Raw genomic sequence first — 57,671 nt, 5'->3', positions numbered from 1 at the left:
TGGGCCAATGTCTGGACGTGGATAAGTCTGGCGGGTATACCCGCCGGTATCTTTATGGTGATTCGGCTATCCAAGAGTCTGAAAGGGCATATCTGGAATAATACGCATCTGGACGAATATTTGTTATACGAAGACCACATTGAATATGAGCGATGGAATCCCGAGACGAAAGACTCCTTGAAGGGGAGCCTTCGGATTGGCGACGTAAAGGAAATATATTACGGGCGATATATTTTTCAATTCAGTTATGCCTATAAAAACAGCAAAATGACCGAGTCGGTGCCTATGGCGGAGTTAATGCCCATCATGTACCTTGTTGCTGGGGAAGGGACGGCTGAACGGGCAGTGGCCGTTCCTTTCACGGATCCGATGGAGGCGAACCGCTGGCTGGAGGTCGTCGGCAGACGAGGGATTCCTTTATATCTGACATCCGTCATCATCCAAGATCTGGGGGATGAATCGGTGGCGTCAGTGCTTCGCGAGGACGAGGATTTAGAGCGTGCCGAATTTGACGGGAATATCGAGCGGCAATTCCGTCCGTATCTGGATCGCCTGGTACAGGAGAACGAGGAGGAAGACAGGGAGCTGACGGAGGAGGAACTGGATCAGCTGGAATACGAGATGAAGCTCCTCGAATACGAAGAAGCGCTGCAAAAGCGAAGATCGGCTTTTCGTGGAACCGGTTTGCTTGCTTGGCTGGTTTTCCCGGTTCAGTTCGCCGTCGGTTTTTGGCTGACGCGCCAGGCGGAGCTGGGTAACGCGGACCCGGAACAGCCGCTGTACCCCATTCTTCTTGTTGCGCTGTCGGCGATCCTGTTCTTCTTCCTGGTGAAATGGATGCGCTGGTTACAGATCATTATGTTCTCGCTGGTTACTTTTATATCGTTTATGTTTCTGGACTTCTCGGAGATCGAGACCGATCCTTCCTATCAAATGTCCAGCATGCTCCTTGCGATAGCCATGCTGTCGCTGCCTGTGGCGGCTCTCTTTTATTTGGGAATCCGGTATGTGCGCAAAGGGCGGGATGCGAAGAATCTTCCGCCGATGCCGGGGCCGTACCAGCCTCTTACGGAAAACGATAAGCCAGGGTTCGAGTCTGGAGACCGGCTGTCAACCTAATACGAAAACGAAAGAAACGCACCCTTCACATTTGGGGGTGCGTTTCGTATCGGTACCTGTAGGTATCCATGGGCTGGCTGGTAAAAGAGGTGTCCAGCTTTTTCTTCTCGCCGGGGGCGAGGGTGATGTCCCTGTACATCTCGGTAAAGACTTCCTCATCGTTCTTGTCGTACACGAACAAGGTAATATGACCGTTGAACGCTTGGCTTTCATGATAATTGCCGGCATAGACGACGATGTCGGCATCATCCTCATTTTTATACGCTCCAACGTGAAGTACGACGTAGTCTTTCAAGCTCTGCAGCTGGGAATCCGCCTTCTTGTCCTCAAAGTTCTGATCCAGGTCGGTTAGCATCGTTTCTTCTTTGTAAAGCGATTCCTGGGTGATCAGGCCAATGGGGATCGTCAGAATAAAATAGAAAACCAGCGTCGACAGCCCTGTGCTGCGAAGCACGGTCCTTCGGTCATACCCCCCTTTGATCAATCCGATGAAGGCAATCAGGGCCAGGACAACGACGATGAGATGCCATGGAGACAAGAACATTTCGGGATACAATTTCATTTCGTTTCCTCGCTTACTGTTGTTGAAATGCGGGATCATGCAATATTTTGCCAAACCCTAAATCATTACCCTGCTGACTTGCTGACTAAACAGCTGTCATGAGTCTATGTAGCTCTTGCTTGAAGCGGATATACGTTTATCATAATGGATTTACGGATGGCGGGGTAGAGGCATTGGAACCGAAAATTTGGTTTAGGGGCGTATATTCGGTATGATGTAAGAAGATGGGCCAGGCTACAGAAGCTTGGAAGCAAGCGGTTCATTCCAATACAAGCTGGAGAGGAGATTCGAGGATGTCAGTTTATGAGTATCATGCAACCAATACCAAGGGGCAGGAAGTCTCGCTCGATCAGTATTCGGGCAAGGTCTTGATCATCGCGAATACGGCAAGCCAATGCGGCCTAACGCCGCAATATGGAGAGCTTCAACAGCTGTACGACCAATACGGCCAGCAAGGGCTTCAGGTTCTTGGCTTTCCGTGCAATCAGTTTGGCGGACAGGAGCCGGGTACGAGCGTAGAGGCCGAATCGTTCTGTCAATTGAACTATGGCGTGAACTTTCCGGTTTTCCAGAAGATTGACGTGAATGGGGAGCATGCTCATCCGTTATTTCAGTATCTGAAATCGGAGCAGCCCGGACCGAATGAAGGCGGAGAGATCGCTTGGAATTTTACGAAGTTCCTGGTGGACCGCGAAGGCAAGGTGGTCCAGCGGTTTGAGCCGAAGGAATCGCCTGAATCGATGAAGGGCGCCATTGAATCCCTGCTGGGTTAATGCCAGATAGTAATGAGCACATAACAGGGCTGTTTTCGTCGGGGGATTTGCCCCGGAGGAGAAACAGTCCTGTTTTTTTATGGGAAATCCCTCGCCATTTCGTCCATTCAGCCCGAAGCAAGACTCTTAAGGGCATCTTGTATGGGATGATCGCCTTGAATCAGATCGAACGCCTTAAGTTCCGTCTCTGGCGTGGAGAGACACAGCACGGCTGCTTGAGCGACATCTTGACGGGATATGGATCCGGTTTCCCGGAGATCGGGATGTGCCTGAACCCTGCCGGCAGGAGCGTCATCCGTTAACTCGCCGGTCCTTATGATCGTGTGAGTCAGCGTGCTTTCTTCAAGAATGGTCTCAGCTTTATGTTTGGCAAGCAAATAGGGCTTTAGTTCGGAGAAGTGCTCCGGATGTTTGGTCTCCATGCAGCTAATCATAATGAAGCGATTGATTCCTAGAAGCACGCACTGCTCGATCAGCCTCACGGTGCCGACATGATCCGTCTCCTGAGGATCTTCCGTTACCCCGGCGCCAACTGCGCAGATGACGGCGTCTACGTCCCTTAAACCATCGGAATAAGACTGCGTCAAATCACCGACAATTCCCTCGGCACCCTCCTGCTCCATCTTCCGTTTATGAATCTCATCGGGGATCAGGCCGCGGACTTGATACCCCTTCTCGGCGAGAAGCTTCGCGATCCGTCTCCCGGTATTTCCATGCGCTCCGGCAACAAATACGGTTGTCATGATAAAGCACCTCCTGCACAACATTACCCGCAGCCGATTGTTTCAAAAAGGGAATAATCCGTTATTAATAAGAAAAACCTATTCCGGTATCTCGAGAATGTTGGCAAGCGGGGCCCTTTTAGCTTCCCCGGATCCCGTACCCGTATTCTCGATTTCGCCTTATTCGGTGGCATCAAGACGTTAATCTTGGAGTCAAGATCATTCATCATTCCCACTATGTGAAATTATGAACAATATGTGAATAACGCAATTCGCCTATTGAACTGTGAAATAAATCACATTATAATAAGGTCATGAAGTGAAATTATTCACAATTAGTATTACCAGTCACCCATTCATGCTCAACAAGCGTTACCAAGCATGAATCCAGGCAAAAATGCTCATCTTAAACCAATATAAAGCTTCATACTTGGAGGAGGAAAAACCATGAAAGTTGCAGTTATCGGTTGTACCCATGCAGGAACGTCTGCCATCGTGAATACCGCCAAACTTTATCCCGATGCACAGATTACCGTTTACGAACGCAATGATAACATCTCATTCTTGTCGTGCGGCATTGCGCTTTACGTCGGGGGCGTTGTGAAGGATCCGGACGGGCTGTTCTATTCTTCGCCGCAGAAACTCGACGAGCTTGGTGTCGAAACCAAGATGAAGCATGAGATCATCTCGGTGGATACGGACCGGAAAACCTTGAAGGTCCGCAACCTGGCCACGGAAGATACGTTTGAAGATACCTATGACAAATTGATTGTTACCACCGGATCCTGGCCGATCGTACCGAAGCTTGAAGGCATCGATTTGAATAATATTTTGCTCTGCAAAAACTACGATCATTCCAACGCGATCATTGATAAAGCGCAAGGAGCCAAACATATTACCGTTGTCGGCGCCGGTTACATCGGCGTGGAGCTGGTGGAGGCCTTCCAACAGAACGGCAAGCAGGTAACTTTGATCGACAGTGCCGATCGGATTCTGAACAAATACCTGGATCCTGAGTTCAGCGGCAAGATCGAGGAATCGTTCCGTGAAAAAGGAATCGAGATGGCCATGGGGCAGACCGTGACGTCCTTCCAAGGCCAGGATGGCAAGGTGAATAAGGTCATCACCGACAAAGGGGAGATCGACACGGATCTGGTCATTCTCTGCATCGGCTTCCGACCGAATACGGAGCTGCTGAAGGGGCAGGTCGATATGCTGAAGAACGGCGCCATCGTCGTGGACCAATATATGCAAAGCAGCAAGCAGGATGTCTATGCAGCGGGCGATTGCTGCTCGGTGCTCTATAACCCGACGGGTAAAATGATGTACATTCCGCTGGCGACCAACGCTGTCCGGATGGGTACGCTCGTTGCACGGAATTTGGTGCAGCCCACAACGCCTTATATGGGAACCCAGGGTACGTCCGGATTGAAAATATACGAACACAACATTGCCTCGACAGGATTAACCGAGGGAGCGGCCAAGGATGAAGGTTTGAAGGTGGATACGGTCACCATTACGGACCATTACCGTCCGGAGTTCATGCCTACCTTCGAGGAAGTTACGCTGAAGGTGGTGTATGAACAGGAAAGCCGCCGGATGCTCGGTGCACAGGTGATCTCCAAGGCGGACATGACGCAGTCCATCAACACCCTGTCGGTGTGCATCCAGAACCGCATGACGATCGACCAGCTGGCCTTCATCGATTTCTTCTTCCAGCCGCATTACAACAAGCCGTGGAATTTCCTTAACACGGCCGGCCTGCAGGCTCTGCCGGCGGTGGAGACCAAAGCGCCGGTACACGCTTAATTCATTCTAGGCAATAACGAAGACCCCCTGATTCGGGGGTCTTTTTATTGTTTTAGAAGGAATATGGATTTTGACAGCGAATTGGAAAATATCCGGACATATCGATATCGACTTTCAGGAGGTAGGATAAAGTATGAATAAAAAAATAATGCTGGTCTCGGCTGTGTTGTTCTCCATGCTGCTGACGGCTGCTTGTTCCAGCAATCAGGCGGACCCGCCGGCAGAAACCCCGCCGGCTGTCGTGGATAGCGAGGGAACGGATCAGACGGGGGCGGCTGAAGAGGAACCGCCGGCAGAACCATCCCAAGGGGAGGGTCAACCTGCCGATGGAGAGACGAAACCGATCGACGAGCCTGCCGCTGTAGGCGATACGGTCGATTATCACGGCGCGGTCATCACGCTGAACGGCGTGCGCGACTCCGAAGGCGACGAGTACTTGAAGCCCCAGCCCGGCCATACGTTTAAGGTGGTCGACATTACCGTGAAGAACAACGGTCAGGAGCCGTTGGTCATCTCTTCGGCACTGTCTTTTTCCATGACGGATTCAAGCGATCTTAACTATACGGTTCCTATTACGGATGACGTGAAGATGCTGGACGGCACCATTCCTCCGGGCGGCGAGCTGACGGGCGAGATTCCGTACGAGGTGAAGCAGGACGTTCAGGGGCTGCAGCTGAGTTACGGCGATCCGATGAAAGAAGGAAGAGCCATTTGGGCAGTGGAATAATGCAGCAATACATCGCATGTTGTTATTTTGGAATGTGCGAGATGGACAAGGATTTTGCTTCGGCAAAGTCCTTTTTTCGTTGCATTCGGAAGAGCGTCCTTTACATGGGAGGAGGTTTTCAGTATGATTAAACCGTACAGTCGGTTTTTTAAAGAGGGATGAAGTTCATTCATGACAGAATACATTTTTTATTACGGATCACGGATTTCCGCTGGTTGATGCGGACTGTTGAATCCAACGCAAGGAGTGCTAACACCGATGTCATCAGAAAAAGCGCAGCGAAAGCGGGATTTGATTCTGGATAAAGCCAAGGAGCTGTTCATCCAGCGCGGATATGCGGCAACGTCAATGGATGAACTGGTCAAGTATACGGGGGCCAGCAAGGGAAGCATCTATTATCACTTCGAGAGCAAGGAAGATTTGTTCGTCAAGCTGCTGACAAAGCAGAATCGGGAATGGATGGAAGCCTGGGACGACAAAAAAGCCGGTTACGCCAGCTTTGAGGAGAAGCTGTACGGGATCGCCGATCACATGGTTGACGACTTCCAGAATCCGCTCACCAAAATCGCGGAGGAATTCTATATCAACCAGCCGGAAAATAAGACGATTGTGGGCGAAATGCTGGCGATTCTGCAAGGTCCGCGTATGCTCTACCGCGAAATTCTGGCAGAGGGAGCGGACGAGGGACGCATAGCGGCAGAGGATATCGACGAAATAGCCGTTATTTTCGGATCGCTGCTGGACGGGTTGTCGGTTTCGTACTTCGAACGGTCCCAGGAGGAATTAAGGCAGCTGTACCGCAAGAGCGTGATGTACTTTTTGAACGGTGTGTTATCGGGTGAAGGTTCATAGCGTACGGTGCGGTAGGAGGATTTATCGAAAACGCTTTTCTTAGCTAACAGGAAAGGGCGTTTTCGCAATTATAAATAAACCGAATAGTCGGTTTTAACAGGAGGATGGAGTATGAAGCATTTGTTTGGCAACCGCGCGTTCGTGCTGTTGATGGTATCTGATTTTATGCAAAATATCGGGATCTGGATCCGCAATATGGCGCTGTTGTTCTTTATTATGGAGCAGAGCAACCATGACCCGGTCGCCGTATCGCTGCTGACCGTGATTGAATACGCGCCGATCTTCGTGATTTCCATGGTTGGCGGCGTACTGGCTGACCGTTGGCGTCCCAAGCGAACGATGATATGGGGGGATATTTTAAGCTTCATATCCATTCTGCTTATTTTGTTTGTTGTGTATGCGGGATATTGGCAGGCCGTGTTTGCGGTGACGCTGGTCTCGGCCGTCGTATCGCAATTCTCGCAGCCATCGTCCATGAAGATCATCAAGCGGTGTTTGCCGGATGAGCATGTGCCCGCGGCCACGGCGTTATCCCAGACCTCGATGTCGCTGTTTATCATTTTGGGACCTATGGTAGGCACGACGATTTATCAAGCATTTGGATTGCAGGCCTCTTTAATCAGCTTGCTGATTCTGTTCGGCGCTTCGGCGATCGTGTTGGCCTTTCTGCCTTCCACCGTGGACGAACCTTCCAAGGACTCGGTATCAGCCGGTTCGTTCGTGAAGGACATGAAGGCAGGCTTCGCCTACATTGGTTCCAGCCGGCTGTTGAAGGTGCTGCTGGTAGTCTACGTTATGTTGGCGCTGGGCAGCGGACTCGTACAGCCGCTCGACATCTTCGTCATTACCGAGCGTCTTCAGCTGGAGATGTCCAGCGTCCAGTGGTTCACCGCGCTTGAGGGCTTGGGCATGTTGATCGGCGGTGTGATCGCAGCGGTGATTGCAGGCAAAGTGAAAGGTTCCTACTTGCTGTTCGCGGGGCTGGCCTTCCTTGGACTCTCGACCTTTGTCGAGGTGCTGTCCCAGTGGCCGATCCTGACCGGCTCGATGCGCTTCGTCACCGGGGTGCTGATGGCCATGGCCCAGACGGTCCTGATGGCGGTGATGATGCAGCAGGTGGAAGAGAAATTCATTGGCCGGCTGAACGGCGTGATGACGCCGATATTTACCGGCATGCTGCTCATCGGCTCCGGGCTGACGGGCTGGTATATGTCGGTAACCTCCATTGTCGTGGTGTATTTTACGGCAGGCGCGCTCTTCCTGCTGTCGTCATTCATCAGCATGAAGCTGCCGATCGCCAAGGTGCCGGTGCAGGAAACAGAGGCGCCTGTCAGGGTAGAGACTGCGGCCAAAGCCTAGCGGGTGAGTAAAAATCTATACATTTAAGCCGAATCTGGCAGAATGGTATCCAACACGAACGGGCTTCGTACTGGTAAAGACAATCCAAAAGAGCGGTGCCGGGGAGAAACCCGGGCACCGCTTTTTCGGCATATGCGATTCCTCGAAGGAAGCGAAAGGAGTCACCCCGCTAAAGCTGATCCGAAGCTCCACCCATGGACAGGGTGCTGTGCCTATATCCATATATCGCTTAAATGGCCACACCGAATCCGATCCATGTTATTCGCTGCAGCGTGGTCAGCAGATCAAGGCATACGGAACATCACATCTGCATCTGTCCGTCCCTGACGGACACGATCGTGATATAATTCACGTTCTTGCCAAAGAAGCTGCGTTACAATGTTGGTAACGATAACACGAATATCATGAGCTGCATTCGGATAGGTAGACAAAGCGGATGCGGAAGAAATGAGGGAGTGACCATGGCTTACCATAAACCTGAGCGCATTGCGGAGATTACCGTGGAGAACGGGGTGAAAAAAGCGCATAACTCCGCCATAAACGTGATGATATTAGGATTCCTTGCGGGGGCATTTATTGCGCTCGGCTTTTTGCTTGACATACGCGTGATTGCCGGAGCGTCTCCGGAATGGGGAGGGATTGCCGGTTTTATAGGCGCGGCGGTATTCCCCGTCGGCCTGATTCTTGTCCTGCTTGCAGGCGGGGAGCTGCTGACGGGCAACATGATGGCCGTGTCCTTGGCCAGATTCAAGAGGAGAATTTCCACGAAGGAGATGATGCGGAATTTAGCGCTTGTCACGGTCAGCAATATGTTGGGAGCGTTATTCGTCGCTTACTTCTTCGGCCATGTGACCGGTCTGACAGGCAGCGGCGTTTACCTGGAGAAACTGGTGGATATGGCCGGGCATAAGCTGGACGACAGCTTCCTGCAAGCCTTCCTGTCGGGCATCGGGTGCAACTGGCTCGTAGCCCTCGCCGTATGGCTGTCCTACGGATCGGATCAGATGAGCGGCAAAATTCTCGGGATCTGGTTTCCGACCATGGCGTTTGTCGCCATCGGGTTTCAGCACGTGGTGGCCAACATGTTTCTCATCCCGGCCGCGATTTTTGAAGGCTATTACAGCTGGGGCGAGTATCTGATGAACTTCATTCCGGTATGGCTGGGCAATTTCGTTGGCGGCGCGTTATTTGTGGGAGCGACATACGGAACCGTTTATTTAAAGCAGGAGAAACAGGCCGCAGCCGCTCCGCGCGGCGAGCAGACGCCTGTGCCATCGGCCGGCGCTCCTCAACAGGTTCATTCGGCGCAGAATGTTTCCTAATGCCGGAAGCCTGGCGAGCGTCTGGCTTAAAGAAAAAGCTGCGTTCAACCGTCCTTGATGAAAGGCAGCGGTTGATCGCAGCTTTTTGTCGTGATGGGCGAGGCTGTTCCCAGTAATGAATCAAGCAGGGAACAAGCCCGCTATTTTTTTAAATGGTAGGGAACCGTCGTGATGATCACGTCTCTCCGATACAGGAGATGTGCCCGGATGAGCAGGCTGGATTGATTGTGCAGGAAATTATGCCAGCCCTTCTTGGGGATGAACTGCGGAATGACGACGGTAACCTGATAGTCGGATTCGCTAGCCTTGCGCTGCACGGTATCGATGAATTTCGTCAGCGGCTGAATGATGCTCCGATAAGGCGAGTGCAGCGTCACCAGCCGGATGTCCGGCTGCCACTTTTTCCATTTTTCCTGGAAGGCGACTTCCTCCTCCCGCTCGAACGGCACGTACACCGCGATGATTTGGCCCGCTCCCAGCGATTTGGCGTAATTCAGCGAGTTCTCCACCACATGCGTGATTCCTGCCACAGGCAGGATGATGACATTCCCCTCAATCGGCTTAACCGGCTCGCAGGTCGTAATCCGGAGCTGGTCCGCTACCGCCTCGTAATGCTTGCGGATCCGGGTGAAAATCCAGATGATCAGCGGCAGGAATATCAGCACGGTCCACACCTGGGCGAATTTCGTAAAGAAGAAGATCATGGTCACGATAAAGCTGATGCATGCGCCGGTGGTGTTAATGATCAGCTTGACGATCCAGCCTTCGGGCTTTTCGCGAATCCATTTCACCATCATCCCCGTCTGGGAGAGGGTAAACGGGATAAACACGCCGACGGCATAGAGCGGAATCAGATGCTCGGTTTTGCCTTCAAAAGCCAGCAGCAGCAGAATGGAGAAAAATCCAAGAATAATGATTCCGTTCGAGTATCCCAGACGGTCGCCGCGGACGGTGAACATTCTAGGAATGAACTTATCCTTCGCCAGATTGACGGCAAGCAGGGGAAAAGCGGAATACCCCGTGTTGGCGGCGAGGATCAGAATTAAGGCCGTTGTCCCTTGTATGAAGTAATAAAGCGCATTTCGCCCGAAGGTATGCTCGGCAATTTGGGAAACGACCGTGACTTGTTCGCTGGGACTGACCCCATAGTAATAAGCCAGGAAAACGATACCCGAAAATAACAGGGCCAGCAGCGACCCCATCGCCACCAGAGTTTTGGCCGCGTTATTCGGGGCCGGGTCTTTGAAATTCGGAATGGCATTGGAAATCGCCTCCACGCCGGTCAGGGCGGAGCTGCCCGAGGCAAATGCGCGCAGGAGCAGAAACAAGCTCAGCCCGGCTACGGGCGTGCCGATCGGCGTATGAAGCTCCGGAGACGCATGGCCTGTGGCAATGTTGAATATCCCTACCCCGATCAGGATGAATAACGCAAGCACGAACAGGTAAACCGGATAAGCCAGTATGGAGGCCGACTCCGTAACCCCTCTTAAATTCAATACGGTCAAGCTTAGAACGAACACGATGGAGATCGGCAGATTATAGGCATGCAATACCGGAAAAGCCGACGTGATCGCATCCGTCCCGGCCGACACGCTGACCGCAACCGTCAGGATATAGTCCACGAGCAAGGAACCGCCGGCCACCAGCCCCGGGTACATGCCCAAATTCCGTTTGGACACGACATATGCGCCGCCGCCGTGCGGATAGGAGAAAATAATTTGTCTGTACGACAGGATAAGTGCCAGCAACAAGACCAGGACGCCGACGGCAATCGGTATGGAATACCAATAGGCAGCTGCCCCGACGGTCATCAACACAATGAGGATTTGTTCCGGGCCATAGGCCACGGACGATAGTGCATCGGATGACAGGATGGCCAGCGCCTTGGTTTTATTCAGCTTTTGTTCGCCTAATTCCGTCGATTTAAGCGGTCTTCCGATGAGGAAGCGCTTGATTGAGGATAACATGGTTGTTTTTCACCGCCGCTTAAGATTAAGTTCATGGTAGAAGCTCCCTGAACGGACTTCTATCGGTGTTTTTTATATGCTGGACCTAGGAACGGTCACCCTTCCTATGCTGATTTTTGGCAAACAAAAAACACAGGTTAGAACCCTGTGTTTGATCACAAGTTCACAACCCTCCCGATCAACGCTGACGAGGTTAGCTGTCGGATTCGGGCGGTGAGAGTCGCCCTACCTGATTCCATCGCGGCGTACGTACGCGATGGAATCAGGATTCACCCCTTAGTATGGTTGAAGGATCCTATAGGTATCCCTCCATACGGTTGGTTCCCCCGCTTTCCATCAAGGAAATTAAGCGAATGTCATGTGAATATGAAGAATGTTTTCGAAGCTGAATAGTATATTACGCCTGCTCCAATCGTTTGTAAAACATCCTCCAACGATCATTCGAACAGAATTATTTATAAAAAATGACAGATAAGCGCTTACATAAAGACGTGGCTTTGACAGGCTTTTTATTTTGCATGTTTTCTGCGAAAATCACGAGTTTCTATAATATAGAAGGTTAGTCGCGGGGAACATCGGTCACTGGGAGGATGCCATATAAACAAATTCGCCATGCCGGTCTCGGGGGAGGAGACACTGGCATGGCGAATTTTTTTGGGAGTGGTCCATGATTCGGCAAGGAAGAGAAAGGGTCTGGGTTCCTCTTCTTTGCTCTTGATAGGAATATACCCGGGGGGAAGAAAAGTGAATCACCTGATTAGAAAAAAATGTATGACTTTACTGGAACCCCGATTTTCTTTTAAGATAAAGGGATATGATGCAGCCGAGCAAAAGGGGGAAGCACGAAATGACTCAAGCGATGATTCATCAGGAAAACGGCGTATTTCCGGCGGTATGTCCGTTGGATTGTCCCGATACATGCGGCCTGCTGCTGCATAAAGAGAACGGAAAAATCGTCAAGGTGACCGGTAATCCGGAGCATCCGATTACGCAGGGAGCCATCTGCAATAAAGTCCGTAATATGGCACACCGGGTGTACCATCCGGAACGCGTGCTCTATCCGCTGCGAAGAGTAGGTCCCAAGGGAGAGGGCGCCTTCGAGCGGATCAGCTGGGACGAAGCCATTCAGGAGATAGCCGGACGCTATAAGGGCTTGATCGAGGAATACGGCTCCGAGAGCATCCTGCCCTACAGCTTCTACGGCAATATGGGGATATTGAGCGTCGACGGCATGGACCGCAGGTTCTTCAACAGGCTGGGTGCCAGCCGCCTGAAGCAGTCGATCTGCAATTCCGCGGGCAATGAGGGCTGGAAATCCGTGATGGGGTTTAATGGGGGAACCGTTCCGGAGGACACCGTACGAGCCGACGTCATCCTCGTCTGGGGCGGAAACATCGTCAGCACCAATATGCACCAGATGGTGATTGCAGAGAAAGCGCGCAAAGCCGGTGCCAAGGTCGTTGTGATCGATGTCCACAAGAACCAGACGGGGCAATGGGCGGACTGGTTCATTCCGCTGTATCCAGGCACGGATGCGGCGCTGGCCGTCGGCCTCATGCACATCATGTTCCGTGACGGCATGGTAAATGAGGAATTCCTCCGCAAGTATACGATTGGTCATGAAGCCTTGCGCGAGCACGTCAAAGAATACACGCCGGAGCACGTTTCTTCCATTACCGGCATCTCGATCGAGGATATCGAGAAATTGGCCGACCTCTACGGCCGGGCCGATACCTCCTACATCCATATCGGCAACGGTCTTCAGCATCACGACAACGGCGGCTTGACGGTGCGCAGCATTGCCGCGCTTCCCGCTTTGACCGGACAATGGCTGAAGCGGGGCGGAGGGGCCGCCAAGTCGAACGGCGGTTACAACAGCATGGATAGCGACGCGCTTGAGCGTCCCGATCTCCGGCCGAATCCCGAAGCGCGCACCATTAACATGAACCGGATCGGCGAAGCGCTTGCCATGACCGAACAGCCGATTAAGTCGCTCTTCGTTTATTGCAGCAATCCGCTGGTTGTGGCTCCCGATACCGAGCGGGTCAGGGAAGGGTTTGCACGGGAAGATCTGTTTACGGTTGTGCATGACCTGTTTATGACGGATACGGCCAAGTATGCCGATATCGTGCTCCCGGCAACCTCCTCGTTCGAGAATACGGACCTGTACGCTTCCTACTGGCATCAGTACGTTCAGCTGCAGGAGCCGGTCATTCCGGCACTTGGGGAGAGCAAGGGCAACGTAGAGCTGTTTTCCATGCTGGGACGGGCTATGGGATTCCAGGAACCGGCTTTTCATGAGACCGAGGAAGAGATGATCGCAAGAGCGCTCGACTTCCCGGATAACCCTTATCTAAACGGCGTCACGCTGGACAAGCTGAGGGAACAGCGCCATGTGAAGCTCGATATGACGCCGCTTGACACGTATCTGGATCGTTTGCCGACACCTTCGGGACGCATCGAGTTATACTCTGCGCAGCTGGAGGAAGCAGGTCTGCCGCCCCTTCCGACCTACGTGCCGCTGAAGGAAGGATATGACGGGGTAAGGCGCGGCCGCGGTCATCAATACCCGCTCATGTTCATTTCGCCGCCGAACCATAACTTCCTGAACTCGACCTTTGCGAACGTGGAGAAGCATCAGAAGCTGGAGAAGGAGCCGGCCCTGCAGATTCACCCGGCGGATGCGGAGGAACGCGGGCTTCAGGACGGCGAGATGGTCATCGTATATAATGACCGCGGAACCTATGAAGTCCGGGCGAAGGTGACGGATAAAATGCTGCCGGGCACCGTAGTCAGCCAAGGCCTGTGGTGGGAAGGCGAGGGCCGCAAGCAGCGCGCCAATGCCCTTACGCCGGACAGGCTGTCCGACTTGGGTGGTGGGGCTACCTTCTTCTCGACGGTGGTCGAGGTCAGGGCTAAATGATGGCTACCTAAAGATGCATACAGAGACTGTCTTATAGGTCTATATGACCTGAAGGCAGTCTTTTTTTATTTATTGGAAACGATAAAACATTCCGGTGGAAGTATAAAAAATCGGGGTTTTATTATATAGCTTCAATATATTTCCATAGGTAGAATGATACTAAGCTAATTGCAAACGGTTTCGGAATGCTGCAAATCCAGAGACCCAGCATGCTTTTACATCATTTCGTAACGGGAGGATAAATATGCCGCAAGCGACTACAGAACAGCAGCAAGCACCCATTTCCCGGCAGCCAAAAATCCATAGTAAAAGTTTCCTTAGGCGATTAATGAAGCAATGGGATGTTCAACTTATGGTGTTACCAGGAGTGATTCTGGTTTTCATTTTTGCCTATCTGCCTATGTACGGAGTAATAACGGGTTTTATGGATTATAACTTGTTCACCGGTTCAAGGATTTGGGATAACCCGTGGGTTGGTTTTAAACATTTTGAAGCCTTCTTTGCCGCTCCCGAGTTTGAAAGGATTTTGCGCAACACCATTGTCGTCAGTTTGTTGAAATTCTTCATCGGATTTCCGGCACCGATCGTACTGGCACTTTTATTGAATGAAGTTCGCCATATGCTATTCAAAAGAGTCATCCAGACGATTACATATCTGCCCCATTTCTTATCATGGGTTATTGTGGCAGGGTTCACCACCGCCTTGCTGTCAACGGAGAACGGAAGCATCAACATTCTGCTGGAGAGGATAGGGGCCATTGATGAACCGATCAATTTCCTCTCATTGAAAGAATATTTCTGGACAATACTCATTTCGGCTAACGTTTGGAAGGAGATTGGATTTAACTCGATTGTATTCCTGGCTGCAATTGCGAGTATCGATCCGGCGCTGTACGAGGCTGCAGACATTGACGGGGCTAGCAAGACCAAGCAGATCTATCTGATTACGCTTCCTTCGATTATGCCGGTCGTCATCATCTTCATGATTCTTGCTATCGGCAACTTGCTCAACGCCGGATTTGAGGACATCTTGCTCCTGGCATCCAATCCTGTGCTGAGGCCGGTATCCGATGTTATAGATACGTATGTCTATCGAGTAGGCCTAGGATCACACCGTTATTCCTATGCGGTTGCCATCGGATTGTTTAAGGCGATTATTAGTGTTGGACTGCTTACGATCGCGAACTATCTGGCTCGAAGATCCGGTAATAGCTTATGGTAAGAATCAGCAGCCCTCGGGAGGTACGGCATGTTAAAAAGAATTAGCTTCAGTGACAAGGTTACGCTTATCGTGATATACGTCTTTCTCAGTTTGCTGGCCTTCTCGGCGCTCTACCCGTTCTGGAATGCAGTTGCGGTTTCCTTCAACGTAGGCGTGGACACCGCGAAAGGCGGAATCACCTTCTGGCCAAGAGAGTTCACGACCGAAAATTACAATATCATACTCCAAGATGATCGACTGCTTAACGGATTCTTTATATCCGTAAGCCGTACCATAGTCGGAACGGCAACCTCCATATTCATGACAGCGCTCCTGGCATTCGGGATGACCCGTTCGTATCTGATCGGACGCAAATATTACACATTGTTCTTTATATTTACCCTCTACTTTGGTGGAGGATTGATTCCAACGTATCTCCTCATCCGTTCCTTGGGACTGATGGATAGCTTTCTAGTATTTATTATTCCATCCCTCATCAGTGTGTGGAACATGATCATATTCCGAACCTTCTTTAAAGGCCTTCCCGCCGGCTTGGAAGAATCGGCCAATATCGACGGCTGCAGCAATTGGGGCACTTTCTTCCGGATTATCCTCCCCTTGTCCGGACCGGTTATCGCTACGCTGGCTTTGCTGACTGCCGTTGGGCACTGGAACGACTGGTTCCTGCCGAGCATTTACATCATCAACGATAATTTGCTCCCGATCCAGACCATTCTTCGGCAAACCTTGAATGCCAATATTGTAACCGGTTCAAGCTCCGTACTCGATAGTGCTTCGACGGCGCTGCTGGAGAATGCGAGACAGATTACGTCCAAGTCGCTCACGATGGCGATGATGATCGTTGTGACGCTACCGATCATTCTGGTGTATCCCTTTGTCCAAAAATATTTTGTCAAAGGCGTGCTGGTAGGCTCACTGAAAGAGTAGGCCCAGGAACGGTTTAAGGCGAACAGCTTTGAACATATATATTTTTGTAAATGAGAGGGGTTTAGTGAATGAGAAAGACAAGAAAGTCGTTGCTGTTGATGGTATCTTTGCTTTTGGTACTGGTCACAGCTCTAGCAGGATGCGGAAAATCGGCAGATCCAGCCCCACCACCACCGGCAGCGAACAATGACGGCGAGAAGAAAACCGATCCGCCAGCAGAGGGGAATGGTGATGGCAAATGGGTACTCGGGGAGAAACCGCTGGAATTTACGGCGTATGCTCACTATGAGAACTCGGACTTCCCTAAATGGGAAAGTACGCCTATCGGTAAATATTTGAGCGAAGAGAAGCAAGTGAAAATCAATATGATTGCCGCTGCTGGAGCACATACCCAAAAGCTGAGCGCGATGATGGCTTCGGATGATCTTCCGGATATGATCTGGACAGATCGTAACCATCCGGACATGGAGAGACTCCGTAAAGAGGGGAAATTGGTAGCTTATGATGATTACCTCGATAAATATCCTAATCTGAAAACATGGATGGGCGATCTGAACATGCTTCGCTCCGATGACGGCAAGCTGTATATGTTCCCGAACTGGTATTCATCCAATCCGTACGGTAACGCAGGTTACGTAGTTAACAAGAAGATCTACAAAGAGCTAGGCGAGCCGCCGCTTGAAACAACAGATGATTTATATAACTACTTGGTAAAGGTTAAAGAGAAGTATGGTAGCGAAATTGTTCCGTTCGAACCGCACCGTGCGCAGGAAAGACAGGGGCTCGGCGTGCTGTACACCGCATTCGGAGAAGGTGCGAGCTACACTAACCTTAACGCTAGTTTGCTTGCAGTTCCAAAGGACGGGAAGCTGACGCCTCTGCTAACGGATCCGGTATTCCGCGAGGCACAGAAATACATTGCTAAGCTATACAGAGAGAAGCTTATTTCTCAAGATGCCTTCAGCCAAACCGAGGATCAGATTTTAGAGAAAGTCATGACAGGACGAGTGGCCGTATTTGCAGGAGCTAGTCCAACTACGATGGCGGGCGAGGCGCAGCCGGAATTGACCAAGAATGATCCGGATAGCGGATATTTCATGATCTGGCCGATTCATAAGCCAGGTTTGGATAAGAATAAAATCTATCCGGGTACTTACACCAGTTTCGGATGGAATGCTGCTTATATTACAACAGCTGCCGAAGACCCTGAAGCGATCTTCGCATTCCTTGACTGGTATACAGGTCCTGAAGGAATGAATATTCAATACTTTGGACCAGAGGGCAAGAACTGGGATGGATTCGATGAGGAGGGCAAGCCGAACTTCACGGAAAACTATGACCCGGCTGAAGTAGCGGAAATCCAATCCAAGAATGAACCTGTTATGTTCGTTGGGAATACGAGTTATATTGACCCTGCCAAATACAAGTACATGGAGAAGCTTCCTTTCGAAGAGCAGGATTGGAGAACGCGTTACCAACAGACGATTACATGGCCTACGCAGTTAAACGTCACGGAATTTGCGAACCTGAATCCGGCTCCAGATTCAGATGAAGGGATTATCAAAACATCGGTAGACGAATTGTTCCTCGAAATCTATGCCAAATCGGTTATGGCGAAGAGCGATGAAGAAGTTGACAAAGTTCTTGATCAAGGCCATAAAGATTTGATGGATCTGGGCTACGATCAGCTATTAGAATGGCGTACGGCCAAATGGCAGGAGAACGTAGCTAAGCTGAACGGCAACTAATTTATACAAAGATGTCGCAGGTGAATTTCCCAAAGAACCTAAGGTTCTTTGGGAGATCTCTTTTTATTATGCATGTTTATTTTCTGCTTTTGCTAAATGCCTGTTTTAGATCGATTATACTATATGAATATGGATTTTTTTACAATTCCTGGAGGGATTCTCGTGTACAAGGTGCTGCTAGTGGATGATGAAGAGCTGGATCTTGAAGGAATAAAAAGGTTCATTCCTTGGCCTGATCTGGGTATGACCGTAGTGGGAAGCGTCAATAATGCGTTGTCGGCATGTGAAATTATCAAGAACGAGGATATCGATATATTGGTCAGCGACGTGAATATGCCCTATATGTCCGGCCTTGAGCTTGCGCGTATTGCGCTTGAACATAAACCTAACATGCGAATCATATTTGTCAGCGGATATCAGGAGTTCAGTTATGTGCAGCAAGCGCTCTTATTGAAAGCGTACAGTTATGTTCTCAAGCCGATGAATGATAGAGAGCTCGTTGCTTCGTTAATTAAGGTGAAACGGGATCTCGATGAAGAAATCAAGCAGCGCGAAGTGGAGATGGCCTATCAAGAGATGATTCCCATTGTCAAAAGCGATTTCCTTATACGTTTACTTGAACGGGAAGAATCAGAAGAGTCGTTGACAATGATGAACTTTTCATATGAATTCGACCAGTTGAAGTGGCCGATTCGTGTCGCTGTCATGGAGCTCGATAATGTTTCATGGCGCCAAGCAGGGAGTCTTTCTTCCCAGAGGGAAATGGCGAGGAGATTTCTGCAAGGTATTCAAGAGACGATTACGGATAGTGGCATGCTTCCATACTGTAAGCTGTCCACGAAACGAGTAGCGATACTGCTTGAGGACACTAACGCCACTCAAACGATGCGTACATTGATGGATAACGTTCAGCAGCATTTGACGACATCCATGACAACGGGGATTGGCGAACCCGTGCACACCTTGAATCAACTTCAGCTTTCATATAGGCAAGCTGTTGAAGCAGTGGAAGGCAAAATGTTTCTAGGCAAGGGAAGCATTATCAAGTACGAAGATGTCTGTGCTGAGCCAGGAATGCTGGATGCCAGGATGCTTGATGAACGTATGAACGTCCTCTTAAAGGCGATGGAGGAATACGAGCTGGTCCAAATCTGTGATGAGCTAGAGAAGTTATTCGGTTCGATAAGGAATCTGCGCTCCCGATTTACCGTACGCAATATGTCGAACTATATTATATGGAAGCTCGAACAATATTTAAGCAGTCGAAATGAAGATTTGTTTGACCTGTTAGGCATGGAGATTCATCATCTGGATATTTTGATGCAATTCGAAACCGTCAGTGATATTCGTTCTTGGTTTATACAGCATATTTTCGAGATTTCCGAACGATTATTCGAGAAATCCAACTCAAAAGACGGCAAATTCATCCGCAGCGTTATCCAAATGATGAAAGAACGAATGAGTGAGAATCTAACGATAAAGGATATTGCACAACATTTTTCTTTTTCGCCGAGCCATATCGGATTTTTGATTAAAGAGAGGTCGGGAAATACGTTTAATGAACTGCTTGTACAACTGCGTATGGAAAAAGCATGCGAATTGCTGAAACAGCCGGGCCTCAAAGTCTATGAAGTCGCCGATCAGGTAGGTTACCGCTATCTCCCATACTTCAGCCGACAATTCAAAGAAAAATTCGCGATGACACCCATGGAATATCGAAAGAGAGAATTGGGATGAACCATCGCTGGATCCCATCGTCCAGACCAAACGACAAGAAGCTGGGGTATATACCGATCGGCTACAAGCTCATGCTGACCTTCACGTTATTTATCCTGTTATTGGTTTCCGTGAACTTTTATATTTCTCACTCGATGTATGATGAGACCATGCGCAAACAGACCCGGGTAAACATCCAGGGAACGCTCAAGCAGATCCGAGATAATGTAGCCTATAAAGTAGATGATATCGTCCAGACTTCGGCGACATTGTACGATGATCCTACATTAGTTCAGAGCGTTCGCAGGAATTTATCGGGTACGGAGAATCATACCCGCATGAACAATGTCATTCTCCCGAAGTTAGAGAGCGCAGCGAAGGCGGTAGGCCTTAACTTAAGGCTATCCGTCTATTTTCATAATCAAACGGTGTACGAGAAGTATAAAAATTGGGACAGCGAAAGAAATAAAGATTTCAACGAACAAACCTATGACATATACCACATGAACCGAATTTTAGGTGAGTTTTGGTACTTCATACTGCCGGAAGAGAAATACAATGCAACGATGATGTGGAAGCAGGTAGAAGAGGATGAGCGGGATGGACGGATCTCGATGATTCGACGCATGGTGGATATGAATAATCCGCTCGAGATCAAAGAGGTGGGAATCATGCGGTTCAGTGTTCGTTTGTCACAACTGTTCGATAGCGTGGATTACACGAAGCTCGGCGACGGAAGTATGTTATCGGTGCTGGATCCCTTCGGGAATGTGGTGTTTACTTCCGGCCAATTTGTTGAAGACAGCAGCCAAACCTCCGTCAAGGCAAATCATGATGCGGCTGTAGCAGCATATGATAAGAACAATTATTTGATCATCGAAGAAGATTTGCCACAGAAGAACTGGAAGATTGTTGCTGAGGTTCCGCTTAACATTATTGAACAGGAAGCGAAGAGGGTACGAACCGTTTTGATTGTGATTTGTATCATCTGCGTCGTGTTGTTTACATATATGGGGTATGTTATTTCCCAATCCTTCTCTAAGCGGATCATGAAGATTGTAGGGGTACTCAATGCATTTAGGGAAGGCGATTTGCATAAACGGATCACGTACCGGGGAAAAGGGGAGTTCTCTCAAATTGCGAATGCCTTGAATGCGATGGGCGAGGATATCGAAGCGTTAATAAAAGAAGTGTATTTGACCCAACTTCAAAAAAAGGAAGCAGAGCTTGAAATGCTGCAATCGCAGATCAACCCTCATTTCTTATACAATACGCTATCATCCATAAATCAGCTTGCAAAATTCGGGGAAACGGAGAAGCTTCAGGATATGGTTGTGCAACTGGCACAATTTTATCGGCTTACATTAAATTCAGGAAGAATATTGATACCCATAGCATCCGAGATTGAGCAGGCCAATGCGTATCTGGACATCCAGAAGGTAAAATATGGCCAGCGCATGGAAGTCACTTTTGATATCGATACGAATATATGGCCTTACGAGACCATTAAGCTGATCCTCCAGCCCTTTATTGAGAATGTGCTGAAGCATGCTTGGAGTGGAGATCGCATTCATATTCGGATTTCGGTTCACAAGGAAGGCGACGATATTCTGTACCGGATCATAGATGATGGTCTAGGCATGAAGCAGGAGCGAATACAGGAGATATTCGATCCCCGGGATAACAGCCATACCGGCTGCGGCATCCGCAACATTGACCAGCGGGTGAAGCTGCATTACGGGAGCGAGTACGGCGTGTCCATCTTCAGCAAAGTCGGAATCGGGACCTCGGTTCAAATACGCATACCTGCAAGAGCGAGAAATGCTAACCCGGATAAGAGAGGGGGATAGACGGGAGCCCCGGACCAGAGCGGTTCCTCGTGAAGCGGGGATCCGCTTTTTAGCGCCTGTTCGCTGTTAAGGTAAAGCGTCAATGAGTGTGCTTGCTAAAAATGGATCTCTCAAGCGATACTAGGATTTGGGCGATAAGAAATGACAAGCATTGTGCATTCATACAGGTTATAGGAGTATCAAAATAGAAGGCCTTTGCCTCTTTCCGTTAAGAAGAATTTATAAAAGCCCGCGTGGGCTTTTTTTTTAACATACTAGAATTTATAAAGTTTTTTGGGGTCTCCGCAAAGTATTTGGAATAAGCATCGGAGCATTGGCTCCACTTTGTGGGGCTATTTTAGGTTATAAACGTAAATATACTGCTGCGAGGCTGCTGGGAGATAATAAACATGAAATGGTTGGAGCAGTACCCTAAGGAAGTTAAAGGTTTTCTTGTTGCAAGTCTCGTTGCCTCCGCGGGCGGCTCCTTGATGTGGCCGCTGACAACGATGTACGTATTCGACGAGCTGGGACGCAGCATGCAGGATGCGGGCTTTGTCATCTTGATTCAGTCCATGGGGGGCATCGCGGGTCAGCTCCTTGGCGGCGCGTTATATCACCGGGTCGGGGTGAAGAAGCTGATCGTGGGCTCGCTCCTGCTGAACGCCCTCGGATTGTTCACCCTTCCGTTCATTAACGGATTATGGGGCTTGTTCATCGCGATGATGGGCTTCATCGGATTCTGCAACGCCGTATCGATGCCGGCCATCCAGGCCTTTATCGGCTTCCGGTTCGCCGATCGGCGGGGCGAATTGTTTAACGTCATCTATGTTGCCAATAATATCGGCGTAGCCTTGGGAACGGCCATGAGCGGGTTCCTGGCGGAGATATCGTATCATTTAAGCTTTGTCTTAAACGGCGTCACGTCCTTCGGCTTTGCGATTTTCTTCCTGTCTTACCTGACGAAGCTGGGCGGAACGAGCGCGTCCGACGGGTCGCATCATCCGCAGCCCAAGAGTCCGCTTCCGGCGGGGCCCGGCGCTTGGGCACTCCTTGGGAACACCCGCATCTATCTCTTTATGGGACTAGGCTCGCTGTTCCTATGGTTCGGCAATTCCATCTGGAACACGGGCGTGTCTCCGTTTATCATCTCGGAGGGGATGTCCAAGACGGCTTACGGTTATTTGTGGACGCTGAACGGGATCTTGATTTTCGCCGCGCAGCCGCTGACCAATGCCATCAAGCGATGGGCGGCCCGCACAGAGAGCAGTCAGATGACCGCGAGCGCCTTGTTCTATCTGGCGGCTTATGTTGTCATCGTGGCGATGCACAGCTATCCGGGCATGATCCTTGCGATGGTGCTGGCCACATTGGGCGAAATGCTCATTTCGCCAGCGATCCCGGCTTTTATTTCGGAACGTGCGGGACAAGCCGCTCCGTTCTATATCGGCGTGACCGGCGGCATGGGAGCCGCTGGCCGGGTGATCGGGCCTTATATCATGGGAACGATGTATGACGGCGGCGGACTGACCCCGGTGGCGTGGTTGGCCGCGGGAGTTGCCGTATTGTCATTCCTGTCGTTTGCGGTGCATGCCCGGCTTAGCAGGGACAGGGGGCTGGGCCACGACCGTCATGACAAGAGGGAACGCCAACTTAACGCTTAGCGCACTAATAAAGTGACGGATCATGACAGAACCATATTAAGCAGCAGGCATGCTTCGGAGCCTGCTGCTTTTTTGCCTGCGATTCATAGCTTACAGCCCTTGTCAAAGAAACGCCTTGCAAAAAAAATAAAAAGGATATTGAAATCGCTCTCAGGGGGAGCTATAATGAACGTGTCGAAACGTTTCAAAACGAAATGCGTTTTTTGAATTTATCAAGCAAGCAATCTTCTTATTTTGTTTACACAAGAGCATGATTATCCTTAGGATAACCATGGAAAGGTGCTCCATAGGGGGAATGAAGAGACATTAGGATTATAGAAATAACCTTTATCCGGCGTCTTTATTTTTTTCGAATAAAATCGAAACGTTTCGAAGTAAGTGCTTTCAAATTAAGTTTTGCATTACGTTTCGCATGCTGGTAAACATTAAAAACGGGGTGAATGTAGAATGAGAAAAAAATCAATATTGTGGACGTTGGCAGCATTGCTGGTGTTCTCGGTCGTATTAGCCGGATGCTCGGGCGGGTCTGAGAAAGCAGACGGAGGCAGCGAAGGCGGTGGCAAGAAGGAACTGAAAGTCTGGTTGATGGGTGACGAAACGGACGAAACCTTGATTAAGCAATACGAAGAGAAGAATCCCGGCGTAAAGGTAAGCGTTCAATCCATTCCTTGGGGAAGCGCGCATGACAAGCTGTTGACGGCGGTTGCTTCGAAGAGCGGCCCGGACGTCGTGCAGATGGGTACAACCTGGATCCCTGAATTCGCGCAAGCCGGCGCTTTGCTTGACTTGACGCCGTACCTTGAGCAATATCCGAATTTGAAGCCGGAGAATTATTTCGACGGTGCCGTTCAAACGATGAGTTACGACGACAAGGTTGTCGGCATTCCGTGGTACGTGGAAACACGCGTATTGTTCTACCGTACCGATATTCTTGCTGAAGTAGGCTATCCTGAAGGTCCTAAGACTTGGGATGAGATGAAGGATGCCGGCCAGAAACTGGCAGCCAGAGGCAATGGCAATTACGCGATCACCATCGATGCCAAAGATATGAACTACCTGTCCATGTTTGCTTGGCAGAATGGAAGCGCTATGATCGACGAGAACCGCAAGCCTCATTTCAACGAGCCGGAATTCATGGGAGCCATGGAATACCTGAAGAGCTTCTACGACACAGGCATGACGCCGCTTGCGAGCGATTTGGATCTGTTTGCCGCATTTAAGGACGGACAGTTCCCGATGTTCATCAGCGGTCCTTGGATGATTCAAGGCGTGAAGGATAAAGCGCCTGAGATTGAGGGTAAATGGGCAACCACAACCCTTCCTGCAAAAGAAAACAACGCATCGTTCCTTGGCGGAGCTAACATGTCCGTATTCAGCAGCACCAAAAATGCAGATGAAGCCGTTAAATTCATCTCCTTCATGAGCGAACAAGAATCGCAGCTGACCAACTACGATGTATCCAAAAACTTGCCTGCGATTAAGAGCGCATGGGAAGACAAACGCTTTGAAGATCCGATCTTCGCTACATTCGGAAAACAGCTTGAGAACGCCAGACCTGTTCCGTTCATCAAAGAGTGGGATGCGGTTTCCCAAGAAGCCATCGGTGCCTTTGAAAGAATCACGGTGGGCGGTGCGGACATCAAGACCGAAATGGATCAGTTGAACGCGAAGGCTACCGAAATTCTATCCAAATAACAAAAGCGTGTAACGCAGCCCGGCTTGTTTCTTCAGACGATGATGAAACAAGCCTGACTGCTTCCATAGCGTATCATCGAAACCCATATTTGCAGGAGGTGAATGACATTGCAGAACTTTATCAAGCGCTTTAACCGCTATAAGTACCCTTATATGTTTATTGCGCCCGCGCTGGTGCTGCTTCTGACGTTCTCAATCATTCCGATCATCATTGCGCTTGTCATCAGCTTCACGAACATCGACCTGGCGGGTCTCGCCAATTACTCCAATATTGAAGCCGTCGGCTTCGATAACTTCATGAATGTATTTAAAGATCCGGTTTTCCTGAAATCCATGTTTAACACCATGTTCTATGTTATTATCGGAGTTCCGCTTGTCGTTATGCTTGCCATGGGCGCTGCATTGCTGCTTAACTATGGCACGGGATGGCTGTTCAAGACATTCCGCGTTGTTTATTACATGCCTTCCATTACGAATATTGTGGCGGTCGCGGTTGTTTGGGGTTACCTCTATAACAGCCATTATGGCCTCTTTAACCATATGTTATCCTGGTTTGGTATTCCCGCGCAGCAGTGGCTGAATGATCCCACGCTTGCCAAGTTATCGCTGATCCTTCTGGCTGTATGGAAATCGATCGGTCTTAACATGATTATATTCCTTGCCGCCCTCCAGGGCATTCCGCGTTCCTATTATGAAGCGGCGGAGATCGATGGCGCGAGCAAGTGGAAGAAGCTGTTGTATATCACCGTTCCGCTGCTCAGCTTTGCGACCTTCTTTGTCACCATTACGACGCTGATCGGCTGGATTCAGTTCTTCGAAGAGCCGCTGGTGATGACCAAGGGCGGACCGCTGAATTCCACAATGTCGATGGCCCTCTTCATATACAACAATGGCTTCCAGCTCAGTAATTTCGGTTATGCGGCCGCAGGATCGTTTGTGCTCTTCTTCATTATCATTGTTGTGACGATCGCGCAATTCGCAGTCAAGAAAAAAGATGTCGAGTATTAAGATGCAAGCGATGTTCCGTATCGTAACTGAAGGAGGCTTTAGGGTATGGCAGCGAAAAGAATAGAAAAGACGGTCATGACGGTGCTGCTCATTGCAGGGGGACTGCTGATGATGATTCCGTTTATCTGGATGATCACGTCCTCGTTCAAGCCGGAGAATGAATTTACGGCGGTTCCGCCGACGTTATTGCCCAAAGAATTTACCATGAAAAATTATGTGGATTTATTTACGAAGCTGGACTTTATGGTCTACCTCAAAAATACGCTTATTATTGTATTCTGGTCATTTGTGGGTCTGTTCCTCAACGCGCTTGCAGGATATGCATTCGCCAAGTTTGAGTTTCCGGGCAACAAAAAATTGTTCTATCTCGTGCTTGCCACCATGATGATTCCGGGACAGGTGACGATGATTCCGGTGTATCTGCTGATTAACGCCATGGGCTTGACCAATACGATGGCGGGTATCGTGCTCCCCGGCTTGGTCGGCGCTTTCGGTATTTTCCTGTTCCGTCAGTTCATGTCGACGATCCCGACGGATCTGATCGAGGCATCAAGGCTGGATGGCGCGGGAGAACTGCGGATTTTCTTCCGTTTGATCGTTCCGATCACGAAGCCGGTATTTGCGGTGCAGGGGATTTTGGCCTTCATCGGCGCTTGGAACAGCTTCCTGTGGCCACTCATCATGGCTAACGACCAGAAACTTTATACGCTTTCGGTAGGTTTGCAGCTTCTGAAAGGACAGCATGGATCCGATTTCGGTCTGCAAATGGCAGGTGCTGCATTTATGGTTGTTCCGATCATCATCGTATTTTCTTTCTTCCAAAAACATATTATTGAAGGATATACGATCTCTGGCATGAAATAAGATAGATAGAGTTTTTAAGATTAGAAGGGGCGAAAGGAAATGGCAACGATAAAGGATGTGGCAAAGCTCGCTGGAGTCGCCTTGTCGACGGCTTCATACGCGTTAAGCGGCGACAGCAGAGTGAGTTCCAAGACAAGATCAAAGGTGCTCGAGGCAGCAAGACAGCTGAATTATCGGAAGAACGGATTTGCCATGGATTTGAAGCGGAGCCGCACCAAGACAATCGCTCTAATTCTGACGGATTTATCCGGGCCTTATTATTCCGAGTTGATCCGAAGCGTACAGGAAGTTGCTTTGACCAACGGGTATGATCTGATAGCCTGCAGCTCGATGGGCGGCAGGGATTCGACGGCGGTTAAATTTTTGCGGGAGAAGAGGGCCGACGGCGCCATCATTCTCGCGCCCAATATTCGCGATGAAGTTCTGATCGAGACCTCCGGACCTCAATTTCCGATCGTCGTGATGGATCGTCCATTATGCAGCGAATTCCTGGTCAATGTGCTGGTCGACGGGGAGCAGGGAGGATACACGGCTACTCGTTACCTGCTGGAGAACGGACATCGGCACGTAGCCTATATTAGCGGATCCTCGGATTCGTACGATAATCATTTGCGTTATCAAGGGTATTTAAGGGCGCTCGCGGAGGCGGGGCTGGAAGAACAGTCGAAGTGGCGCCTCAGCGGCAACTTCGTGCGCGAGGGCGGTTACAACGCCACCAAGATGATGATTATGCAGGGGTCGCTCCCAACGGCCGTATTTTACGGCAACGACGAGATGGCCATCGGAGGGCTGAAGGCATTCGAGGAAAGCGGAATTTCGGTGCCGGATGATGTGTCCGTCATCGGATTCGACGATATCCAATTAGCCGAATACGTGAATCCGCCGCTGACGACCATCAGGCAGCCCAAGAGCGAAGCGGGATCGCTTGCAGCCCATCTGCTGTTTCAGATATTGGGAGGCGAATCCGTAAAGCAGTCGTACATGCTGACAACGGAAATGATGGAGCGTGCGTCTGCAGGAAAGAGCAAAGTAGAAAGTTAATGTACCGGATCGGAGATGAGGAACTTGGCATGGATCACGTGTGATTTTTATTCCGAAACACTACAGCTGTCTACCGGCATCGAGGTTTTTATACCGCAAGCCGCGCTGATGCCATACGGTTCTTCTTCGAAGCTGCCGGTGCTTTATTTGCTTCACGGCCGAGGCGCGGACCAGACCGAATGGATGCGCAGATCGTCCATCGAGCGGTACGCCGAGGATAAGGGCATCGCACTCGTAATGCCGGGAGTCGGACGAAGCTATTATATGGACATGGCCAACGGTCCGTCTTACTTTACCTTCCTGAGCGAGGAGCTTCCGCAGCTGGTTCAGTCGTTCTTTCCGGTGTCCGGACGCAGGGAAGATACCTTTGTCGCCGGAATTTCCATGGGCGGGTATGGCGCATTTAAGCTGGCCATGAGTTATCCGGAGCGTTATGCGGCCGGCGCAAGCCTGTCGGGAGGTCTGGATCTCGCCAGCCGGGCTGCGGGACCGGGCTTCCAGGAGCACGAAATCCGTACCCTGTTCGGAAGCGTCGACCGACTGCGGGGAAGCCGGGACGACTTGCTGTATTTAGCTTCGGAATTCGCGGCATACGGGGGTAACAAACCGATGCTGTATCAGTGCTGCGGAACGGAAGACTTTTTATATCATGATAACCAAACGTTTAGACGATATGCGGACAGTCTGGGGATTCCGATGACATACGAGGAAGAACCGGGCGGACATGAATGGGGATATTGGGACCGTAAAATTCAGCGTGTGCTGGATTGGCTGCCACTGCCCTGATTTTTTCGTCCGTTTTTATTGAAACGTTTCGATTATGTCACAGACCGGGCTGATTTTCTCGCTTTTTAAACAATGGATGTATAGGTAGAAAATCCTGCTAAGTATAAGGTTTTATGAATATATTTCATGGTTTGAGCAAAAATCAAAACGTTTCGAATTGACTAGATCGTGAAGGTTAAGACATAGGAGGATGGGAAATGGCAGATCAACAACTGACTTCTCTGGTCGAGCAGATGACGCTGGAGGAAAAAATTGCGCAGCTTATACAACTGGCCGTCCCTTTTTTCAAAGGAGCTCAAGAATCGGGGCAAATTACAGGACCGATGGAGTCGCTGGGCATCACCGATGAGATCGTAAGCAATGCAGGCTCGGTGCTGGGCTTGGCGGGGGCGGAGGAAGTGATAGCCGTCCAAGAAGCGCATATGCGCAAAAGTCGATTAAAAATTCCGCTGCTCATGATGGCCGATATCGTACACGGCTTCAAAACGATCTTCCCGGTGCCGCTGGCCTTGGGAAGCTCGTGGGACCCTGTCCTTGCGGAGCGGAGCGCAGAAATCGCCGCGCGCGAAGCCGCGGTATCCGGCCTCCACGTGACATTTGCGCCGATGGTGGACCTGGTGCGCGATCCGCGCTGGGGACGCGTGATGGAGTCGACCGGGGAAGATCCCTATCTGAACAGTGAATTTGCAAGAGCGTTTGTCAGAGGTTTTCAAGGCGACGACTTGAGCGGCGATGTAAACCGGCTGGCCGCGTGCGTGAAGCACTTTGCCGCCTATGGAGCCGGTGAAGGCGGCCGTGATTACAACACGGTGGACATGTCCGAGCGCCAGCTTCGGGGGTATTACTTGCCTGCGTACAAGGCCGCGCTGGATGAGGGGGCCTTGATGGTCATGACCGCCTTTAATACCGTAGATGGCATACCGGCCACAGGCAATAAGCGGTTGATGCGCGATTTGCTGCGTCGCGAATGGGGATTTGACGGTGTGTTGATTTCCGACTGGGGAGCGGTCAAAGAGCTGATCCCTCACGGAGTTGCCGAGGATGAGGCAGAAGCAGCGTTAAGAGCCATCGAGGCTGGCGTGGACATCGAGATGATGACCTCCAGCTACGTGCATCATTTGCCGCAAATGGTACGCGATGGACGGGTGGATGAGAGCCTGATCGATGAAGCGGTGCTGCGTATTCTGTCATTGAAAAAGCGGCTTGGACTGTTCGAGCGTCCTGTGCGGGGAGCCGACCCGCAAGCCGAACGGGAGATCGTGTTTTGCGAGGAGCACCGTCAGGCGGCCCGTGAAGCCGCCGCGAAATCCTGCGTGCTCCTGAAGAACGGCTCCCTGCTGCCGCTGAGAGGCGGTCAGCGCGTAGCCTTGATCGGCCCGTTCGCTGCCAGCGACGACATACTCGGCCCATGGTCCTGGACAGGCGCTAAAGAAGATGCCGTCACGCTGGAGCAGGGACTGCGGTCCAAGCTGCCTTCCGGCGCGCTGACGGTGGCCGAGGGCTGCAGCGTGAGCGCTATGACCGATCAGCAGCTGGAAGAGGCGATGGAGACCGCGAAGCAAGCCGATGTGATCGTGCTGGCGCTGGGCGAGGATTCCGAGATGAGCGGCGAAGCCGGCAGCCGCGGGTTTATCACGCTGCCGCAGCCGCAGCTCGAATTGATCCGCCATTTGAAAACGCTGGGGAAGCCGATGGCAGCCGTCTTGTTCAACGGCCGCCCGCTGGATTTGCACGGCGTGCTGGATGAGGCCGATGCCGTGCTGGAAGCCTGGTTCCCGGGAAGCGAAGGCGGGGCGGCCATCGCTTCGCTGCTGACCGGCGAGATCAATCCTTCCGGCCGTCTCAGCATGTCGTTCCCTTATTCCGTCGGACAGGTGCCGGTCTATTACAACCATTATAATACCGGGCGGCCGAAGGGTGCGCCGGATGCGCAGGTGCGCTATGTATCGCAGTATTTGGACATTCCGAATGAGCCGCTGCTGCCCTTTGGATTCGGCCTAAGCTATACCGAATTCGAATACGGAAACATGGAGCTTTCAGCGGAAGAGATGTCTTCGGAACAGCCGCTTGAGATCAAAGTATCTGTCACGAATGCCGGCGATATGGCCGGGGAAGAAGTCGTCCAGCTGTACGTCCGCGACTGTTCCGGCGAGGTCGTCAGACCGGTCCGGGAACTTAAGGATTTCCGCAAGGTGCTGCTGCAGCCGGGAGAACGGCAGGAAATCGCCTTTATCCTGACCGAAGAACAGCTGCGTTATCACCATTCGGACCTGTCCTTCACGAGCGATGCCGGCGAGTTCGACCTCATGGTCGGAAGGAATAGCCGGGATACGGAGATCAGACGTTTTCGGCTTCGGAAATAACGCGGACCAACATCATTTATGCAGAATAGGAAGTGAAACTTGTGACAGCCAATCATGTAATGAACGATGCGAAAGTTGTACTCCAGGCGGGAGAATTGACGTTTACCTTTTTGCCGAGCGGGGATCTTTATCAAGCTGCTTACGGCACGACGATGATCAATCAACTGCTCTCCAATTCGATTGACGGCGCCCTCAACAATTTGTTTCTGAGAATCCATACCGAAGACGGCATCGAGGCCGTTCCCATGCTCGGGGTGCATTCCCGAAGCGTGGTCACGCATGCGGATAACCGGATGATGTGGGAAGGCAGCGTCAAGGGAGTGGCCTATACGATACGGTTTACCCCGACGGATGCCGGTGCGTGGTTTTGGGACATCGAGCTCCAAGGGGAAGGAATACAAGCCGACGTCGTTTACGGACAGGATATCGGGATTGCCCTTCCAGGCGCCGTTCGAAACAATGAAGCGTACTTGGCCCAATACATCGACCATGCCGTGTTCCGTCAGGAAGATCGGGGTTATGTCGTGTGCTCCCGCCAAAATCAGCCGCAGGGTGGCGTCTTCCCTTATCTTCAGCAGGGATCGCTGACATCGGCGGTCGGGTATGCCACGGACGGCTTTCAGTTCTTCGGTCTTTCCTATAAAGAGACGAATCGGGCAGAGGCTTTATTCAAAGAGAACCTCCCGAATGAGGTATATCAATACGAGTTTGCCTATACGGCTCTGCAGTCCCCTCGCGTAACGTTGAACGGGACGGCCCGGTTCGTATTCTACGGTTTGTTTAAGGAGGATCATCCGGATGCCGTCACTGCGCTCGAATACCAGGAGGAGCTCCAGGCCGCCTGGCAGCAGGCGGAAGCACGCCGTTTGACCGATGCGGGCAATAAGCTGCCGCAGATGGAACGTTCCGACCGCTTCGGCGAACCTCTGCAGTCCGTGCCGCTGACGGCAGACGAACTGAACGCACTGTATCCTGTGCGCCGCCAAGAGGAGCGAGACGGGGAAACGCTGCTTTCGTTCTTCACGGACACCTATGAGCATATCGTCTTGAAGGAGAAGGAGCTTCGCGTGGAGCGTCCGCACGGCCATATCTTGATGAGCGGCAACAACGTCAAGCTGGGCAGCCCGGTCATCACGACCACCTCCTACATGTATGGCGTGTTTAATTCCCAGCTGGTGACGGGAAACACGAACTTTAACAAAATGATGAGTCATGCGCGGAACGCGCTGAACGTGCCCAAGACTTCTGGACAGCGGATCTATGTCGAGATGGACGGACAGTACCGCCTCTTGACGATGCCGTCCGTGTTCGAGATCGGGTTTAACTATGTACGCTGGTATTACAAAACCGAAAACGACAAGCTGATCATCACGAACTTCACGTCCGCCGCGGCACCGGAGGTTACGCTTCAGGTCCGTTCCGAAAGCGGAAGAGCCTACCGTTATTTGGTGACCATGCAGATGACGATGGATGTTAACGAATATGAAGTGCCGTATCATGTGGTCCAGGAAGACGGCGTCCTCACGTTCCGTGCCGACGCGGCTTCGCTGAGCGCGTCCGTGTACAAGGATCTGCATTATCGCCTTGGGGTGACGGGAGCCGATATCCAGGTGACGGACGAGACCTGTCTGGCAAGCAACATTGCGCCAGGGAGCGCTTCCTTAACGGTGCTCGAGCTTGCCGAGAGTGCCGAGTGGGCCATGACGGTGCAAGGCAGCCTTGATGCAGCGGATGCTCCAATCGAGGCGCGGAATGCGGATGAGGAGATTGCAAACTATCGTTCGTTTTACGCATCCGTTATGAACGGGTTCCATCTGAGCTTGAACAACGGGCAGGATGACGGTTTATTCAAAGTCAATGCGCTTGCCTGGTGGTATACGCACAACATGCTCGTCCATTATTCGGTGCCGCACGGGTTGGAACAGTACGGCGGTGCGGCGTGGGGAACGCGCGATGTATGCCAGGGACCCGTGGAATATTTCATGGCCACGCATAAATACGAGCAGGTCCGCGATATCCTGCTTGAGGTGTATTCCCACCAATATGAGGATGACGGAAACTGGCCGCAGTGGTTCATGTTTGATAAGTATGCCCATATCCAGCAGGAAGAGAGCCACGGCGACATCATCGTATGGCCGCTGAAGGTGCTGGGCGATTATTTGGCCGTTACCAACGATTACAGCATCCTGGAGTCGGCCGTTCCATACACGAGAAAGCACAGCTTCGATTTTACGGAGCGGACGTATACCGTGCTTGAACACGTGAAGAAGCAAATAGCCTATATTCAGGAGCATTTCCTACATGGTACCCATCTGTCTTCTTATGGGGACGGGGACTGGGACGATACGCTGCAGCCGGCTAACGCCCAGCTGAAGCATTTCATGGTCAGCAGCTGGACGGTCGCCTTGACGTATCAGACCTTGAACCAGTTCTCCCGCGTCATGGAAAGCGTGGATCAAGCAATGTCGGGTGCGATGGGGGAACTCGCGGAAGGAATTCAGCGGGATTTCAATACCTATATCCTGAATTCCGAAGTCATTCCGGGCTTTGTCTATATGGAGAGCAAGGAGCAGAGCAGATTCCTGCTGCATCCGTCCGATGAGGAAACGGGGATCCAGTACCGCCTGCTGCCGATGACGCGCAGCATGATCAGCGAGCTGCTGACCCCGGAGCAGGCGGCCAGCCATTACGAGATTATCCGGGAGCAGCTGTTCTGTCCGGACGGCGTAAGGCTGATGAACCGCCCGGCGGTATATGCCGGCGGCGTCAGCACGCACTTTAAGCGGGCGGAGCAAGCGGCGAATTTCGGCCGGGAGGTTGGCCTTCAATATGTGCATGCGCATATCCGCTTTGTCGAAGCCATGGCCAAGCTCGGCAAGAGCAGCGAGGTTTGGAGCGGGCTTGAGCGCATCAACCCGATCGGCATCACCGAGGTCGTGCCGAATGCGGAGCTGCGCCAGAGCAATGCTTATTTCAGCAGCTCGGACGGAAAGTTCAATACGCGCTACGAAGCCCAGGAATCGTTTGATGCGCTGCGCAGCGGAGACATACCTGTCAAAGGGGGATGGCGGATTTATTCCAGCGGTCCGGGGATCTACATGAACCAGCTGATCTCCAATGCGCTCGGCATCCGCGAAGCGGGAGGCGACCTGGTGATCGACCCGGTTCTGCCGAAGGCGCTGGATGGTTTGGAGTTCCAATTCAACTATGCCGGCGTGCCGGTAACATTCGTTTATCATATGGATGGCGCCGAGCGGACCCGTGTCACGATTAACGGGCAGGATGTATCCGCGAATACGGTCCAGAACCGCTACCGCACGGGAGGCGTTCGCATCTCGGGCGAAGATTTCAAGCGGTTGACCGAAAATGACGAACAAGGCTGCGTCGTGGATATTTACGGCGGCGTTCATGAACAATAAATCGTAACCCGTGAAACTCGTCTGCAGGAACCGAACCGGTCTGTTATAATGAAGGGAATGGTTATCGAAGCGAGGGATGTCGATGAAGACCCGTCAAGAGACAGTGACGATCCGGTTCTCGGAAATGAAGGATGCCGCTGCGCTTATGGAACTCGACGAACTGGTATGGGATCGCAATACGGCCCCGGAGCCCCTGAAATGGAGCTCGCGGGACCATTATCTTCTGCAGTGCCCGCCAGGCACGCAGCTTGTTGCGCTGCACGAGGGGGAGCTGTGCGGTTACGTCGGCTTCCGTTCGCCCACAGGCCTTAACAGCAATCGCCATGTGCTCGAGCTGAACATCGCGGTCCACCCTGCCCATCAGCGGCAGGGCATCGGACAGCGGCTGATCGAGGCGGCGAAGGATATGGCGCGGGTGGAAGGCATTGCGAAGCTGAGGCTGCGGGTGCTGTCCAGCAACCCGGGCGCGCTCTCCTTTTACAGAAACTGCGGGTTTAAGGAAGAGGGGCGGCTGATTCGGGAGTTCTACGTGGATGGACGTTACGTTGATGATATTTTAATGTGTTACTTCTTATCATGATTCCCCTCAGGATATCGCCCTGGTCCGGTTCACGGATGCAAAAGAAATGAGATCATAGGGTTGAACAGTCCGGCGGCTTTGCCGGGCTGTTCGTATGATTAGGTCAACCAGAGAGTTCTGTCTGGTTGGCCTTTTTGTTTTTGGGGTCCTCCCACTGAAACGGCTTCTGGACAAGGGCATACCCGATTGCATATAGTAGATGAAAAGAAAGATAGCGGAGGTTGTTTTTCCATGACCATGGGCATTGTATCGCTGAACGTTGGAAAGCCTGTAACGGTGGATTACCAAGGGAAGGACCTGTCTACCGGAATTTATAAGCAGCCTGTGGAAGGTCCCCTGTTCCTAAGTTCATTGAATTTCGAAGGGGACGGCCAAGCCGATCTCATCAATCACGGCGGCTTGGATAAGGCGGTGTGCGCGTACCCTTCGGAGCATTATCCGTACTGGGAACGGTCCTTGTGCAAACCGATGACGTATGCCGCATTCGGCGAAAATCTGACGCTGCGAGGGCTGCTGGAGGATGAAGTCTGCATTGGAGATGTATACCGGATAGGGGGGGCGGTGCTGCAGGTCAGCCAGCCCCGATATCCCTGCTTTAAGCTGTCGCAAAAGCATGGCGTCAAGGACATGCCGGCAAGGGTGCTGAACACGGGTTACAGCGGTTTTTATTTCCGCGTGCTCGAGGAAGGAAAGGTCAGCGCAGACTCCCCCGTTACCCGGCTTGATTCCCAAGCTTCCGGCATCACGGTGCTGGAAGTGCTTCGCATGATGAAGGACGGGCGAAAGGATGAACAAGGGCTTGAGCGCATGCTGGAGATCGACGAACTCGCCTCAAGCTTGAAGTCGCAATTCAGGACATGGCTGGCGACCTTTCGAAGCCGTCAGGATTGAAGTCGCGCGGACTCTTGCCAAGCTCTAAGCCAAGGTTCGCCCGCGTTCTAGAACACATACGGACAACAAAAACGGCTTGCGTCCTTTTGGTAGGATACAAGCCGTTTTTTTATTGGGATGATAGAAAATGCCAGTACCGGCGAAGCTAAACCGTATGCGTTACCTCATCCGCTTCCATTCGCTCTGAATCATGCCGTAGACCGCATGGTTGACATAGCCTTGGGGCAGCTTCTCGGCTTCCCGTATGACTCCCTCAAGGACAAAGCCCAGACGTTCCGGAATCGCCCGGCTGCGATGGTTAGCCGTTGCGCATCGAATCTCCACCCGGTTCAGGCCCATGCGCATCAGCGCGTGATCCGTGAACGCGCGGCACGCGCTTGTCATCAGGCCTTGCCCCGTAAAATGCTGATCCAGCCAGTAGCCGATGCCGACCGAGCGGTTGTTCCAATCGATCTCGTGAAACGAGATCGTGCCCGCCAGCTCCTCGCGCACCCAGATGCCTGCCGAGAAGCCGCCATTGTCGGCTGCTTGCTTCATGGCACCCTTGATATAGTTGAGGGTATCGTTAACCTCGGTGACGGCATCCACCCACGGAAGCCACTTGCGGAGACGGTCACGCGACCGGTCGGTAATCTCGAACATCGCCCGTGCATGTTCGATGGCAAGCGGGCGCAATTCAACATGATCGTCCAATGTGTATCCAAACATACGGTATCTCCTTTGTTCTCCATTGCGAAGTATAAAGTATATGTACCTCTAACGAGTTCGCTTCACTTTTTGCTCCAATGCGTAAATATCTTCTTCCAGGGAAATCATGCGCTGATTGAAAACCGTTCGGCAGTCGCTGAGCGCTTGATTGTATAGATGAGGCCCCAAGGTCTCCACGAAAAAATCAAGAACACTCTCCGCGGCCAGATTTCCGAGGGTTTCGCCGCGTTCCGTTTCAAAGTATTCCTGCACCAATTCAATCAGCTGTTCGCGCTGTTCCTTTGGAAATTTGCTGGGTTTCATAAGATGATCGCCGGCCTCCTTCAACTGTTTTTCTCTCCATGCTACCCTATTAAAAAGCCCCCGTCAAAATGATTTTCGCCGCTATATCCGGCTAAGGGAGGAGCCTCTGCAAACAGGTTGAGGACTTGTAGTTATTGCCTGCCGGCCCCCCTGTCCCAAGTCGCGGGCTTACTGCGCGGGAGTGCCGAATTCCTTGAACAATCGCGTCATTACAGGTATATTTAAGAGAAACACGTTTATACAGGAGATAGACAGAAATTACAGGACGAAAGGTTGATCAACGTGGAGAACCATCGGGGCACCCCCTCCAATTTCATAAAGAATGTTATTACCGAAGACCTGAAGTCCGGTAAAGTCAAGGAGATCGTTACCCGTTTCCCGCCGGAGCCGAACGGTTACCTGCATATTGGACATGCCAAGGCCATTTGGATCAATTTTACGCTGGCCGATGAATTCGGCGGACGGACACACTTGCGGTTTGATGACACGAACCCGGTGAAGGAAGACATCGAGTACGTGAACTCCATCAAGGAAGACGTGAAGTGGCTTGGCTTCGATTGGGAAGAGCTGCGGTTCGCGTCCGATTATTTTGAAGAGATGTACAATCGCGCGGTGCTGTTGATTAAGAAAGGGAAGGCTTACGTGGACGACCAGTCCGCTGACCAAATCCGCGAAACGCGCGGAACCTTGACCGAGCCTGGACAGAACAGTCCATACCGGGACCGCAGCGTGGAAGAGAACCTGGATCTGTTCGAGCGGATGCGCAAAGGGGAATTCGCCAACGGCGAACGCGTGCTGCGCGCCAAGATCGATATGGCTTCCCCGAATATCAATCTGCGGGATCCGGTCATCTACCGGATCTCCCACGCGCACCATCACAATACAGGGGATAAGTGGTGCATCTATCCGATGTATGCTTTTGCCCATCCGTTGGAGGATGCCATCGAAGGGGTTACGCATTCCCTGTGCTCCCTGGAGTTTGAAGATCAGCGCCCGTTCTATGATTGGGTCGTGGCGGAATGCGAGATGGACAGCACGCCGCGTCAGTACGAATTCGGGCGTCTGAACGTGGCGCAGACGGTCACCAGCAAACGCAAGCTGAAACAGCTCGTGGACGAGAACATCGTAGACGGCTGGGACGACCCGCGCATGCCGACGATCTCCGGACTTCGCCGTCTGGGCTATACGCCGGAAGCCATTCGCAATTTCGTGTTCGAGACGGGAATTTCGAAGGCTTACGGCACGGTGGACCGCCAAGTGATGGAGCACTTTATCCGTGAAGACCTGAAGCTGAAGGCGCCCCGCACGATGGCCGTGCTGGACCCGCTGAAGGTGGTTATTACGAACTACCCTGAAGGTCAGGTCGAATGGCTGGATGCCGAGAACAACACGGAGAATCCGGAGATGGGGATCCGCCAGATTCCGTTCTCGCGCGAGATTTACATTGAGCAAGAGGATTTCATGGAAGATCCGCCGAGCAAATATTTCCGCTTGTTCCCGGGCAATGAGGTCCGGTTGAAGCATGCGTATTTCATCAAGTGCAATGACGTGATCAAAGACGAGAACGGCAAGGTCGTCGAGATTCACTGCACATACGATCCGGAGACGAAGAGCGGCAGCGGCTTTACCGGACGCAAGGTGAAGGGGACGATTCACTGGGTGGAGGCCACGCAGGCCGTGCCTGCCGAATTCCGTCTGTTCGAGCCGCTGTTCAAGGACGAAGACGAAGAAGCGGAATTGGTGCACGAGGTTGCAGGCGAAGCGGAGGAGGCAGCTGCCGAGAAGTCCTTCTTGGACGACATCAATCCAAATTCGCTGCAAATCGTGCAAGGCTTCGTGGAGCCGAATATGAAGGATGTTGCGCCGCAGGACAAGTTCCAGTTCTTCCGCCACGGATATTTCAACGTCGACTCGAAGTATTCGCAGCCAGGACGTCCGGTATTTAACCGCGTGGTTTCCCTGAAGAGCTCGTTCCAGCTTCCGAAGAACTAAACAAGCCAGAGAATAAAAAAAGGGCACGGGTAGGCGCTGATCAGGTCGACCTGGCCCCTAAACGTAAACAAGACTCGAAGATTCCGTTCCAGGATTCATTCGAGTCTTGTTATATTTACGGTGATATCATCTTGGAAGTGAAATCGTACGGGAGATAACTGCGCGCTAACTCGCAGCGTACTCCTCGATCTCGTCCTCTTCGGGATCGTCCGGGTGCAGCGGCTGGTATCCGTGCCTGCGGAGGTTGTACCACATCCAGCCAAAGCCGATGGCGCCCACGATGGCGAGCATCGTACCGGTCCGGTACATGGCCTGCGCCCCGAAGTTCTGGAACATCCAGCCGCCGGCAAGGCCGCCGATGACACCGGATATGCCGCTCCAGCTTAAGGTATAGATCGCTTGGCCGGAGGCGCGGTACGGCGTCGGAACAAACAGCATCGTCAGCTGAACGCCGACATAGAAGTAGCCGCCGAAGGTAACGCAGTGCAGCAGCTGGATGAAGGCGACCTCCAGCGGGCTGTTGGCTTCGGCCATAAGCAGCCAGCGGAGCGCGAAGAGCAGGCTGACAATCGTCAGGCAGCCGACCAGGACGTTGATTTTCCGCTTCAGGAAGCGGTCAAACAGAATGAAGACCAGCACTTCGAATATCGATGAGAAGAAGATGGCGAGGCCGACCGTCTGCTTGGACCCGCCCAGCTCCAGAATGTATAGGGACATAAAGGTATTGTTCGCCGTGTTCGGGATGGATACCATGATGCCTAACAGGATGAACCAGACGAAATAGGAGTTCAGGAACAGCCTGCTGAGTCCCCTGAGGCTGACCGATGCCGATGCAGCCGTTTTCTGAATGGAGGGCAGCGTAAACATGAACACGGCCGCCACCAGCAGCATGATCGAGAACACGATGGCGATGCGTCCCGAGCCGAGCCGGTCGATGACAGGCCCGGCAGCGATGGCCGTCAGCGCCCATCCGAGCGAGCCCCACAGCCGGAACGAGCCGAACTTTTGCTGGGTTCCATCAATATAGGTCAGAATGAGCGAATTCGTTTGCGAGAACATCGGCGTCTGGAAAAAATAAAAGAAAATCATCGTCATGTATATCATTGCATAGGTATTCGCCTGAAAAACAAGCTGAACCAGCAGCAGCGTACCGGTCATCATGATCAGCAGCACGCGTTTGATGTTGGCCGCCCGGTCACTCCAGAATCCCCAGAACGGATTGGCGAAGATGGACACAAATGGCGCAATCGCCATCAGGCTGCCGATTTCGATTTTGCTCATGCCGATATCTTGCAAATACAACTGGAAGAAACCGGTGAAGATGACCATGGTTCCGTAAATGAAGAAGTTGAACAGCTTGAGCGATGTCAGCGAAGGTTGAGCATTGTCCATATTCCGCAAGTAGGTCATTCCTTTCAAACCGAATACAATCCATAATCGCGGTATAAGAAAAAAGCCGCTTTCCTTTCAATGTATCACGCATTGAAAAGGGATACAAACCATCTTTTAAATGATTTTCCATTATTCTGGATATTAACCTATAAACTGAATCCGATTTTTTATAACATGAAGAAAGGCTGGTGGAGCATATGAGCGTTCACTCCCAAGATGTACGTCTGCCATCGGGTCAAGTGACGGGCATCGCCCTTGCTGGAGGAGCCTCCCGGAGAATGGGGAGAAACAAGGCGCTGCTGCCCATGGAGGGGATGAGTTTGATTGAACGGACGGTCCACGCGCTGGACAAAGTCAGCGGAAGGGTGATCCTGTCTGCCAATGACCCGGAACCTTATCAATTCCTCGGCTTGGAATGCGTCCCCGACCTTTATGTCGGACAAGGTCCGATGGCGGGCCTTCACGCCGCCCTGAAGTCTTCCCGGAGCACATGGAACCTGGTCGCAGCTTGCGATATGCCTTATATCCACGAGCGGTTTCTCCAGGGGCTGCTGGATCTGGCGAACAAGCAGGACACGGCTGAGGCCGTAATCCCGGTCGTGGAAGGAAGGATGCACCCGCTGCTGGCAGCGTATCGCAGAGAGACCGCGGAAAGCCTTGAGCGCAGGCTGATCCGGGGGCAGCTCCGCATGGTGGAGTGGGTGCAGGAGCTGAATGCCGTCTTTTCGAATGAGGAGGAATTAGCGGAGGTTACCGGCCTTGATCCGCGCCGAATCTTATTTAACATGAACACGCCCGGGGATTACGAGGCCGCAGGCGGTCTGCTGAATACGGAAGAATGATCGGTCCCCTGCACGCATCCTATAAAAATAGCCCCGCCATCTGAATACTTGGCGGGGCTTTCTAGTATATAAAGGCGGTTTGCTTTGGTTATGCTGATTCTGCTCTCATGCGCTGAGCAGAAGCTCATCCGCCGATCTGCGACATGCGCCGGGCCGTAGGAGTATGGCTTTGGGCCTTTTTCTCCAGCGCGAGCGCCATTTCATGGTTCAGCGGCTTGGCGCCGAGCGCTTTGCGGAACAGGTTCGCCACGGCCGAAGGGTCATCGATGACGCGGCGCACGTTAAATTCGTCCGACCAATATAGGCAAGCCTTGATATGGCCGTCGGCCGTCAGCCTGAGCCGGTTGCAGGAATCGCAGAAATGATCGCTGACCGGATGGATCAAACCGAACGTTCCCGTTGCTCCAACCACCTTCATATTGCGTGAAGGACCGTTGCCGGAAGGGCCCTGCTCTTCTTGAATGGCCCAGCCGGCCTCTTGGCACACTTCGGCTACCCGGCTCAGCGGCAGGTACGAATCCCGCCAGGTATCGGATGCTTGGCCGATCGGCATGTATTCAATAAAGCGGACATGAAGGGGACGATCAAGCGTCAGGGCGATAAAGTCGCGAATCTCGTCCTCATTGAAGCCCTTCATTAACACCATGTTCAGCTTGATCGGATTCAGGCCGGCTTCATAGGCGGCTTCAATGCCTTCCAGCACTTTATGCACCCGGCCGCCGCGCGTGATGCGAGCGTAACGCTCTTCCTGGAGCGAATCCAAGCTGATGTTGATGCGGGTGAGTCCCGCTTCCTTCAGCAGGCGGGCCTTGGAAGGGAGCATGATCCCGTTGGTGGTGAGGGATATATCTTGAATTCCTTCAATGGAAGCAATCTGATGGACCAAGGTTTCCAGATCCTTGCGCACAAGCGGCTCGCCGCCGGTAAGGCGTACTTTGGAGACGCCCATGGGGGCCAGAACGCGCATGATCGCGGCGATCTCTTCATAGCTCATTATCTGATCGTGAGGTTGGAATTCCATCCCTTCTTCCGGCATACAATATACACAACGAAGATTGCACCGATCCGTCACCGAGATTCGAATATAATCATGGACACGACCGAAGGAATCTTTAAGCGGTTCGATCATGGAAATCCCCCTTTTACTAGCGTGCATGGTCACATTGTAGCCATTCCCCGAACAGGAGTCAATGCATTGTAAGGGTCATGTCAGCCGGACAAGCCGCACGCATAAGTTCAAGGATTTGTGAGAAGTATCACAGAAAACGCTTTCTAAATCCTGTATATTGAACCTGTGGACCAAAGCTTTCTCCCCTTGAAAGCGAGTAGTGACATTCTAGATTTCCGAAAGTTTCCTGGTTTTTCCGAAATTTTCGGAAATCATTTCAAACTGCTTTCATTAGACGTTCATCTAAGATATACTGTCAAGGATATCACATCCAACAAGAAAGGTTACCAATAGGAGGTTCGATATGGCGATATCACCTGTTCAAACTTTGGAGGTGCCTGACGTCTGTCACAGGTGGCTTGAAAACCGGGGGACGGTCTACGAGCTGCTGATTGATTTTTTGGGCAATTGGCCCAGCTTGTCTATGATTGCGGAATGGAGCCGCGGGAGCGGAATTAGCAAGGCGGCGGAGTGTTCGAAGGCCGGTACGGACCTGATGAAATATTTATGCGGACGCTCGCCTGAGGAATTGGTTCGGATTTGCGAATATGAGGGGGCGGAATACCGTCGTCTGCTTCAGCTGTCCAAACCTCGCCAGGCGGTGGAATCCCATTATACGAAGGATGGATGCGCTCAGGATTTGGCTGAGTGTTATGCATCCGCCGGTGTTGCCTTTAATAAACTGCATGGCGAAGCGGACGATCATATAGCCATTGAACTGGAATTTATGACACTGCTTCATGACCGTATGCTGAACAATACGTATTGTGAAGATAGCATGTTGCAATTAATGGAGGTACAAGAGAAATTTTTGGAGGAGCATCTGATGTCATGGGTGCCATCCCTATGCAAGGACCTGAAGGGGTCCACGCAAAGTCCGCTATACCAGTCGTTATTCAGCCTGCTGGAGGAATTCCTCGCACAGGATCTGAACATGCTGAAGACCTGGAAGCATTCCAAGGAAGTCATGCTGGTGCATTAGCGCCAGCATCATAATCATCGTCACCAGACAGAACAACGCCCCGGTCTCCTAATGCAGGAGGCCGGGGCGTTTGGTATTTTAATCTAATTAATCTTCGATTCTCTTCTTGCTGAACTTCATCAGGAATTCGTACACGATAGGTACAACCACGAGCGTCAGCAGCGTCGAACTGATCAGGCCGCCGATAACCGTGATGCCGAGTCCTTTCGAGATGATGCCTGCGCTGCTCTCCCAGCCGAATACGAGAGGAAGGAGCGCGCCGATGGTTGCCAGTGCCGTCATCAGAATCGGACGAAGGCGGGTAGCGCCGGCTTCGAGCAGGGCTTCGCGCGTGCTCATTCCTTCGCGTTCCATATGGATCACGCGGTCGATCAACACGATCGCGTTCGTCACAACGATACCGATCAGCATGAGCACGCCCATCAGTGCAGACACGTTCAGTGTTTCGCCCGTGACGAGCAGGCCTATGATAGCGCCGATGACAATGAACGGCAGCGAGAACAGGATGGCGAATGGAGCGAGTCCCCCGCCAAACGTAACCACGAGTACAAAGTATACGATAGCGATGGCCGCCAGCATCGCAAGCCCGAGCTGTCCGAAGGTTTCGTTAATTTGCTCGGTGACGCCTCCGAATTGGACGGACACGCCGTCCGGAAGCTCAAGCTTGTTCACTTCGGTCTCCAGGTTGGTCGAAGCCGAGCCTACATCGCTGGACAGGATGTCGGCTGTGACACTCACAACCATTTTACCGTCGATGCGCGTAATGGAATCCGGAGTGGTTCCTTTTTCCACCTTGGCCACATCCTTGATCGGTACTTCGATGCCAAGCGGAGAGGTCACGGTTTCGTTCTCGATTTCCTTAATGCTCTTATAGGTTTTGCTGTCCGCTTCAATATAAACATTGTAGGTTTTGTCTTCGATCTTGACTTCGGTCAAGACCGGACGTTCCCGTACCGGGGCCAGCTTCATGGCCAGCTGTCCGGCCGTCAGGCCCAGTGAGCTGAGCTTCTCTTGATCGGCTACCAGCGTGTACTGCTCAAACGCTTCGGACAAGCTGGTTTCCGCATTTTCAAACGTCGCGGTATCCTTGTTCGCAAGCTCTGCGATTTGATCGGCCACCGGCTTGATCTGCTCCAGCGAGTCGCCGAAGACGTTCACCGTCAGCTGGCTGCCGCCAAAGCCGCCGGCTGCCATGTCCATATTGGACCAAGTGCCGTCCGGCACTTCCTTGGCAAGATCTTCGATGAGCGTCTTTTTGACGTCTTCGAAGTTTTTCGTGTCCGGATCATACATAACGTAGAACAATCCTGAATTGGCGGAGCCCATGCCCAGCGGATTGCTTCCGCCGATGGAGTATTGCATCGATTGCACGCCTGGTTGATCCAGGATCAGCTTCTCGGCTTTTAAGGCTCGATCCTCAACATCCTCCAGCATTACGCCAGGCTCAGGTGAATAGGTGACCATCGCGTATTTGTCTTCCTGTTCCGGAATAAAGCTTACGCCCAGGTACTTGGTCAAGAACAAGCTTCCAACGAGCAACACGATGGCTGCCAGGAAGGTAATCGCTTTGTGATTCAAGGTCCATTTCAAGATGGAGCGATAGCCGCGGGCCATGGCACCCGGCTTCTCTTCATGATCATGTGTGTTCTTCAAGCCTTTGCGGAACAGGCTGTGCGCCATGGCAGGTACGAGCGTAATCGCCACGACCAGGGAAGCAAGCAGGGCAAAGACCATCGTCAATGCAAACGGCATGAACAGCTCTCCTACCATGCCGCTGACCAATGTAAGCGGCAGGAATACCGCGATGGTCACGATGGTGGAGGACATGATCGGCACAAACATTTCGCGCGTAGCGGCGCTGATGAGCTCTCGGCCCTTCAATTTCTCGGTCGAGAGGGACATGCGCCGGTAAATATTCTCGATAACCACGATGGAGTCATCGACAACCCGGCCGATGGCAACGGTCATGGCACCGAGCGACATCATGTTCAAGGTGATATCCATTTGCTTCAGGCACAGAACCGCAATCAGCAAGGACAGCGGGATCGAAATGATCGAAATAATCGTCGAACGGATGTTGCGCAGGAAGACCATAATGATCAGAACGGCGAACAACGCACCGAATAATGCCTTGGAAAGCATCGTATGGACAGAGTCCTCAATCGGCTTGCCTTGGTCCAGCATGATCGTCAGATCCATGCCAGGATACAGGCCTCTCAATTCTTCGGCCTTGTCTTTGACCTGGTTCACGACGTCAACCGTGTTGGCATCGTTTGCTTTTACGATTTGGATACCGATCGATTCCTTCCCGTTGGTGCGGGAGATGGATTCCGAGGAGCCGATCACTTCAATTTTGGCAATCTCGCTCAGTTTGACGGTTGGAATGCCGGTTGGCATACCAGGAGCACTATTTTGTCCACCAGCGCCAGCACCAGCAGCGGCTTCAGCGCCAGCGCCAGGCACGGCTTGCTGACCGGCCCCTGCAGCATCGCCAGGCGGCTGTTGCTGCTGGCCTGCACCGGCATTCGGAGCACCGGCGCCGGCAGACGCATCCGCCCCGCCGCCACCCGGAATGACCGGAATGGCGATATTCTTCAGATCGTCGATGCCGATGATGCCGCCATCAACGGCAACGGCTTTTTGGGACTTTTCCATTTCGAACATGCCGAGCGGAGCGTACAGCGCCGAACCTTGCACGATACCTTTGACGGTATCCTCGGTCAGGCCAAGCTCGCTCATTTTGTCCTGGTTAAACTTAAGCTGTACCTCATTCACGAATTGGCCGGCTACCTGGATGGAAGCAACCCCGTCCAAATCCTCCAGCTCGGGAACGATGTCATTCTCCGTGATGCGGGTCAATTCATCCAATTCCATATTGTCCTTGTTAGCAATGCTTAACGAGACAACCGGCATGGAGCTCATGCTGAATTTGGATATGGTAGGTTTCTGGGCGTCGTCAGGCAGCTTTACCTCGTTGATGGCTTCGCGAACAGCCGCCGTAGCGTTGTCCAGATCACTACCATAATCAAACTCAACCATGACATTCGCTGCGTTCTCCATGGAAGTGGAGGTTACGGTTTTGACGCCGTCGATATTGCGGAGTCTCGTCTCGAGCGGTTTGGTTACATCCTCCACAACGCCTTCGGGAGATGCACCAGGATAAATGGCGGTGACACTCAAGAACGGAACGTTAATATCCGGAATGGTTTCTTGCTTCATCGTCAGTCCGCCGTACAATCCACCGAAGCTGACGATGATGGTCAGCAGCCAGATCGCAAACTTGTTGCGCAGCGAGAAATTGATAATTCCTTTCATTAGGCGATTCTCTCTCCTCTCCAAACTCTATGTCTCTAATTTGAACGAATTCCCCTGCATCATGCCGCCGGGCGTAAGATAGCTTTCAAGCACAGTCGAAATGGTGCCTTTGAGCTCGGTATACAATGCTTCGATTTCCTCGATCCCCTCCAAGTTAGCAAGCATTCCTTTCAGAACGGCCCGGCTGGGCTGGAGGCCAAGCAGCTCTTTCTCCATAATATTGAGGGATTCCATCGCATCTTCCCGCTCTTCCGGCTCGGCCTGAACCTTCTTCAGCTCGCTTTTCATTGCCTTAATGACGATCAGCGGATGGCGCTGTTTGGGAACGTCGGTCTTGCATAATTGGCCCAATTGGCCAACCGCCTCCATCGGGATCAGCGGCTCCGGACGTCTGCGAAGAATGCTGGCTACGATATCATCGAGCAGCTGGATCTGGTGATCTGCCGTGATTCCCACATTCAAATGAAATCCCGGCATGAACAGAAAGCGGATATACGAACCCAGCATGCTGGCCAAGAACATGCCAATCTCCATCGTATACGGCTCAACGTCCGGTCCATAAATGGTTTTCAGCTTATTGTTAAACCACTGCAAAGCAGCAAGCATCTCCTGCCGCATATTTTCCTTGTCAAAAGGCGGTTTTCCCGGCATCTGATCATGGATTTGCTTCAGGAGAAATTCCCGGATCTCTAGAAAATGGATCAGAAGCACTTCCGTCTGTTTACGCAGCTGTTCCTTAGGCGCTAGCAGCGGATCGTGGTCGACCCGGAGAATCTCGTCTTTGATCCGGCCTGCGATATGCTCGTAAATGCTCTTTTCCAATTCCTCTTTGGACTTGAAATGAAGATAGAGGCTGCCTTTCGACATCCCGCATACTTCGGCGATTTCCTGCATGGAGGTAACCGAAGAGCCCTTCGCGGAAAACAGCTGCATCGCAGTGATGAGAATTTGCTGTCGTTTTTCTGCCGTTTTATCAGCCAATCAATAGCTCACCTCGCTTGAGAACTTATCGGTTCTTAGATTGACCATAAGGTCAAGAAATATTATATATGAAAAAGAACGACCGTTTCAACTTTACTACGGTCGTCCTTTTCGTTAGGTTCTGAAAACTTGCGATTTTTCTTGAAAAAATATTAGCTGATCAATTTCAGGCCCACGGCCGAGCACAGGATCATGGCGATAAACAGCACTCTCCGCCATTCCTTGGGCTCCCCGAACAGAAACATGCCGGTCAGGGCCCCGCCGGCCGTTCCGATACCCGTCCAGATCGCATAAGCGGTCCCCATGGGCAGCTCGGTCATGGCGTAGGAGAGGAGGGAGAAGCTGGCGGCGAATGATAAGGCCAAAATCAGTACATAACGCCAGCCTTTGCGATCCGACACGCCTTTGATGCCGATGACGCCGCCGATTTCGAATAATCCGGCGAATATAAGCGCAATCCAAGCCATTATTTACTCACCTCCGGTTCGGCGTGATCAGCCGTAACAAGCTTAAGGCCGATGACGCCGGCAAGCAGCACGCAGATCAGAAGCACCTTGACCAGTTTAAACGGCTCTCCGAAGAACAGCATTTCGGACGCGACCGTTCCGGCGGTGCCGATCCCCGTAAAGACGGCATATACGGTTCCGACCGGCAGCCGTTTGGCCGCCTCGATAATAAGATAGAAGCTCGCTGCGATGGCGGCCAAGGTCCCAAGCCATTCCCAGATGTTGGCTGAATGCTTCAACCCCATCACCCATATGATTTCAACCAATCCAGCCAGCAGCACGTAACCCCAGTTGCGATTCATTATGTTTGTCACTCCTTTTATGAAAAGAACGGTAACCTTACATTACAAATTCTTTCGACTACAACTTCCTGCTTAGGATGCGTCATTCCATCAGGATTTAACTCTTGTGGTTATATCTTTGCTTCGTTACCCCTAACCAATACACAGGCCAAGCAGCTGCAAGGCGTCTTGAGGCCCGTTCTTCCCCGCCGTACACGGTTTCCAGATGGATCCCGTCCACCAAGGTCATAAAGGCTATCGCCGCATTGCGCGGATGACGGATGATGCGGCCCTGCTCCGGGCAGCCCGCGGCAAGCAGCTTCGACAGGTTCTGCTCCTGTTGATCCAGCAGCGGATACACCATCGCCATCACTTCGTCATACAGCGTGCTAGGCGGGAAGAAGGCCATCCGCATGAAGAACTGGACCTCGTCATCTATTTGATAAGCTTGGAGACGATTCTCAAGAAATCCGTGCAGCTGCTGCTCCAGCGGCCAATCGGAATGGTCAAGGAAATAGGCTACCATCATTTCCTCCTGACGATGGAATACGTCCTGGAGCACTTGCAGAAACAAATCCTTCTTACTCGAAAAATGGGCGTATATCGACGGTTTCTTGATACCGCAATCGTCGGCGATATGTTTTAGCGATGCCCCTTCGTAACCGTTTTTGGCAAAGTGGGCAAGAGCGGACTGTTTAATGTCGGCGGCACTCATTGAATTCCTCCTAACTAACGATCGTTAGTTATATTTCTATCAAATGGCGTCAGCATTGTCAATCTCTTTTTTCTGGGACATCGGGCACTTGCCGGCCCAAGGAGAACAGTCTTTAGTTCCTGGGGGAGATCATGTAGAATATGTGTGACCAGCATCGTGCATACAGAGACAGAAACGATGAAGAACAAGGGGTAAATGGATATGAGAAAGGGAATAGAGGCTGTACTGATCACCGCGCTATTGTTCGCGTTTTATTATTTTGGCATGCATTATTTCGGGAAGACGACAGGGACGGTTATCGGGATATTCTCTACGCTGACCGTCGTATCCATCGGATTCATGATTTTTATGGAGAATCGCCATCCTTCCAGCACCATGGCCTGGATCCTGCTGCTGGCGCTTGTCCCCATCGTCGGGCTCGTCTTTTATTTTTTGTTCGGACAGAACTATTTCAAACGGAGAAAATACGATAAAAAGGCGAGGAAGGACGGTCTGGTTTACACCAGCGAGGTCCTGCGCAAGAACACACCCGACATCTCCTGCTTCAAGCTGGAAGTGCAGCAGCTGCTTCAGCTGTCCACCCGGCTTGCGCGCACGCCGATATCGTTCTCAAGCGACACGAAGGTGCTGACCGATGGGGAAGAGACCTTTGCTGCATTGATTGCGGAGCTGGAGCAAGCGGCGCACCATATTCATATGGAATATTACATTTACCGCCCGGATGCGATCGGAACGCAGATCCAGGAAATTTTGATACGGAAGGCGAGGCAAGGGATTGCCGTGCGATTTATGGTGGACGCCGTCGGCAGCCTGCAGCTGCCGCCTTCCTTCCTGCAGGAGATGCGGGATGCGGGCGTGCAGGTGGCCGTGTTCGGCAGTCCCAAGACGATCTTCTTCACGAGCCGCGTGAATTACCGCAATCATCGCAAAATCGTCGTGATCGACGGCAGCGTCGGGTTCGTTGGCGGCTTGAATGTGGGAGACGAGTATTTAAGCCGCAGCAAAGCATTCGGTTTCTGGCGCGACACCCATATGCTTGTCCGGGGAGAAGCGGTCCGTACGCTTCAGGTTGTATTTTTGCAGGATTGGCAGTATATGACGGGGGAGCAGCCGAACGAGCCGATCTATTACTCCCCGGATTTGCTGGAGAACCGCAGCGGCGCCGTACAGATTATCGCAAGCGGTCCGGATAATGAACGGAGAGCCCTCAAGAACATTTTTTTCTCCATGATTGTGTCGGCTCGTAAGTCGGTGTGGCTGGCTACGCCTTATTTTATACCGGATGAGGACATTCTTACAGCGCTCAGGGTTGCCGCCTTATCGGGTCTTGACGTGCGCATTCTGTTTCCGTCGAAGCCGGACAAGTGGCTGCCCTTCCTCGCGTCCCATTCCTATTTTCCGGCCCTGCTGGATGTTGGGGTAAGGGTCTATGAATACGAAAAAGGGTTCATGCACTCCAAGCTGCTGATCGTCGACGGCGAGGTGGCCACCATCGGAACGGCCAATATGGACATGCGGAGCTTCCATCTTAATTTTGAAGTCAACGCATTGCTCGTACACACGGACAGCGTAAGCAAGCTGGTATCCGATTTCGAGCATGACCTGGAATCCGCCATCGTGTACGACCGCCATCATACCCGCAAAAAGAGAATCATGACACGGCTGCTTGAATCCGCTGCCCGGCTGATGTCCCCCCTGTTGTAAACGCAGCGGAAGAAGCCGGGAACGGCCGCTTCCCTAAACCTGTTCGTTCCATCTATTTGTAAGAATTTTAAAAGGTAGTGAAGCCCAGGCTTTTTTGCAATTTAAACAGGATGTCCTTCATCCATGTGGTTTTTCCCAGATAAGCGTCGACGTCTAGACTGAACTGGGCATCTTCGTTGAACCATATCCGATGAAAGTAACGGTCCAGATCCCGGGTGAGCGGATGATTATGAGGGGCGGCGATCCACAGATTGTTCTCCAAATTCAGATCGTCCAGGTTCCGCTTTGTGAAATTGGTTGACCCGCCGGTAATAATCGATTTGCCTGTCGGTTTGGCAATGTACATGAGCTTGGTATGATACTGTTCGGTGCCGGTGTTGTACCAGCGAATGGAGATTTTTCCTTTGGATTTCTGAATGAGCTCGGCGGCAGCCGGACGGTTGGGGATGCCGATTTTGTCCCGGCCGAAGGCGTTCTGGTTCGGATCCAGAATGAGACGGATGTCGACGCCTCGGTCCGAGGCTTGCAGAAGCCGTTCCATGACTTTACTGTCGGCCAGGTAGAACATCCCCATCCAGAGCGTGTCCCCGGGCTGCGACTGCTCAATGCCCTCCAGCACATATTTATAGATTTTTCCTTCCGTCAAATAACGAACATCGACGCCGTTTGGTTGACCTGAAGGCTGCACCGCCGGCTTGGAACCGGGCTCGTATTCCGGCAGTTTGATCGGGCTTGTAAGGTTAACGGCGGCTTGCTCCGCCGCAAGCATATCGCCGATGATGTCCCCGCTCGTTTCGAAGGCGATGTTCGAGTGGAAGGCGCTGGCGTCATGCATGTTGGCCGAAGTCACCAGCGCGGTGTTCTCGCTGATCACGACTTTGCGGTGATTGGCTTTCACGTTCAGCAGCTTCAGATAGGAGCGAACGGTAATATCGGGTGCTTCGGTTGCCATCAGATTGGGGAGCGTGCCTTTGCCGGACTGGCCGAACCACTGAATGAACGTGCGCCATACGGCGGAATAAGCGGGCGTGGAGTCCCGCAGCCGGTTGACATCAGTTACAATCACATGAATGCCTGCTGCCTTCATGGACTCGAACTCCGGCGGCGTATAGGAGCCGTACCCGGTATTCACTTCGTCGGTGATAAAGAATATATCCATATCGGGATGGTTCTTCTTATGGGTAACGAGGCGACGGGCAAGCTCTTCGCTGACTTTCGGGAATGTTTGGTCCTTATGGGCATATCCGTTGAACAGAAACATATCGATCACCAGGAATTTTCGCGATTCGTCGATAATTTGGCCGATGCGCGGTCCGATTTCTTGATCGTGGACAGGCTGACCGTCCGGTCCGGGATAGGTCAGGTCGATCCACATCTTCACGTCGCTCCGGTAGACTGGACTTTCATAGGAAATTCCACTCGGAAGAGGTTTATGAGTCTGATAGATCATCACGCCGATTAGCCATAGCATGAGAAGGACAAGACCCATGAATATTGTTTTTCGCATTCGGGAGCTTTTGGCATGAGGATTTTCTGGCAGGGGCTGCGTGCCTGGACCCGGTGCAGGTGGTTTAGCTGAATTATGGTTATGGAACATATGGCGGAAGTCCAAGATCGCCCATCCTCCTATCTTTTCTATTCGTAGGTCGTATAACGTTAATTAACATGAAAGTGCTGCCCTGACGCACTCCAGTTTATGCAATTCGGCAAGCACCGCGTTTGGGGATGATCCCGGGAAGCCGGGGCAGAATGCTATTTGGGAAGGTTTGTTGGGTTTCGAATATACGGGAGATCGTGAGAGCATCGGTATTAAAATTGTCAAAGGATGTACATATCATGCAGCTGGGACAACCTGCGACGTCAATGATATGCTTTAAATACGGTTTTATTAAGGATGAGTGAATCGGATAAGGAGGCACGGAATGAACTCAGAACATGAACAGACTGCGGGCAAACCTGCAACCGTTTCAGGCGGAGGATCAGGAAGATTTGGGGGCAGACTGATGCCGGAAGTGCCCACCGGCGAGCGGAAGATCGAGCATGTTCGATTATGCCTGGACGAAGAAGTGGGCTCCGTGGGGGTAACCACCGGTTTTGAACGTTACCGTTTTCGTCACGCCGCACTGCCGGAGATCGACTTTGGAGAGATTAAGCTGGACACGACGTTTCTTGATTTTTCCGTACGCACGCCATTCTTGATCAGCTCCATGACTGGCGGAAGCAAGGCCACCGGAGAGATCAATATGCGTCTTGCGGAAGCGGCGGAACGGCGCGGCTGGGCGCTGGGTGTCGGCTCCGTGCGGGCTGCGGTGGAGAAGGAGGAGCTTGCTTCGACATTCCGCGTGCGCGAGAGCGCGCCGAGCGTGCCGGTGATCGCGAACCTAGGAGCGGTGCAGCTGAACTATGGCTTTGGCCTTGACGATTGTCAGCGGGCGGTGGATATCGCCGGTGCGGATATGCTGGTTCTCCATCTAAACGGGCTGCAAGAAGTGTTTCAGCCGGAAGGGAACACCCGGTTCGGCCGTCTGCTGGGGCGCGTCGAGGATTTGTGCCGCACGCTTTCGATACCGGTCGGGATTAAAGAAGTGGGCTGGGGTATCGATGGCGAAACGGCGCGGTCTCTGCTGGACGTCGGGGCAGCGTTCATCGACGTGGCCGGTGCGGGCGGCACCTCATGGAGCCAGGTCGAGAAATTCCGCAGCCCGGATCCGGTCCGCCGCGCCGCTGCCGAGGCTTTTGCCGGGTGGGGCAATCCTACCGCGGAATGCATCGCGGAGGTGCGCGAAGCCGCGCCGGCCTGCGCGCTGATCGGCAGCGGCGGGCTGCAAAGCGGCGTCGATGCGGCCAAAGCGCTCGCGCTTGGCGCCGATCTGGCAGGCTTTGGCCGCGGACTCCTGGGCTCGGCGGTCGATTCGGTTGAAGCGCTCGATCAGCGGCTTGCCCAGGTGGAGCTGGAGCTGCGGACGGCCATGTTCGGTATCGGCGCGGGGAATATCGAGGCCCTGAAGTCCACCAAGCGGTTGATTCGTGCCTAAAACAGCGCGCAGAACACCGCAGAACGGGAATTCGCGATGGCAGTATATTCGTGTTGAAGTCTATGGGGTATCTGCTATAATTAATAAGATTGTTTAGCTGGTGATAGAGGCTTGGCGTATAGATCCCGAGCTTCGTATACTTATAAATAAGAGTAAACCTGATAAGGAGTTGTCACATAAATGGCTTTAAAAGCTGGAATCGTCGGTTTGCCGAACGTTGGCAAATCTACATTGTTTAATGCGATTACGCAGGCGGGCGCCGAGTCGGCAAACTACCCGTTCTGTACGATTGATCCTAACGTGGGCGTCGTGGAAGTGCCGGATGAGCGCCTCGACAAATTGACCGAACTGGTTCAGCCGAACAAGACGGTACCGACCGCTTTCGAATTCGTCGATATCGCGGGCTTGGTTCGCGGCGCGAGCAAAGGGGAAGGTCTTGGGAACAAGTTCCTGGCCCATATTCGGGAAGTGGATGCGATCGTTCATGTGGTCCGCTGCTTTGAAGACGAGAACATTACCCACGTCGACGGTAAAGTGAACCCGGTCAGCGACATTCAGACGATCAATCTGGAGCTGATCCTTGCGGATCTCGACAGCGTCGAAAAGCGGATCGAACGCGCGAAGAAGAACATGAAGGGCGGCAACAAGCAGTATGCTCAGGAAGTGGAGCTGCTGGAGCGCCTGAAGGAAGCCCTGTACAACGACCAGCCGGCACGCAGCGTGGAGCTGAGCGACGATGAGAAATTGATCGTGCGCGATCTGCACCTGCTGACGCTGAAGCCGGTATTATACGCGGCGAACCTGAGCGAAGACGGCGTTGCGGAAGCCGACAGCAATCCTTACGTGCAGCAGGTTCGCGATTTCGCGGCCGCGGAGAACGCGATCGTGGTGCCGATCAGCGCGAAGGTTGAGGCCGAGATCGCCGAGCTTGAAGGCGAGGACAAAGCGATGTTCCTTGAGGAGCTGGGACTGGAAGAGTCCGGTTTGAACCGTCTGATCAAGGCGGCATACAGTCTTTTGGGATTGTATACCTACTTTACCGCCGGCGTGCAGGAAGTGCGTGCCTGGACGATCCGCAAGGGAACGAAAGCACCGCAAGCGGCCGGCGTCATCCATACCGACTTCGAGCGCGGCTTCATTCGTGCGGAAGTCGTTGCTTACGATGACCTGGTTGCGGCGGGCTCGATGAACGGCGCGAAAGAGCGCGGACAGCTTCGTCTGGAGGGCAAAGAGTACGTCGTGAACGACGGCGACGTTATGCACTTCCGTTTTAACGTGTAATCGATGAAGGTTTCAAAGGCCATGGCTCCATGTCGCTTTGTGCATGGGACCGTGGTTTTTTTGAAGCGAACGGGAAAGGCGAGTACCCTTTCTTCGGTCAACTGCCTGCTAGTCAAACGTGTCGTTTCATGGTAAAATAAAAAGTCGTTTACACTTCATGAGTCATACGAAATGGAGTGCGAAATGGCATATCTTCAGGAATATATCTTAGAGAGGTGAATTCCTTTGTTGGACCGATTACAATCCCTTGCGGACCGTTATGAGAAGTTGAGCGAGCTGTTGTGCGATCCCGATGTCGCTAATGACTCCAAGAAGCTCAGGGATTATTCCAAAGAACAATCCGATTTACAGCCTGCTTATGAGGCTTATGTTGAATATAAAAACGTCACTGAAGAACTCGAAGCCGCCAAAACCATGCAGGGCGAAAAGATGGACGACGAGATGCGCGAAATGGTGAAAATGGAGATCGAGGAGCTCACCCAGCGCGAGCAAGAGCTGGCCGAAAGAATTCGGATTCTGCTGCTGCCGAAGGACCCGAACGACGATAAAAACGTCATTATCGAGATTCGCGGCGCAGCCGGGGGCGACGAGGCGGCACTGTTCGCTTCCGACCTGTACCGGATGTATACCCGTTATGCCGATACCCAGGGCTGGAAGGTTGAACTGATGGACGTCAACACCAACGATCTGGGCGGGTTCAAGGAAGTGATCTTCATGATCAACGGCCGCGGCGCTTACAGCAAAATGAAATTCGAGAGCGGGGCGCACCGCGTGCAGCGTATTCCGACCACGGAATCCGGCGGCCGCATCCATACCTCCACCTCCACCGTGGCGGTTATGCCGGAGGCGGAAGAAGTGGACATCGAAATCCATGACAAGGATATTCGCGTGGACACCTTCTGCTCCAGCGGCGCAGGCGGTCAGTCCGTTAACACCACCAAGTCGGCGGTGCGCGTAACGCATATTCCGACCGGCATCGTGGCTACATGCCAAGACGGCAAATCGCAGAACTCCAACAAGGAGAAGGCGCTGCAGGTGCTTCGCGCCCGTATCTTCGATATGATGCGTCAAGAGGAAGAAGCGAAGTACGCCGGGGAGCGCAAGAGCAAAGTTGGCACCGGTGACCGCAGCGAGCGGATCCGGACGTACAACTTCCCGCAAAGCCGCGTGACCGACCATCGGATCGGACTTACCGTTCACAAGCTGGATCAAGTGATGAACGGGGAGATTGAAGAGATCGTTTCGGCGCTGACCCTTGCGGAGCAGGCTGAAGCGATGGAAAAAGGAGTATAACGCTTTGAAGCGGACGATATTTGAATTGACGCCGCAGCGCAGCGTAAGAGAAGCCTTTGTGGAGGCTTCTTCTTTTTTAGACGGCATGCGGGTGATGGAGCCGCAGCGGAATGCGCAGCTGCTGCTGGAGCATGTGCTGGGATTGTCGGGAACCTCATATTATATGGCGCTCGCGGAGCCGTTTCCGGCGGACCGTCGCCGCGCCCTGGAAGAAGCGATCAATCGAAAAGCGCAAGGCGTTCCGGCGCAGTACATTATCGGCGAACAGGAGTTTTACGGCCGGCCGTTTGAAGTTACGCCGGCGGTGCTCATTCCGCGCCCGGAAACGGAGCTGCTCGTGGAAGCGGTGCTGAAGTACGGACGGGAGCTCACCCCGCGACCGGATGGAGGGCTGAAGGTCGTCGACATCGGCACAGGCAGCGGGGCCATTGCCATTACGTTGGCTTTGCAGTCAAAGGGATGGGATGTGTTGGCGAGCGATATTTCGCCCGATGCGCTGGAGGTTGCCGCGCGGAACGCGAAGAAGCTGGGCGCCCAGGTTGAGTTCCGGCAGGGGAACCTGCTGGAGCCGTTTGCCGGCACGGGGCCGGACATCCTCGTCTCCAATCCACCGTACATTCCGGCGGAGGATATCGAAGAGCTGCAGCCGGAAGTCCGGGACTATGAACCGCGTACGGCTCTGGACGGCGGGCCGGACGGATTGAATCCGTACCGGATCATGATGGCGCAGCTGCCCTTGCTGTCGGCGCCGCCGCGCCTGATCGCTTTTGAGCTGGGCATGGGACAGGCCGGGGATGTAGCGGAGCTGCTGCGGAAGGCAGGATACTGGGAGGAAATCGTCACGGTACCCGATTTGGCGGGGATTGACCGGCATGTTCTGGGAATTTTCCACTGAACGTTTTTGCCAATTCAGGCTCTCTCGGGTGCTGAGAATTTTGTCTCCTGACGCTTACGAATTGTGTTGAAGATTGATTTTTTTAAAAATAAAGGTAGGCTGTCACTACGTTTATCCTCGTATAGCTTGAGGGTCCAAATAGAGATTAACCAATTCGGTACAAGGGGATTTGACATGTTTCAGAAACTAAAGAACATTAACCTGGTTTTTAGTTGCTGTCCTGTTGGCATTTATGATCCAATCTTGAAGATCTTCACAGGAAGATGATTCTGTTCTATATTGTGGGCTTCATTGGATTACAGGCTGTTAATCATATACGCTTAGTACATTTATGGGGGCCGATGTTGGGAAATCAAGAGATGCTATTGAATACAGCAGCATCTCTTTTGT

General features: G+C 52.2%; 44 protein-coding genes and 1 riboswitch (1 of these 45 cut by a window edge). Of the genes, 31 read left to right on the top strand and 13 right to left on the bottom strand.

The window, feature by feature from the left end; translation table 11 throughout:
- Positions 1-1,119 carry the 3' portion of a hypothetical protein gene (locus AC3RCL_RS30005; protein ID WP_492533610.1) on the top strand. Its footprint begins 135 nt before the window's first position, so 1,119 of the gene's 1,254 nt are visible here — the last part of the coding sequence; the start codon falls outside the window, past its left edge; its stop codon occupies positions 1,117-1,119.
- Between the two features lie 25 nt (positions 1,120-1,144).
- Here the strand turns inward: AC3RCL_RS30005 and AC3RCL_RS30000 are convergent, their stop codons facing one another.
- Positions 1,145-1,681, bottom strand: coding sequence for a hypothetical protein (locus AC3RCL_RS30000; RefSeq protein WP_096775821.1), 537 nt, complete (start codon positions 1,679-1,681; stop codon positions 1,145-1,147).
- A 293-nt stretch (positions 1,682-1,974) separates the two neighbouring features.
- Here AC3RCL_RS30000 and AC3RCL_RS29995 point away from each other — a divergent pair, with 293 nt between their 5' ends.
- Positions 1,975-2,454, top strand: coding sequence for a glutathione peroxidase (locus tag AC3RCL_RS29995; protein ID WP_492533608.1), 480 nt, complete (start codon positions 1,975-1,977; stop codon positions 2,452-2,454).
- 107 nt (positions 2,455-2,561) lie between these two features.
- On the opposite strand, the gene AC3RCL_RS29990 is transcribed toward AC3RCL_RS29995, so the two are convergent.
- Positions 2,562-3,197, bottom strand: coding sequence for an SDR family oxidoreductase (locus tag AC3RCL_RS29990; protein WP_096775823.1), 636 nt, complete (start codon positions 3,195-3,197; stop codon positions 2,562-2,564).
- Between the two features lie 426 nt (positions 3,198-3,623).
- On the opposite strand from AC3RCL_RS29990, the gene AC3RCL_RS29985 reads away from it, so the two are divergent.
- From AC3RCL_RS29985 to AC3RCL_RS29965, 5 genes are all read left to right on the top strand, one after another.
- Positions 3,624-4,985, top strand: coding sequence for an FAD-dependent oxidoreductase (locus tag AC3RCL_RS29985; RefSeq protein WP_036662044.1), 1,362 nt, complete (start codon positions 3,624-3,626; stop codon positions 4,983-4,985).
- A 133-nt stretch (positions 4,986-5,118) separates the two neighbouring features.
- Positions 5,119-5,712 (top strand): DUF4352 domain-containing protein, encoded by a 594-nt coding sequence (locus tag AC3RCL_RS29980; protein ID WP_192570372.1) that lies wholly within the window; start codon positions 5,119-5,121, stop codon positions 5,710-5,712.
- Between the two features lie 258 nt (positions 5,713-5,970).
- Complete coding sequence (locus AC3RCL_RS29975; RefSeq protein ID WP_213580687.1) at positions 5,971-6,564, top strand: TetR/AcrR family transcriptional regulator; 594 nt, start codon at positions 5,971-5,973, stop codon at positions 6,562-6,564.
- A 111-nt stretch (positions 6,565-6,675) separates the two neighbouring features.
- Positions 6,676-7,923, top strand: coding sequence for an MFS transporter (locus tag AC3RCL_RS29970; protein WP_492533605.1), 1,248 nt, complete (start codon positions 6,676-6,678; stop codon positions 7,921-7,923).
- A gap of 461 nt (positions 7,924-8,384) precedes the next feature.
- Positions 8,385-9,245 carry a formate/nitrite transporter family protein gene (locus AC3RCL_RS29965; RefSeq protein ID WP_192570374.1) on the top strand — a complete coding sequence of 287 codons (861 nt, stop codon included), beginning with the start codon at positions 8,385-8,387 and terminating at the stop codon, positions 9,243-9,245.
- 140 nt (positions 9,246-9,385) lie between these two features.
- Here the strand turns inward: AC3RCL_RS29965 and AC3RCL_RS29960 are convergent, their stop codons facing one another.
- Complete coding sequence (locus AC3RCL_RS29960) at positions 9,386-11,212, bottom strand: APC family permease (RefSeq protein ID WP_492533603.1); 1,827 nt, start codon at positions 11,210-11,212, stop codon at positions 9,386-9,388.
- Between the two features lie 166 nt (positions 11,213-11,378).
- Positions 11,379-11,574: riboswitch (cyclic di-AMP (ydaO/yuaA leader) on the bottom strand.
- A 485-nt stretch (positions 11,575-12,059) separates the two neighbouring features.
- On the opposite strand from AC3RCL_RS29960, the gene AC3RCL_RS29955 reads away from it, so the two are divergent.
- The 16 genes from AC3RCL_RS29955 to AC3RCL_RS29880 all read left to right on the top strand — a co-directional run bounded on the left by AC3RCL_RS29955 (position 12,060) and on the right by AC3RCL_RS29880 (position 35,888).
- Positions 12,060-14,135, top strand: coding sequence for a molybdopterin-containing oxidoreductase family protein (locus tag AC3RCL_RS29955; protein ID WP_228468832.1), 2,076 nt, complete (start codon positions 12,060-12,062; stop codon positions 14,133-14,135).
- 244 nt (positions 14,136-14,379) lie between these two features.
- Positions 14,380-15,357, top strand: a complete 978-nt coding sequence (locus tag AC3RCL_RS29950; RefSeq protein WP_492533601.1) for an ABC transporter permease — start codon at positions 14,380-14,382, stop codon at positions 15,355-15,357.
- A gap of 27 nt (positions 15,358-15,384) precedes the next feature.
- Positions 15,385-16,284, top strand: a complete 900-nt coding sequence (locus AC3RCL_RS29945) for a carbohydrate ABC transporter permease (protein ID WP_492533599.1) — start codon at positions 15,385-15,387, stop codon at positions 16,282-16,284.
- 68 nt (positions 16,285-16,352) lie between these two features.
- Positions 16,353-18,032, top strand: a complete 1,680-nt coding sequence (locus tag AC3RCL_RS29940; protein WP_492533597.1) for an extracellular solute-binding protein — start codon at positions 16,353-16,355, stop codon at positions 18,030-18,032.
- Between the two features lie 162 nt (positions 18,033-18,194).
- Positions 18,195-19,769: a response regulator gene (locus AC3RCL_RS29935; RefSeq protein WP_492533595.1), complete on the top strand. Its 1,575-nt coding sequence runs from the start codon at positions 18,195-18,197 to the stop codon at positions 19,767-19,769.
- Positions 19,766-21,598 (top strand): sensor histidine kinase, encoded by a 1,833-nt coding sequence (locus AC3RCL_RS29930; protein WP_492533593.1) that lies wholly within the window; start codon positions 19,766-19,768, stop codon positions 21,596-21,598. The genes AC3RCL_RS29935 and AC3RCL_RS29930 overlap by 4 nt, the downstream gene beginning before the upstream one ends.
- A gap of 389 nt (positions 21,599-21,987) precedes the next feature.
- A complete protein-coding gene (locus tag AC3RCL_RS29925; RefSeq protein ID WP_192570379.1) occupies positions 21,988-23,241 on the top strand; it encodes an MFS transporter in 1,254 nt (417 codons plus the stop codon).
- Positions 23,242-23,688: 447 nt separating this feature from the next.
- Entirely contained in the window at positions 23,689-24,936 is a 1,248-nt protein-coding gene (locus AC3RCL_RS29920) for a sugar ABC transporter substrate-binding protein (RefSeq protein ID WP_009594526.1), read from the top strand.
- 102 nt (positions 24,937-25,038) lie between these two features.
- Positions 25,039-25,944 carry a carbohydrate ABC transporter permease gene (locus AC3RCL_RS29915; RefSeq protein ID WP_009594508.1) on the top strand — a complete coding sequence of 302 codons (906 nt, stop codon included), beginning with the start codon at positions 25,039-25,041 and terminating at the stop codon, positions 25,942-25,944.
- 45 nt (positions 25,945-25,989) lie between these two features.
- Positions 25,990-26,808, top strand: coding sequence for a carbohydrate ABC transporter permease (locus tag AC3RCL_RS29910; protein ID WP_009594477.1), 819 nt, complete (start codon positions 25,990-25,992; stop codon positions 26,806-26,808).
- Positions 26,809-26,847: 39 nt separating this feature from the next.
- The gene (locus tag AC3RCL_RS29905) at positions 26,848-27,849 is read left to right on the top strand and encodes a LacI family DNA-binding transcriptional regulator (protein ID WP_009594543.1); all 1,002 of its coding nucleotides are present in this window, start codon (positions 26,848-26,850) and stop codon (positions 27,847-27,849) included.
- 24 nt (positions 27,850-27,873) lie between these two features.
- Entirely contained in the window at positions 27,874-28,635 is a 762-nt protein-coding gene (locus tag AC3RCL_RS29900; RefSeq protein WP_015737777.1) for an alpha/beta hydrolase, read from the top strand.
- Positions 28,636-28,832: 197 nt separating this feature from the next.
- Complete coding sequence (locus AC3RCL_RS29895; RefSeq protein WP_492533588.1) at positions 28,833-30,998, top strand: glycoside hydrolase family 3 N-terminal domain-containing protein; 2,166 nt, start codon at positions 28,833-28,835, stop codon at positions 30,996-30,998.
- 41 nt (positions 30,999-31,039) lie between these two features.
- Complete coding sequence (locus tag AC3RCL_RS29890) at positions 31,040-34,417, top strand: GH36-type glycosyl hydrolase domain-containing protein (RefSeq protein WP_492533586.1); 3,378 nt, start codon at positions 31,040-31,042, stop codon at positions 34,415-34,417.
- Between the two features lie 82 nt (positions 34,418-34,499).
- The gene (locus AC3RCL_RS29885) at positions 34,500-34,997 is read left to right on the top strand and encodes a GNAT family N-acetyltransferase (protein ID WP_015737774.1); all 498 of its coding nucleotides are present in this window, start codon (positions 34,500-34,502) and stop codon (positions 34,995-34,997) included.
- Positions 34,998-35,228: 231 nt separating this feature from the next.
- A complete protein-coding gene (locus AC3RCL_RS29880) occupies positions 35,229-35,888 on the top strand; it encodes an MOSC domain-containing protein (RefSeq protein WP_492533584.1) in 660 nt (219 codons plus the stop codon).
- 159 nt (positions 35,889-36,047) lie between these two features.
- Here the strand turns inward: AC3RCL_RS29880 and AC3RCL_RS29875 are convergent, their stop codons facing one another.
- Together AC3RCL_RS29875 and AC3RCL_RS29870 are read right to left on the bottom strand one after the other, a co-directional pair.
- Positions 36,048-36,596, bottom strand: a complete 549-nt coding sequence (locus tag AC3RCL_RS29875) for a GNAT family N-acetyltransferase (protein WP_009594522.1) — start codon at positions 36,594-36,596, stop codon at positions 36,048-36,050.
- Between the two features lie 48 nt (positions 36,597-36,644).
- Positions 36,645-36,899, bottom strand: coding sequence for a DUF2164 domain-containing protein (locus tag AC3RCL_RS29870; RefSeq protein ID WP_492533582.1), 255 nt, complete (start codon positions 36,897-36,899; stop codon positions 36,645-36,647).
- 273 nt (positions 36,900-37,172) lie between these two features.
- Between AC3RCL_RS29870 and AC3RCL_RS29865 the strand changes: the two genes are divergently transcribed.
- Complete coding sequence (locus AC3RCL_RS29865) at positions 37,173-38,891, top strand: glutamine--tRNA ligase/YqeY domain fusion protein (protein WP_096775839.1); 1,719 nt, start codon at positions 37,173-37,175, stop codon at positions 38,889-38,891.
- Positions 38,892-39,056: 165 nt separating this feature from the next.
- Here the strand turns inward: AC3RCL_RS29865 and AC3RCL_RS29860 are convergent, their stop codons facing one another.
- Positions 39,057-40,292 carry an MFS transporter gene (locus AC3RCL_RS29860; protein WP_452518977.1) on the bottom strand — a complete coding sequence of 412 codons (1,236 nt, stop codon included), beginning with the start codon at positions 40,290-40,292 and terminating at the stop codon, positions 39,057-39,059.
- Positions 40,293-40,480: 188 nt separating this feature from the next.
- On the opposite strand from AC3RCL_RS29860, the gene mobA reads away from it, so the two are divergent.
- Complete coding sequence (gene mobA / locus AC3RCL_RS29855; protein WP_492533580.1) at positions 40,481-41,125, top strand: molybdenum cofactor guanylyltransferase; 645 nt, start codon at positions 40,481-40,483, stop codon at positions 41,123-41,125.
- Between the two features lie 124 nt (positions 41,126-41,249).
- Here the strand turns inward: mobA and moaA are convergent, their stop codons facing one another.
- Positions 41,250-42,254 (bottom strand): GTP 3',8-cyclase MoaA, encoded by a 1,005-nt coding sequence (moaA, locus tag AC3RCL_RS29850; RefSeq protein WP_192570385.1) that lies wholly within the window; start codon positions 42,252-42,254, stop codon positions 41,250-41,252.
- A 343-nt stretch (positions 42,255-42,597) separates the two neighbouring features.
- Between moaA and AC3RCL_RS29845 the strand changes: the two genes are divergently transcribed.
- Positions 42,598-43,275 (top strand): TorD/DmsD family molecular chaperone, encoded by a 678-nt coding sequence (locus AC3RCL_RS29845; protein ID WP_492533577.1) that lies wholly within the window; start codon positions 42,598-42,600, stop codon positions 43,273-43,275.
- 87 nt (positions 43,276-43,362) lie between these two features.
- On the opposite strand, the gene AC3RCL_RS29840 is transcribed toward AC3RCL_RS29845, so the two are convergent.
- From AC3RCL_RS29840 to AC3RCL_RS29820, 5 genes are all read right to left on the bottom strand, one after another.
- Positions 43,363-46,590, bottom strand: coding sequence for an efflux RND transporter permease subunit (locus AC3RCL_RS29840; RefSeq protein WP_492533575.1), 3,228 nt, complete (start codon positions 46,588-46,590; stop codon positions 43,363-43,365).
- A 27-nt stretch (positions 46,591-46,617) separates the two neighbouring features.
- Positions 46,618-47,571, bottom strand: a complete 954-nt coding sequence (locus tag AC3RCL_RS29835) for a TetR/AcrR family transcriptional regulator (protein ID WP_492533573.1) — start codon at positions 47,569-47,571, stop codon at positions 46,618-46,620.
- Positions 47,572-47,723: 152 nt separating this feature from the next.
- Positions 47,724-48,038, bottom strand: a complete 315-nt coding sequence (locus tag AC3RCL_RS29830; protein ID WP_009594524.1) for a DMT family transporter — start codon at positions 48,036-48,038, stop codon at positions 47,724-47,726.
- Positions 48,038-48,379, bottom strand: coding sequence for a DMT family transporter (locus AC3RCL_RS29825; protein ID WP_096775844.1), 342 nt, complete (start codon positions 48,377-48,379; stop codon positions 48,038-48,040). The genes AC3RCL_RS29830 and AC3RCL_RS29825 overlap by 1 nt, the downstream gene beginning before the upstream one ends.
- A gap of 97 nt (positions 48,380-48,476) precedes the next feature.
- Positions 48,477-49,073 (bottom strand): TetR/AcrR family transcriptional regulator, encoded by a 597-nt coding sequence (locus AC3RCL_RS29820; protein ID WP_213580673.1) that lies wholly within the window; start codon positions 49,071-49,073, stop codon positions 48,477-48,479.
- A 201-nt stretch (positions 49,074-49,274) separates the two neighbouring features.
- Between AC3RCL_RS29820 and cls the strand changes: the two genes are divergently transcribed.
- The gene (gene cls / locus AC3RCL_RS29815) at positions 49,275-50,777 is read left to right on the top strand and encodes a cardiolipin synthase (protein WP_492533570.1); all 1,503 of its coding nucleotides are present in this window, start codon (positions 49,275-49,277) and stop codon (positions 50,775-50,777) included.
- A gap of 67 nt (positions 50,778-50,844) precedes the next feature.
- Here cls and AC3RCL_RS29810 read toward each other — a convergent pair whose 3' ends face one another.
- Positions 50,845-52,374 carry a phospholipase D family protein gene (locus AC3RCL_RS29810; RefSeq protein WP_492536495.1) on the bottom strand — a complete coding sequence of 510 codons (1,530 nt, stop codon included), beginning with the start codon at positions 52,372-52,374 and terminating at the stop codon, positions 50,845-50,847.
- 325 nt (positions 52,375-52,699) lie between these two features.
- Here AC3RCL_RS29810 and fni point away from each other — a divergent pair, with 325 nt between their 5' ends.
- From fni to prmC, 4 genes are all read left to right on the top strand, one after another.
- The gene (gene fni, locus AC3RCL_RS29805) at positions 52,700-53,812 is read left to right on the top strand and encodes a type 2 isopentenyl-diphosphate Delta-isomerase (RefSeq protein ID WP_192570389.1); all 1,113 of its coding nucleotides are present in this window, start codon (positions 52,700-52,702) and stop codon (positions 53,810-53,812) included.
- A 180-nt stretch (positions 53,813-53,992) separates the two neighbouring features.
- Positions 53,993-55,093: a redox-regulated ATPase YchF gene (gene ychF / locus AC3RCL_RS29800; RefSeq protein ID WP_090909881.1), complete on the top strand. Its 1,101-nt coding sequence runs from the start codon at positions 53,993-53,995 to the stop codon at positions 55,091-55,093.
- A 225-nt stretch (positions 55,094-55,318) separates the two neighbouring features.
- On the top strand, positions 55,319-56,386 hold the full coding sequence (prfA, locus tag AC3RCL_RS29795; RefSeq protein WP_452518987.1) for a peptide chain release factor 1: 1,068 nt from the start codon (positions 55,319-55,321) through the stop codon (positions 56,384-56,386).
- A gap of 4 nt (positions 56,387-56,390) precedes the next feature.
- Positions 56,391-57,281: a peptide chain release factor N(5)-glutamine methyltransferase gene (gene prmC / locus AC3RCL_RS29790; protein WP_492533567.1), complete on the top strand. Its 891-nt coding sequence runs from the start codon at positions 56,391-56,393 to the stop codon at positions 57,279-57,281.
- Positions 57,282-57,671: the final 390 nt, after the last annotated feature.

This window comes from Paenibacillus sp. MT86 (genome assembly GCF_058792535.1).
Note: the sequence above shows the minus strand (reverse complement) of the source record. Positions and strands in the feature narration are given on the sequence as shown.

Excerpts from the sequence above, each read along its gene's own strand:
- AC3RCL_RS29970 (WP_492533605.1), top strand. The coding sequence starts at position 6,676 with ATGAAGCATTTGTTTGGCAACCGCGCGTTCGTGCTGTTGATGGTATCT.
- AC3RCL_RS29910 (WP_009594477.1), top strand. The coding sequence starts at position 25,990 with ATGGCAGCGAAAAGAATAGAAAAGACGGTCATGACGGTGCTGCTCATT.
- AC3RCL_RS29920 (WP_009594526.1), top strand. The coding sequence starts at position 23,689 with ATGAGAAAAAAATCAATATTGTGGACGTTGGCAGCATTGCTGGTGTTC.
- AC3RCL_RS29940 (WP_492533597.1), top strand. The coding sequence starts at position 16,353 with ATGAGAAAGACAAGAAAGTCGTTGCTGTTGATGGTATCTTTGCTTTTG.
- AC3RCL_RS29830 (WP_009594524.1), bottom strand. The coding sequence starts at position 48,038 with ATGGCTTGGATTGCGCTTATATTCGCCGGATTATTCGAAATCGGCGGC.
- AC3RCL_RS29955 (WP_228468832.1), top strand. The coding sequence starts at position 12,060 with ATGACTCAAGCGATGATTCATCAGGAAAACGGCGTATTTCCGGCGGTA.
- AC3RCL_RS29880 (WP_492533584.1), top strand. The coding sequence starts at position 35,229 with ATGACCATGGGCATTGTATCGCTGAACGTTGGAAAGCCTGTAACGGTG.
- fni (WP_192570389.1), top strand. The coding sequence starts at position 52,700 with ATGAACTCAGAACATGAACAGACTGCGGGCAAACCTGCAACCGTTTCA.
- AC3RCL_RS29810 (WP_492536495.1), bottom strand. The coding sequence starts at position 52,374 with ATGTTCCATAACCATAATTCAGCTAAACCACCTGCACCGGGTCCAGGC.
- AC3RCL_RS29990 (WP_096775823.1), bottom strand. The coding sequence starts at position 3,197 with ATGACAACCGTATTTGTTGCCGGAGCGCATGGAAATACCGGGAGACGG.
- AC3RCL_RS29945 (WP_492533599.1), top strand. The coding sequence starts at position 15,385 with ATGTTAAAAAGAATTAGCTTCAGTGACAAGGTTACGCTTATCGTGATA.
- AC3RCL_RS29875 (WP_009594522.1), bottom strand. The coding sequence starts at position 36,596 with ATGTTTGGATACACATTGGACGATCATGTTGAATTGCGCCCGCTTGCC.
- AC3RCL_RS30000 (WP_096775821.1), bottom strand. The coding sequence starts at position 1,681 with ATGAAATTGTATCCCGAAATGTTCTTGTCTCCATGGCATCTCATCGTC.
- AC3RCL_RS29895 (WP_492533588.1), top strand. The coding sequence starts at position 28,833 with ATGGCAGATCAACAACTGACTTCTCTGGTCGAGCAGATGACGCTGGAG.
- mobA (WP_492533580.1), top strand. The coding sequence starts at position 40,481 with ATGAGCGTTCACTCCCAAGATGTACGTCTGCCATCGGGTCAAGTGACG.
- AC3RCL_RS29840 (WP_492533575.1), bottom strand. The coding sequence starts at position 46,590 with ATGAAAGGAATTATCAATTTCTCGCTGCGCAACAAGTTTGCGATCTGG.
- AC3RCL_RS29930 (WP_492533593.1), top strand. The coding sequence starts at position 19,766 with ATGAACCATCGCTGGATCCCATCGTCCAGACCAAACGACAAGAAGCTG.
- AC3RCL_RS29965 (WP_192570374.1), top strand. The coding sequence starts at position 8,385 with ATGGCTTACCATAAACCTGAGCGCATTGCGGAGATTACCGTGGAGAAC.
- AC3RCL_RS29870 (WP_492533582.1), bottom strand. The coding sequence starts at position 36,899 with ATGAAACCCAGCAAATTTCCAAAGGAACAGCGCGAACAGCTGATTGAA.
- AC3RCL_RS29960 (WP_492533603.1), bottom strand. The coding sequence starts at position 11,212 with ATGTTATCCTCAATCAAGCGCTTCCTCATCGGAAGACCGCTTAAATCG.
- moaA (WP_192570385.1), bottom strand. The coding sequence starts at position 42,254 with ATGATCGAACCGCTTAAAGATTCCTTCGGTCGTGTCCATGATTATATT.
- AC3RCL_RS29845 (WP_492533577.1), top strand. The coding sequence starts at position 42,598 with ATGGCGATATCACCTGTTCAAACTTTGGAGGTGCCTGACGTCTGTCAC.
- AC3RCL_RS29985 (WP_036662044.1), top strand. The coding sequence starts at position 3,624 with ATGAAAGTTGCAGTTATCGGTTGTACCCATGCAGGAACGTCTGCCATC.
- AC3RCL_RS29925 (WP_192570379.1), top strand. The coding sequence starts at position 21,988 with ATGAAATGGTTGGAGCAGTACCCTAAGGAAGTTAAAGGTTTTCTTGTT.
- AC3RCL_RS29980 (WP_192570372.1), top strand. The coding sequence starts at position 5,119 with ATGAATAAAAAAATAATGCTGGTCTCGGCTGTGTTGTTCTCCATGCTG.
- AC3RCL_RS29975 (WP_213580687.1), top strand. The coding sequence starts at position 5,971 with ATGTCATCAGAAAAAGCGCAGCGAAAGCGGGATTTGATTCTGGATAAA.
- cls (WP_492533570.1), top strand. The coding sequence starts at position 49,275 with ATGAGAAAGGGAATAGAGGCTGTACTGATCACCGCGCTATTGTTCGCG.
- AC3RCL_RS29885 (WP_015737774.1), top strand. The coding sequence starts at position 34,500 with ATGAAGACCCGTCAAGAGACAGTGACGATCCGGTTCTCGGAAATGAAG.
- AC3RCL_RS29995 (WP_492533608.1), top strand. The coding sequence starts at position 1,975 with ATGTCAGTTTATGAGTATCATGCAACCAATACCAAGGGGCAGGAAGTC.
- AC3RCL_RS29825 (WP_096775844.1), bottom strand. The coding sequence starts at position 48,379 with ATGAATCGCAACTGGGGTTACGTGCTGCTGGCTGGATTGGTTGAAATC.
- AC3RCL_RS29915 (WP_009594508.1), top strand. The coding sequence starts at position 25,039 with ATGACATTGCAGAACTTTATCAAGCGCTTTAACCGCTATAAGTACCCT.
- AC3RCL_RS29820 (WP_213580673.1), bottom strand. The coding sequence starts at position 49,073 with ATGAGTGCCGCCGACATTAAACAGTCCGCTCTTGCCCACTTTGCCAAA.
- AC3RCL_RS29905 (WP_009594543.1), top strand. The coding sequence starts at position 26,848 with ATGGCAACGATAAAGGATGTGGCAAAGCTCGCTGGAGTCGCCTTGTCG.
- AC3RCL_RS29950 (WP_492533601.1), top strand. The coding sequence starts at position 14,380 with ATGCCGCAAGCGACTACAGAACAGCAGCAAGCACCCATTTCCCGGCAG.
- ychF (WP_090909881.1), top strand. The coding sequence starts at position 53,993 with ATGGCTTTAAAAGCTGGAATCGTCGGTTTGCCGAACGTTGGCAAATCT.